The 55633-nt window shown below is 71.9% G+C and carries 55 protein-coding genes and 1 tRNA gene (2 of these 56 only partly in view); 17 read left to right on the top strand and 39 right to left on the bottom strand.

Annotated elements, in window-relative coordinates; all coding sequences use genetic code 11:
- From ruvB to KZ813_RS19380, 3 genes are all read right to left on the bottom strand, one after another.
- Positions 1 to 701 carry the 5' portion of a Holliday junction branch migration DNA helicase RuvB gene (ruvB, locus tag KZ813_RS19370; protein ID WP_219756636.1) on the bottom strand. Its footprint begins 322 nt before the window's first position, so 701 of the gene's 1023 nt are visible here — the first part of the coding sequence; its start codon is at positions 699 to 701; its stop codon lies beyond the left edge, outside the window.
- A 349-nt stretch (positions 702 to 1050) separates the two neighbouring features.
- Positions 1051 to 1419 carry a hypothetical protein gene (locus KZ813_RS19375; protein ID WP_219756637.1) on the bottom strand — a complete coding sequence of 123 codons (369 nt, stop codon included), beginning with the start codon at positions 1417 to 1419 and terminating at the stop codon, positions 1051 to 1053.
- Positions 1420 to 1547: 128 nt separating this feature from the next.
- Complete coding sequence (locus KZ813_RS19380; protein WP_308461939.1) at positions 1548 to 2213, bottom strand: hypothetical protein; 666 nt, start codon at positions 2211 to 2213, stop codon at positions 1548 to 1550.
- A gap of 116 nt (positions 2214 to 2329) precedes the next feature.
- Between KZ813_RS19380 and ispH the strand changes: the two genes are divergently transcribed.
- From ispH to KZ813_RS19410, 6 genes are all read left to right on the top strand, one after another.
- Positions 2330 to 3295 (top strand): 4-hydroxy-3-methylbut-2-enyl diphosphate reductase, encoded by a 966-nt coding sequence (gene ispH, locus KZ813_RS19385; RefSeq protein WP_219756638.1) that lies wholly within the window; start codon positions 2330 to 2332, stop codon positions 3293 to 3295.
- Between the two features lie 206 nt (positions 3296 to 3501).
- Positions 3502 to 4455 (top strand): homoserine kinase, encoded by a 954-nt coding sequence (thrB, locus tag KZ813_RS19390; RefSeq protein WP_219756639.1) that lies wholly within the window; start codon positions 3502 to 3504, stop codon positions 4453 to 4455.
- A complete protein-coding gene (rnhA, locus tag KZ813_RS19395; RefSeq protein WP_219756640.1) occupies positions 4452 to 4910 on the top strand; it encodes a ribonuclease HI in 459 nt (152 codons plus the stop codon). The genes thrB and rnhA overlap by 4 nt, the downstream gene beginning before the upstream one ends.
- A 388-nt stretch (positions 4911 to 5298) precedes the next feature.
- Positions 5299 to 5505, top strand: a complete 207-nt coding sequence (locus KZ813_RS19400; RefSeq protein WP_219756641.1) for a cold-shock protein — start codon at positions 5299 to 5301, stop codon at positions 5503 to 5505.
- A 7-nt stretch (positions 5506 to 5512) separates the two neighbouring features.
- Entirely contained in the window at positions 5513 to 6223 is a 711-nt protein-coding gene (locus tag KZ813_RS19405; protein ID WP_258046966.1) for a spermidine synthase family protein, read from the top strand.
- Positions 6224 to 6367: 144 nt separating this feature from the next.
- On the top strand, positions 6368 to 7411 hold the full coding sequence (locus KZ813_RS19410; protein ID WP_308461940.1) for a rod shape-determining protein: 1044 nt from the start codon (positions 6368 to 6370) through the stop codon (positions 7409 to 7411).
- A 152-nt stretch (positions 7412 to 7563) separates the two neighbouring features.
- Here KZ813_RS19410 and KZ813_RS19415 read toward each other — a convergent pair whose 3' ends face one another.
- The 4 genes from KZ813_RS19415 to KZ813_RS19430 form a co-directional block, all read right to left on the bottom strand.
- Positions 7564 to 8814: an arsenic transporter gene (locus KZ813_RS19415; RefSeq protein ID WP_219756642.1), complete on the bottom strand. Its 1251-nt coding sequence runs from the start codon at positions 8812 to 8814 to the stop codon at positions 7564 to 7566.
- Positions 8811 to 9935, bottom strand: a complete 1125-nt coding sequence (locus KZ813_RS19420) for a metallophosphoesterase family protein (protein ID WP_219756643.1) — start codon at positions 9933 to 9935, stop codon at positions 8811 to 8813. The genes KZ813_RS19415 and KZ813_RS19420 overlap by 4 nt, the downstream gene beginning before the upstream one ends.
- Positions 9932 to 11212, bottom strand: a complete 1281-nt coding sequence (locus KZ813_RS19425; protein WP_219756644.1) for an MFS transporter — start codon at positions 11210 to 11212, stop codon at positions 9932 to 9934. Before KZ813_RS19425 ends, KZ813_RS19420 begins: the two co-directional genes overlap by 4 nt.
- Before the next feature lie 91 nt (positions 11213 to 11303).
- Complete coding sequence (locus tag KZ813_RS19430) at positions 11304 to 11918, bottom strand: S24 family peptidase (RefSeq protein ID WP_219756645.1); 615 nt, start codon at positions 11916 to 11918, stop codon at positions 11304 to 11306.
- Between the two features lie 85 nt (positions 11919 to 12003).
- Between KZ813_RS19430 and KZ813_RS19435 the strand changes: the two genes are divergently transcribed.
- Together KZ813_RS19435 and KZ813_RS19440 are read left to right on the top strand one after the other, a co-directional pair.
- Entirely contained in the window at positions 12004 to 12180 is a 177-nt protein-coding gene (locus tag KZ813_RS19435; protein WP_219756646.1) for a hypothetical protein, read from the top strand.
- A complete protein-coding gene (locus KZ813_RS19440) occupies positions 12177 to 12476 on the top strand; it encodes a hypothetical protein (protein ID WP_219756647.1) in 300 nt (99 codons plus the stop codon). Before KZ813_RS19435 ends, KZ813_RS19440 begins: the two co-directional genes overlap by 4 nt.
- 100 nt (positions 12477 to 12576) lie before the next feature.
- On the opposite strand, the gene KZ813_RS19445 is transcribed toward KZ813_RS19440, so the two are convergent.
- Both KZ813_RS19445 and KZ813_RS19450 read right to left on the bottom strand, forming a co-directional pair.
- Complete coding sequence (locus tag KZ813_RS19445; protein ID WP_308461941.1) at positions 12577 to 13896, bottom strand: amidohydrolase family protein; 1320 nt, start codon at positions 13894 to 13896, stop codon at positions 12577 to 12579.
- A complete protein-coding gene (locus KZ813_RS19450) occupies positions 13893 to 15314 on the bottom strand; it encodes an amidohydrolase (protein WP_219756648.1) in 1422 nt (473 codons plus the stop codon). The genes KZ813_RS19445 and KZ813_RS19450 overlap by 4 nt, the downstream gene beginning before the upstream one ends.
- A gap of 225 nt (positions 15315 to 15539) precedes the next feature.
- On the opposite strand from KZ813_RS19450, the gene KZ813_RS19455 reads away from it, so the two are divergent.
- Together KZ813_RS19455 and KZ813_RS19460 are read left to right on the top strand one after the other, a co-directional pair.
- Entirely contained in the window at positions 15540 to 16043 is a 504-nt protein-coding gene (locus tag KZ813_RS19455) for a Ros/MucR family transcriptional regulator (RefSeq protein WP_219756649.1), read from the top strand.
- Positions 16044 to 16072: 29 nt separating this feature from the next.
- Positions 16073 to 16924, top strand: coding sequence for an oxygenase MpaB family protein (locus KZ813_RS19460; protein ID WP_308461942.1), 852 nt, complete (start codon positions 16073 to 16075; stop codon positions 16922 to 16924).
- Positions 16925 to 16991: 67 nt separating this feature from the next.
- Here the strand turns inward: KZ813_RS19460 and KZ813_RS19465 are convergent, their stop codons facing one another.
- The 13 genes from KZ813_RS19465 to nagZ form a co-directional block, all read right to left on the bottom strand.
- Positions 16992 to 20756, bottom strand: coding sequence for a TonB-dependent receptor domain-containing protein (locus tag KZ813_RS19465; protein WP_219756650.1), 3765 nt, complete (start codon positions 20754 to 20756; stop codon positions 16992 to 16994).
- A 212-nt stretch (positions 20757 to 20968) separates the two neighbouring features.
- Positions 20969 to 21487, bottom strand: a complete 519-nt coding sequence (pal, locus tag KZ813_RS19470; protein ID WP_219756651.1) for a peptidoglycan-associated lipoprotein Pal — start codon at positions 21485 to 21487, stop codon at positions 20969 to 20971.
- 68 nt (positions 21488 to 21555) lie between these two features.
- On the bottom strand, positions 21556 to 23181 hold the full coding sequence (gene tolB, locus KZ813_RS19475) for a Tol-Pal system beta propeller repeat protein TolB (RefSeq protein WP_258046968.1): 1626 nt from the start codon (positions 23179 to 23181) through the stop codon (positions 21556 to 21558).
- On the bottom strand, positions 23181 to 24155 hold the full coding sequence (tolA, locus tag KZ813_RS19480) for a cell envelope integrity protein TolA (RefSeq protein ID WP_219756690.1): 975 nt from the start codon (positions 24153 to 24155) through the stop codon (positions 23181 to 23183). Before tolA ends, tolB begins: the two co-directional genes overlap by 1 nt.
- Positions 24156 to 24162: 7 nt before the next feature.
- Complete coding sequence (gene tolR, locus KZ813_RS19485) at positions 24163 to 24594, bottom strand: protein TolR (RefSeq protein WP_219756652.1); 432 nt, start codon at positions 24592 to 24594, stop codon at positions 24163 to 24165.
- Positions 24595 to 24604: 10 nt separating this feature from the next.
- Positions 24605 to 25297 (bottom strand): protein TolQ, encoded by a 693-nt coding sequence (gene tolQ / locus KZ813_RS19490; protein WP_219756653.1) that lies wholly within the window; start codon positions 25295 to 25297, stop codon positions 24605 to 24607.
- Complete coding sequence (locus tag KZ813_RS19495; RefSeq protein ID WP_219756654.1) at positions 25294 to 25779, bottom strand: YbgC/FadM family acyl-CoA thioesterase; 486 nt, start codon at positions 25777 to 25779, stop codon at positions 25294 to 25296. The genes tolQ and KZ813_RS19495 overlap by 4 nt, the downstream gene beginning before the upstream one ends.
- Positions 25780 to 25915: 136 nt before the next feature.
- On the bottom strand, positions 25916 to 26695 hold the full coding sequence (gene tatC / locus KZ813_RS19500; protein WP_219756655.1) for a twin-arginine translocase subunit TatC: 780 nt from the start codon (positions 26693 to 26695) through the stop codon (positions 25916 to 25918).
- Positions 26692 to 27123, bottom strand: coding sequence for a Sec-independent protein translocase protein TatB (gene tatB, locus KZ813_RS19505; RefSeq protein ID WP_219756656.1), 432 nt, complete (start codon positions 27121 to 27123; stop codon positions 26692 to 26694). Before tatB ends, tatC begins: the two co-directional genes overlap by 4 nt.
- Before the next feature lie 26 nt (positions 27124 to 27149).
- Positions 27150 to 27389, bottom strand: a complete 240-nt coding sequence (locus KZ813_RS19510; protein ID WP_132910323.1) for a twin-arginine translocase TatA/TatE family subunit — start codon at positions 27387 to 27389, stop codon at positions 27150 to 27152.
- Positions 27390 to 27415: 26 nt separating this feature from the next.
- Entirely contained in the window at positions 27416 to 27997 is a 582-nt protein-coding gene (gene scpB / locus KZ813_RS19515) for an SMC-Scp complex subunit ScpB (protein WP_219756657.1), read from the bottom strand.
- Entirely contained in the window at positions 27994 to 28728 is a 735-nt protein-coding gene (locus KZ813_RS19520; protein ID WP_219756658.1) for a segregation and condensation protein A, read from the bottom strand. Before KZ813_RS19520 ends, scpB begins: the two co-directional genes overlap by 4 nt.
- 241 nt (positions 28729 to 28969) lie before the next feature.
- Complete coding sequence (gene nagZ, locus KZ813_RS19525) at positions 28970 to 29971, bottom strand: beta-N-acetylhexosaminidase (protein ID WP_219756659.1); 1002 nt, start codon at positions 29969 to 29971, stop codon at positions 28970 to 28972.
- 129 nt (positions 29972 to 30100) lie between these two features.
- Between nagZ and KZ813_RS19530 the strand changes: the two genes are divergently transcribed.
- Positions 30101 to 31000 carry a MipA/OmpV family protein gene (locus KZ813_RS19530; RefSeq protein WP_219756660.1) on the top strand — a complete coding sequence of 300 codons (900 nt, stop codon included), beginning with the start codon at positions 30101 to 30103 and terminating at the stop codon, positions 30998 to 31000.
- A gap of 250 nt (positions 31001 to 31250) precedes the next feature.
- Entirely contained in the window at positions 31251 to 31997 is a 747-nt protein-coding gene (locus tag KZ813_RS19535; protein WP_219756661.1) for an energy transducer TonB, read from the top strand.
- Positions 31998 to 32013: 16 nt separating this feature from the next.
- On the opposite strand, the gene KZ813_RS19540 is transcribed toward KZ813_RS19535, so the two are convergent.
- Positions 32014 to 32559, bottom strand: a complete 546-nt coding sequence (locus KZ813_RS19540) for a L,D-transpeptidase family protein (protein ID WP_308461944.1) — start codon at positions 32557 to 32559, stop codon at positions 32014 to 32016.
- 229 nt (positions 32560 to 32788) lie between these two features.
- Here KZ813_RS19540 and KZ813_RS19545 point away from each other — a divergent pair, with 229 nt between their 5' ends.
- Positions 32789 to 33550 (top strand): murein L,D-transpeptidase catalytic domain family protein, encoded by a 762-nt coding sequence (locus KZ813_RS19545; RefSeq protein ID WP_258046969.1) that lies wholly within the window; start codon positions 32789 to 32791, stop codon positions 33548 to 33550.
- A gap of 4 nt (positions 33551 to 33554) precedes the next feature.
- On the opposite strand, the gene KZ813_RS19550 is transcribed toward KZ813_RS19545, so the two are convergent.
- Positions 33555 to 33860 (bottom strand): chorismate mutase, encoded by a 306-nt coding sequence (locus KZ813_RS19550; protein ID WP_219756692.1) that lies wholly within the window; start codon positions 33858 to 33860, stop codon positions 33555 to 33557.
- A 131-nt stretch (positions 33861 to 33991) separates the two neighbouring features.
- On the opposite strand from KZ813_RS19550, the gene KZ813_RS19555 reads away from it, so the two are divergent.
- A tRNA-Gly gene (locus KZ813_RS19555) sits at positions 33992 to 34065 on the top strand.
- Positions 34066 to 34151: 86 nt separating this feature from the next.
- Positions 34152 to 34469, top strand: a complete 318-nt coding sequence (locus KZ813_RS19560) for a PilZ domain-containing protein (RefSeq protein WP_219756663.1) — start codon at positions 34152 to 34154, stop codon at positions 34467 to 34469.
- On the opposite strand, the gene KZ813_RS19565 is transcribed toward KZ813_RS19560, so the two are convergent.
- The 14 genes from KZ813_RS19565 to KZ813_RS19630 all read right to left on the bottom strand — a co-directional run bounded on the left by KZ813_RS19565 (position 34459) and on the right by KZ813_RS19630 (position 53276).
- Complete coding sequence (locus KZ813_RS19565) at positions 34459 to 36222, bottom strand: glycogen debranching protein (RefSeq protein ID WP_219756664.1); 1764 nt, start codon at positions 36220 to 36222, stop codon at positions 34459 to 34461. The genes KZ813_RS19560 and KZ813_RS19565 overlap by 11 nt on opposite strands.
- Entirely contained in the window at positions 36219 to 37838 is a 1620-nt protein-coding gene (locus KZ813_RS19570) for an alpha-D-glucose phosphate-specific phosphoglucomutase (RefSeq protein ID WP_219756665.1), read from the bottom strand. Before KZ813_RS19570 ends, KZ813_RS19565 begins: the two co-directional genes overlap by 4 nt.
- Complete coding sequence (gene glgA / locus KZ813_RS19575; protein WP_219756666.1) at positions 37835 to 39286, bottom strand: glycogen synthase GlgA; 1452 nt, start codon at positions 39284 to 39286, stop codon at positions 37835 to 37837. The genes KZ813_RS19570 and glgA overlap by 4 nt, the downstream gene beginning before the upstream one ends.
- Position 39287: 1 nt before the next feature.
- Positions 39288 to 40547, bottom strand: coding sequence for a glucose-1-phosphate adenylyltransferase (gene glgC / locus KZ813_RS19580; RefSeq protein WP_219756667.1), 1260 nt, complete (start codon positions 40545 to 40547; stop codon positions 39288 to 39290).
- Between the two features lie 258 nt (positions 40548 to 40805).
- A complete protein-coding gene (gene glgB, locus KZ813_RS19585) occupies positions 40806 to 42971 on the bottom strand; it encodes a 1,4-alpha-glucan branching protein GlgB (RefSeq protein ID WP_219756668.1) in 2166 nt (721 codons plus the stop codon).
- Positions 42968 to 45391 (bottom strand): glycogen/starch/alpha-glucan phosphorylase, encoded by a 2424-nt coding sequence (locus KZ813_RS19590; protein WP_219756669.1) that lies wholly within the window; start codon positions 45389 to 45391, stop codon positions 42968 to 42970. The genes glgB and KZ813_RS19590 overlap by 4 nt, the downstream gene beginning before the upstream one ends.
- Positions 45392 to 45427: 36 nt before the next feature.
- Entirely contained in the window at positions 45428 to 46339 is a 912-nt protein-coding gene (locus KZ813_RS19595; protein ID WP_219756670.1) for a YihY/virulence factor BrkB family protein, read from the bottom strand.
- 278 nt (positions 46340 to 46617) lie between these two features.
- Complete coding sequence (locus KZ813_RS19600; RefSeq protein WP_219756671.1) at positions 46618 to 46971, bottom strand: HesB/IscA family protein; 354 nt, start codon at positions 46969 to 46971, stop codon at positions 46618 to 46620.
- Positions 46971 to 47462, bottom strand: coding sequence for an SUF system Fe-S cluster assembly protein (locus KZ813_RS19605; protein WP_219756672.1), 492 nt, complete (start codon positions 47460 to 47462; stop codon positions 46971 to 46973). The genes KZ813_RS19600 and KZ813_RS19605 overlap by 1 nt, the downstream gene beginning before the upstream one ends.
- Before the next feature lie 25 nt (positions 47463 to 47487).
- Entirely contained in the window at positions 47488 to 48708 is a 1221-nt protein-coding gene (locus KZ813_RS19610) for an aminotransferase class V-fold PLP-dependent enzyme (protein WP_219756673.1), read from the bottom strand.
- Between the two features lie 466 nt (positions 48709 to 49174).
- The gene (locus KZ813_RS19615) at positions 49175 to 50242 is read right to left on the bottom strand and encodes a SufD family Fe-S cluster assembly protein (RefSeq protein ID WP_219756674.1); all 1068 of its coding nucleotides are present in this window, start codon (positions 50240 to 50242) and stop codon (positions 49175 to 49177) included.
- 229 nt (positions 50243 to 50471) lie between these two features.
- Positions 50472 to 51215 (bottom strand): Fe-S cluster assembly ATPase SufC, encoded by a 744-nt coding sequence (gene sufC, locus KZ813_RS19620; protein ID WP_219756675.1) that lies wholly within the window; start codon positions 51213 to 51215, stop codon positions 50472 to 50474.
- A 158-nt stretch (positions 51216 to 51373) separates the two neighbouring features.
- A complete protein-coding gene (gene sufB / locus KZ813_RS19625; protein ID WP_219756676.1) occupies positions 51374 to 52837 on the bottom strand; it encodes a Fe-S cluster assembly protein SufB in 1464 nt (487 codons plus the stop codon).
- Position 52838: 1 nt separating this feature from the next.
- Positions 52839 to 53276 (bottom strand): SUF system Fe-S cluster assembly regulator, encoded by a 438-nt coding sequence (locus KZ813_RS19630; RefSeq protein WP_219756677.1) that lies wholly within the window; start codon positions 53274 to 53276, stop codon positions 52839 to 52841.
- Between the two features lie 288 nt (positions 53277 to 53564).
- On the opposite strand from KZ813_RS19630, the gene KZ813_RS19635 reads away from it, so the two are divergent.
- The gene (locus tag KZ813_RS19635) at positions 53565 to 54596 is read left to right on the top strand and encodes a quinone-dependent dihydroorotate dehydrogenase (protein WP_219756678.1); all 1032 of its coding nucleotides are present in this window, start codon (positions 53565 to 53567) and stop codon (positions 54594 to 54596) included.
- Between the two features lie 152 nt (positions 54597 to 54748).
- Here KZ813_RS19635 and KZ813_RS19640 read toward each other — a convergent pair whose 3' ends face one another.
- Positions 54749 to 55324 (bottom strand): type 1 glutamine amidotransferase domain-containing protein, encoded by a 576-nt coding sequence (locus KZ813_RS19640; RefSeq protein ID WP_219756679.1) that lies wholly within the window; start codon positions 55322 to 55324, stop codon positions 54749 to 54751.
- 98 nt (positions 55325 to 55422) lie between these two features.
- Here KZ813_RS19640 and KZ813_RS19645 point away from each other — a divergent pair, with 98 nt between their 5' ends.
- Positions 55423 to 55633: the beginning of a DNA topoisomerase IB gene (locus tag KZ813_RS19645; protein ID WP_219756680.1), read on the top strand. The gene runs 833 nt beyond the window's last position; the window shows 211 of its 1044 coding nt (coding positions 1-211); it begins with the start codon at positions 55423 to 55425; the stop codon falls past the right edge of the window.

A 55633-nucleotide genomic window follows, 5' to 3' on the forward strand; every position in this document is an offset into this window, starting at 1 on the left:
ACATTGGCGAAGTCGCGCACGCGCCGCAGCAGCCGCCCCGCGATCCGCGGCGTGCCGCGCGCGCGCCGCGCGATCTCGGCGGCGCCGTCGGGGGCGATGCCGAGGTCGAGCAGCCCCGCCGCGCGCGCCACCACGCGGGTCAGCTCCTCCACGGAGTAGAATTGCAGCCGCACCGGGATGCCGAACCGGTCGCGCAGCGGCGTGGTGAGCAGCCCCTGCCGCGTCGTCGCGCCCACCAGCGTGAAGCGCGGCAGGTCGATCCGCACCGAGCGCGCCGACGGCCCCTCGCCGATCATCAGGTCGAGCGCGCGGTCCTCCATCGCGGGGTAGAGCACCTCCTCGACCGCGGGCTGGAGCCGGTGGATCTCGTCGATGAACAGCACGTCGCCGTCCTCGAGGTTGGTGAGCAGCGCGGCGAGGTCGCCCGACTTGGCGATCACCGGCCCCGAGGTGGCGCGGAAGCCCACCCCCATCTCGCGCGCGATGATCTGCGCCAGCGTGGTCTTGCCGAGCCCGGGCGGGCCGAAGAACAGGACGTGGTCGAGCGCGTCGCCGCGCGAGCGTGCCGCGTCGATGAAGACGCGCAGGTTCTCGCGCGCGGCCTTCTGGCCGACGAAATCGTCGAGCGTCTTGGGGCGCAGCGCGGCGTCGACGTCCTCGACGCGGCGCGTGGATGAGATCAGGCGGTCGGCGTCGGTCACGCTTCGTTCCGTAGCGCGCGCCGGCGCGCGGGCAAAGCCCCGGTGGGTGTCTCAGGGCCGTCGTCGTGGGCACGCCACCTGCCCCATGTTCGTCATCCCCGCGCAGGCGGGGACCCAGACGCGCGGAGCCGGCGGCAGGAGCGCGACGACCGCGGGATCGTCTATCCTTCCGACGCTGAGACACGGCCGCGGCTCAGGTCAGGGAGAGCGCCGCGGCGTCAGCGCGTCTGGATCCCCGCCTGCGCGGGGATGACGGGGGAGGGAATGGCGGGGGAGGGAATGGCGTGATCGTATCGACCCAGACGCAGGGCCGTCACCCGTACCCGACGGTGCCAGCACCCCGCGGCGCTCACGCCAGCCGGTCGACCACCATCCCGCTGCTGCCCGGCGCGGGGCTGCCGTAGGTGGTGCCGCCGCCGAGGCTGGCGCGCAATTTGTCGAGCACGCGATCGAACTGGTCGAGCTGCGCGCCGGCACGACGGATCAGGCTGCCGGTCGAGACGGTCGTGTCGCTCTCGCCGAAGAAGTCCTTGAGCGAGGCGCCCGCGGCCGCGCTGAGCGCGCCGCCCGTCACCTGCGAGTCGACCCGCGCGCCGATCGTGCGATCCTGCGCCGGCGCCGCGGCGGGCGCGGCCGCCGCCGGCGTCGCCGCGCGCGCCGCCGGCGCGGCCGCGGGGGCCAGCGACGAGGAGGACAGCAGCGGCGTCAATGCGGTCACGGAGAACTCCCGGCGCCGCCGTCGGCGCCTTCGGCCAAAGGATTAGGCCGACAATGGTTGCTCAAAGGTGACCGGCTCGCCGCCCGCCCGACTCATTCCGTCGCAGAACCGGCGAAAATACAGCGTCATCAGCGAGTTGCGTTATATTTCAGCTGATCCGGCGTGAGCTGGAAGCCGACCAGCGCCTCGAAGCTGGCCGAGGCCACCGCGGTGCGCACCTGCGGGTCGGCGAGCGGGTCGAGCGCGGCGTCCTCGTCGCCCGCCTTGCGCTTCTTGGTCAGCCGGTCGCGCACCTCGGACGGCAGCGTCGCCGCCGAGCGTGCCACCGCGCTGGTCGCCTCGCCCGTCGCGGTGGCGACCGGCTGGCCCGCGTCGAAGTGGAGCGCGACCTGGCCGAGGCGCTTGGCCACCACCGAGCTGCCGCCGCGCGTGATCGCGATGAAATAGGGCAGCGTCACGTCGCGCGGCGCGTCGGCGCGGACGCGACGCGCGCGCACGTCGAAGGTGACGCGCGTGATCACGTCGCTGCCCTGGTCGTCGCAGGTCGAGCGCACGTTGCTGATCGTCGCCACCGTGTCGATCGCGCTGGCGGTGCGGCTGGCCGGCGGGTCGAACAAGGTGACGTCGCCCGTGCCCGCGGGCACCGCCACGGTCGGGCAGACCGATCGCACCGCGGTGATGCCCGCGCCGCCGCGCGAGACGTCGATCTCGCCGGTGCGCGCGCAGCCCGCCGCGAGCAGGAGGATCAGCGCGGCGGCGAGCGGGCGGTAGGAAGTCACGCGGGCAGGGTTCACAGGGCAATCCCGACAATCAGCACATGCGACAACGGGGCCGCGCGAACGGCCCCGGTCACGCCCGCAGCATAGGAACCGACTATCGCCGGAGCAAGCATTGGCGTAGACGCGGGCGCATGGCCGAACCCGTTCCCGCCCGCCGCCCGCTCGAGCTGCTGATCGCCGCGCCGCGCGGCTTCTGCGCCGGCGTCGACCGCGCGATCCGCATCGTCGAGCTGGCGATCGAGAAGCACGGCGCGCCCGTCTACGTCCGCCACGAGATCGTCCACAACAAGTTCGTGGTCGACTCGCTCAAGGCCAAGGGCGCGGTGTTCGTCGAGGAGCTGGACGAGGTGCCCGACGGCGCGCCCGTCGTCTTCTCGGCGCACGGCGTGCCCAAGTCGGTGCCCGCGGCGGCGCAAGATCGCGGGCTCGACTATCTCGACGCCACCTGCCCGCTGGTCTCCAAGGTCCACCGCCAGGCCGAGCGGCTGGTCGCGGCGGGGCGGCACATCCTGTTCATCGGCCACGCCGGCCACCCCGAGGTGATCGGCACCTTCGGCCAGGTCCCCGCCGGCGCGATGACGCTGATCGAGACGGTGGAGGACGTCGCGCGGCTGGCGCCGGGCGATCCCGCCAACCTCGCCTTCCTCACCCAGACGACCCTGTCGGTCGACGACACCGCCGCGGTGGTCGCCGCGCTGCACGCGCGTTTCCCCGCGATCCAGGCGCCGCACGGCGAGGACATCTGCTACGCCACCTCGAACCGCCAGGCGGCGGTGAAGGCGATCGCCGGGGCGTGCGACGCGGTGCTGGTGATCGGCGCGCCCAACTCGTCCAACTCGCTGCGGCTGGTGGAGGTGGCGGAGCGCCACGGCATCCGCTCGGCGCTGATCCAGCGCGCCGCCGAGCTCGACTGGGCCTTCCTCGACGGCGTGGGCACGCTGGGGGTCACCGCGGGTGCCTCGGCGCCCGAGCTGCTGGTGCGCGAGCTGGTCGACCTGCTCTCGACCCGCTTCGACGTGACCGAGCGCGAGGAAGAGACCACGCGCGAGACGATCGCCTTCAAGCTGCCGCGCGGGCTGGAGGCGGAGGCGGCGTAGCGGATCGGGGTGGAGCCCAGCTCATCCTCCCCTGGAAGGGAAGGATCGCTGATGGGGCCAATGAGCCGATACGGTCCGGTTCGGACGCCCCGCGGCGGCGGGGACACACTTCGCCCTTTCGCTCAGCCCGGACTTGACCCGGCATCCCCTCTTCCGCGAACGAGCCCCCCGCGGGCGCTCGGACGGCCGCCACGAGGGGGCGACAAGTGGCAGTCTACACGCAGGTATCCGCCGAGGCGCTCGCCGCCTTCCTCGCGCGCTACGACGCCGGCGCCCTGGTCTCGGCCAAGGGCATCGCCGAGGGCGTGGAGAATTCCAACTATCTCGTCGACACCACCGAGGCGCGCTTCATCCTCACGCTCTACGAGAAGCGTGTCGCCGCCGACGATCTCCCGTTCTTCCTCGCGCTGCTCGACCATCTCGCCGCCCGCGGCCTGCCGGTGCCGCCCGCCGTCGCCGACCGCGACGGCGTCGCGATCCAGCGGCTCGCTGAGCGGCCCGCCTGCCTGATCCGCTTCCTCCCCGGCGTGTCGGTGTCGCACCCCACGCCGGCGCAGGCGCGCGCCGCCGCGCGCGCGCTGGGCGAGATGCACGTCGCGCTCGCCGACTTCGCACCGACCCGCGCGAACTCGATGGGCGTGGCGACCTGGCGCCCGCTGCTCGACCGCTGCGGGCAGGACATGAACACGATCCAACCCGGCCTGTTCGACCGCGTCGCGCGCGCGCTCGACGGCATCGAGCGCGACTGGCCGCGCGACCTGCCGAGCGGCGCGATCCACGCCGACCTCTTCCCCGACAACGTGCTGATGCTCGGCGACGCGGTCACCGGCCTGATCGACTTCTACTTCGCCTGCACCGACCTCACCGCCTATGACCTGGCGGTGATGCACTCGGCCTGGGCCTTCGATGCCGCCGGCGCGCCGGCCGATCCGGCGGTGGGCGCGGCGCTGCTCGCGGGCTATGCCGAGGCCGCGCCGCTCGCCGCCGCCGAGCGCGCCGCGCTGCCGCTGCTCGCGCGCGGCGCCTGCGTCCGCTTTCTGCTGAGCCGCGCGTGGGACTGGCTGCACACGCCCGCCGACGCGCTGGTGACGCGCAAGGACCCGCTCGCCTACCTCCACCGCCTCGCCTGGTACGAGGCCCATCCGGACTGTTTTTCATGACCGAACTCACCCTCGTCGAGATGTTCACCGACGGCGCCTGCAAGGGCAATCCCGGCCCCGGCGGCTGGGGCGTGGTGATCCGCAGCGGCGCGCACGAGAAGGAGCTCTCCGGCGGCGACGCGGTCACCACCAACAACCGCATGGAGCTGACCGCCGCGATCGAGGGATTGAACGCGCTGACCCGCCCGTGCCGCGTCAAGCTGATGACCGACAGCCGCTACGTCATGGACGGGCTGACCAAATGGATCCACGGCTGGCGCAAGAACGGCTGGAAGACCGCCGACAAGAAGCCGGTGAAGAACGCCGAGCTGTGGCAGGCTTTGCTCGCCGCGGCCGAGCCGCACCGCGTCGAGTGGGAATGGGTCAAGGGCCACGCCGGCCACCCCGAGAACGAGCGCGCCGATCGGCTCGCCAGCGACGCCGCGGTGGCGGCGGGCCGCGCCGCGCGGGGGTGACGGCAGGCGGGGGTGACGGCGGGCGGAGGTGACGGCAGCAGGGCGAGGTCTCGACGGTCGCGTGTCCTCCGCTGGCAGGATCTCCTCCGCGCCATCGTCGCCCACCCCCGTCGCCAGGCGTCTTCCAGCGTGGGCGGGAGCACGCGATGGATCAGCGGAGGACGCCGGCGAGGGGCGGATGCGCCTGCCGCCGACACCGCCGGGCGCCGCACCGCCGCGCCCGCCCGACCGATTGCGGCTATCTTTTCGCGCGCCGCCGCCCTATCGCGTCCCGGCGACGTCGTATGCGACGGATCTCGGGCCGCTCCGCCCCATATCCCTTTCAAGCTAAACGAAGCCGGGCTGTCCCCTCGCGGCAGGCCCGTCACCTGGGATGAAGGACGCCCCCATGATCACCGGCACCGTCAAATTCTTCAACGCCGACAAGGGCTATGGCTTCATCGCGCCGGAGGACGGCAGCGGCGACGCGTTCGTCCACATCAGCGCGGTCGAGCGCGCCGGCCTGCGCACGCTCGATAAGGACCAGCGGCTCACCTACGAGCTGGAGACCGACCGGCGCGGCAAGACGTCGGCCGTCAACCTCCAGACGGCCTGAGCCGCGCATGGCGGTGGCCGAGGCGGCCCTCAGCACGCGTGACGTCGGCGCGGACGGCCCCTGGGGCGTGCTCGTCGACACCGCGGACCTTCCCGACGGGGGGCAACTCCATCTTCGCCGCCACGAACAGGATTACGAGATCCTGTTCGGCGACGAGCAGCTGATGGGCAGCTGGGCGGTCCGCTCGGAGGAGGCGCTCGCCACGCTGGCGCTGCGCCGGCTGGGCGCCGCGCCGCGCGTGCTGATCGGCGGGCTCGGCATGGGCTTCACGCTGGCGGCGGCGCGCGCCGCGCTGCCCGCCGACGCGACGATCGTGGTCGCGGAGCTCGTGCCCGAGGTGGTCGCCTGGGCGACCGGACCGCTGCGCCATATCCACGGCGAGTCGCTCGCGGACCACCGCGTGTCGCTCATCGTCGGCGACGTGCACGACGTCATCGCGGCGCAGGAGGCGCGCTTCGACGCGATCCTGCTCGACGTCGACAACGGCCCCGAGGGCCTGATCCATCTCGCCAACGAGCGGCTCTACTGCGGCTGGGGGCTGCGCGCCGCGCGCGCCGCGCTCCGGCCGGGCGGCACGCTGGCGGTGTGGTCGGCCTTCGCCGACGCCGACTTCACCGATCGGCTGCGGGCCGCCGGCTTCGCGGTCGACCTCGCCACCGTCGACCCCGACGGTCGCGGCGAGGCGCCGCCGCACACCATCTGGCTCGCCACGCGCTGACCGCGAGCGCGCGCGTCCGGCCGTTCGCCACCCGCCGCTGATCGCAAGCCGATTGACGCGCCGGTCGGAAGGCGCGAGCCGCGCCAGATCCTTGTGGCCCCCTGTTGGCAGCGCGCCGCTGACATCATCGAGAGAGCGTTGGTTGTGCGTCTAACATCGATCCTCGGGCTCCGCTCGCACGACATCGCGATCGACCTCGGCACCGTCAACACGCTGGTGCACGTCGCCGGGCGCGGCATCGTCATCGACGAGCCCTCGGTCGTGGCGGTGGAGGAGCGCGACGGCGTGACGCGCGTGCTCGCGGTCGGCGCCGACGCCAAGCTGATGATGGGCAAGACGCCCGAGCATATCCGCACGATCCGCCCGCTGCGCGACGGCGTGATCGCCGACCTCGACGTCGCCGAGCAGATGATCAAGCACTTCATCGACAAGGTGCACGGCGGGCAGAGCCGCTTCCAGCGCCGGCCGCGGATGGTGATCTCGATCCCGACCGGCTCGACCCAGGTCGAGCGCCGCGCGATCCGCCAGGCGGCGCTGAGCGCGGGCGCCTCCGAGGTGCGGCTGATCGAGGAGGCGCTCGCCGCCGCGCTCGGCGCCGGGCTGCCGATCACCGCGCCGACGGGGTCGATGGTCGTCGACATCGGCGGCGGCACCACCGAGGTGGCGGTGCTCTCGCTCAGCGGCCTGGCCTATAGCAGCTCGGTCCGAGTCGGCGGCGACAAGCTGGACGACGCGATCGCCTCGCACGTGCGCCGCCGCCACAATCTCATGATCGGCGAGGCGACCGCCGAGCGGATCAAGCTGACGATCGGCTCCGCCAGCCGCCCGTCCACCGAGGCCGACCGGGCGATGCGGGTGAAGGGGCGCGACCTCGTCAACGGCATCCCCAAGGAGATCAGCATCACCGAGGGCGAGATCGCCGACGCGCTCGCCGACCTGGTCGGCCAGATCGTCGAGGCGGTGCTGCGCACGCTCAGCCATATCAAGCCCGAGCTCGCCGCCGACGTGGTCGAGCAGGGCATCGTCATGACCGGCGGCGGCGCGATGCTGGCCCGGCTCGACGAGGTGCTCAGCGCCGCGACGGGGCTGCCGGTGGTGGTGGCCGACTCGCCGCTGCTGTGCGTCGCGGTCGGCGCGGGCCTCGCGCTCGAGGACCCGCTCCTGCGCGACGCGCTGTCGCAGGGATAAGGAGGGGTGACCCGGTCGGCGTTGGTCGTGACACTCGCTGTCGGCGACACCCCTCCGACGCGCTGCGCACACCTCCCCTCGCAGGGGAGGATGAAGTAGCATCAGGCGATCGAGACGCCGCCCCCCACGGCAACGCCAGGCGCCGCCCCGCCCTACCCGATCAGCAGCCGCGCGCCGAGCGCCGCCGCCAGCGCGGGGATCATCGTCACCGCGCCCACCTTGAGGAAGCGCCAGAAGCCGATGTCCTCGCCCTCGCGCCGGATCGCCTGCAGCCACAGGATCGTCGCCAGGCTGCCCGTGATCGAGAGGTTGGGGCCGAGGTCGACCCCGATCAGCAGCGCGTCCACCACCAGCCGCGGCGGGTGCGCCTGCGCCACCGCGGTGCTGGCAATCAGTCCGGCGGGCAGGTTGTTCATCAGGTTGGAGACGAACGCCAGCAGCGTCCCCGCCGCCGCCGCGCCGCGCACCGGCTCGGCCGCGGTGGTGCGCAGCGCCGCGGCGACCTGCGCGATCACGCCGGTGCGGTCGAGCGCCTCCACCAGCACGAACAGCCCCGCCACCAGCGGCAGCACGCTCCACGACACCTGGCGCGCCAGCCCCAGCGGCGACCGCCGCGCCAGCGCGCACACCAGCAGCGTCGTGACCACGCCGGCGACGCAGGTCGGCAGCCCCAGCGGCAGGTCACGCGCCGACATCACCAGCAGCAGCAGCGCGGTCGCCGCGATCCCGGCCAGCGCGGCACGCCCGCCGGCGGGGAGCGTCGTCGGCGCGACGTCGGTGGCGCAGCGGCCCGCCAGCCGCGCGCGCTCGGCCCAGCGCAGCGCGACGAAGGTCACGCCGATCGCCGCCACGGAGGGTAGCGCGAACGAGCCGAACCACTCGCCCAGCGGCGGCATCCGCCCGCCGTACAGCACCAGGTTGGCGGGGTTGGAGATCGGCAGCACGAAGCTGGCCGCGTTGGCGATCAGCGCGCAGGCGAACAGCAGCGGCAGCGGGTCCGCCCTCGCCTTGCGCGCCGCGGCATAGACCGCCGGGGTCAGCACCACCGCGGTGGCGTCGTTGGAGAGGAACGTGGTGGTGACGACGCCCGTGGCATAGACCAGCGCGAACAGCCGCCGCGGCGAGCCGCGCGCGTGCGCCGCCGCCGCCGCCGCGACCCAGTCGAACAGCCCCTGCTCGCGCGCGGTCTCGCTCAGCAGCATCATGCCGATCAGGAACAGATAGACGTCGCCGCCCTTCGCCACCGCGCCCAGCGCCGCCGGCCACGGCATCAGCCCGAGCAGCAGCAGCAGCGCCGCGCCCGCCACCGCCCAGATCGCCTCGGGCCAGCGGAACGGGCGCGCGATCACCGCGGCGGTGGCGGCGGCGCAGATCCCCCAGGTCGCTCCCGCGCCGAGGATCACCAGGGCCGACCGTTGGCGTTGGGGCCGAGCCGCGTGCCGAACAGGTGGCGCGACTCCCACGCCCCGATCGAGTGGATGGCGTTGCCCGGCGCCACCGGGCGACCGCGCTTGGGCGCGTCCTTCCGCTCGCGCACGAGCAGTTCGATCGTGTCCCGCGAGTCACCGCTCGCCACGGTGAGGCGGTGGAGCCCCGCGCGCGGCACCGTGATCGTCGCGCACCAGTTCGCGGCATGCGCGGCGTCCCGCTGCATCGGCCACGCCTCCCCGCCGAACGCTACCGTCGGCGCGGGCGCGCCCTGACCGAGCACGCGCGCGACCACCTCCACCTCGCCCGGCGCCGGGACATGGCAGGGATGATAGGGCCGCGTGATCAGCCGCACGTCGGCGGGGGAGAGGATCTGGACGTGCGGCCAGCCGGCGTCGAGCGGACGGAAGGTCCAGCTCGGCACGCCGCCGTGGACGCTCACCACCGAATAGCCCGGCGCGCCGCCCTCCTCCTCGATCTGCGCGCTCGACCGCGTCGCGCCGTAGACGGTGCGGCCGTCGTTGAGCAGTTCGTTGTAATGCGTGTGCCCGGTGTCGACGAAAGCGACGCCCGCGTCGGCGAACAGGGTCGCGAGCGCCTCGCCGCCGTCGGCATGGTCGGACGGGAAAGCGTGCATGAACACCAGCGGGGTGAGCGCCGCGTCGTCGTCGCTCTCCGCCAGCGCGCGCGCCAGCCGGTCGCGCTGGCCCGCGCCGAGGCGGAAGTCGGGCCCGCCGGCGCCCGCGCTGACCACGTCGAGGAACAGGCAGCGATGCCCGGCGATGACTCGGCTGAACGGGCGCCAGTCCGGCGGCGTGCCGGCGCGATAGGCCGCCAGCGTGCCGTCCTCGAAGTCATGGTCGCCGGGGATCGTCAGCACAGGCACGCGTGCCCCCGCGAGGGCGGCGCGGATCTCGGTATATTGCTCTGGCGTCGCATGGTTGGCGTTGTCGCCGGGCAGGAACAGGAAGTCGATGCCCTCGGGCACGTCGACCAGTCGCGCGACGACCTGTTCCAGCCGATCGATCCCCTGCCAACCGTCCGCGGCGTCGGCGTGGACGTCGCCGACATGGACCCAGGTGATGCTGCTGGTCACGCCGCCTGCCCCCCGCGCGCGCCGGCGCAGGCCGGGCGCAGCACCGCGGCGAAGCCGATCCACAGCGCCAGGCTGGCCAGCGCGAAACCGCCGAGCACGTAGAAGGCGACCCGGTAGCCCAGCGCCTGCGCCAGCCACCCGCCGATCGCGGGGCTGAGCGAGGCGCCGACGCCCTGCACCGTCATCACCGCGCCCTGGCCGACGTTGACCCGACCGGTACCGTCGAGCAGGCAGGCGACCAGCCCCGGCACCGCGACGCTCTGCAGGCCGGCCCCGATGCCGTCGAGCGCCTGGACCGGCCACACGCCCCAATGTTCGATGAAGGTGCCCGCCAGCGCGCCGCGCAGCGGCAGCGCGGCGAAGGAGATCAGCAGCACCAACCAATAGCCGCGCCCCGCCGCCATCCGCATCGCCAGCAGCGAGGTGATCACCATCACGCCCTGCGCCACCATCACGGTCGTGGCAGTGAACAGCGCCGGGTTGCCCTTGCCGGCGCCGACCACCGCCAGCCCGTACAGCGGCAGCATCGCGCCGTTGCCGAGGTGGAAGCAGGCGAGCGCGGCGGCGAGGATCAGCATCGGTCGGTTCTCGAGCAGCGCGCGGAAGCCCTGCGCGGCGCCGCCCGGTTCGTCGACACCGTCCTTCTTCTCCAGCCCGCGCGCGGCGTCATGGTCGATCGCGCGCTCGGGGATGCTCAGCACGCACAGGATCGCGAGCACGCCGAACGCGGCGGCGAGGTAGAAGATCGCGGGCATGCCGAACTTCCAGCCGAGCCAGCCCGACAGCCCCGCGCCGACCATGTTGCCGGCGTGGTTCCACGCCTGGTTGCGGCCGTTCTGCGCGTTGAAGCCGCGCTGGCGCACGATGCCGAGCGTCATGCCCGTCACCGCGGGCCCGATCGCCGCACCCGCGATCGCGGTGGCGACCTGGCTGACCGTCACCACCCAGGCCGACTGCGACAGCAGGATCAGGAACGAGGCCATCACCGTGCAGATGCCGGTGACGATCACGATCAGCCGCTTCTTCTCGCTGTGGTCGATCACCGCGCCCGCGGGCACCGTCATCACCATGCCGGCGACCCCGCCGACCGTCATCACCGTGCCGATCGGGCCCGCGGTCCAGCCGCGCTGTTGCAGGAACACGCCGAGGAACGGGCCGATACCGGCCTGCATGTCCGCCATGAAGAAGTTGAGTGCCTGGAGCGCGCGGGTGGCGCGCGTGCGGTCGGCGTCGCCGCCCGGGGTCGTCGAGGATATCGCGCCTGCTGCCGTCGCCATCGCCGCCTCCGGATCGCCCGGCACCTAACCCAGCAATCGTTTGAAATATCCGCATCGGCACTGATTTAAGTCAGCGTCGCGGAGGATCGCGTCACAACGCGCGGGTGAGCAGCCGCGCGCGCCCGACCACGACGAGCGCGCGCGCGGCGACCCGCTGCGTCGGCCAGTCGGGGTTGTCGCTTCGCACCGCGACGGTCGCGCCCTCGGGCACCAGCCGCTTGACCGCGAGCCCCTCGTCGCGGCGGATGACGTAGATCGCGCCGCCCGCCGGTGGCCGGCGGTCGGCGGTGTCGACCAGCAGCCGATCGCCGTCGCACAAGGTGGGCGCCATCGACTCGCCCGCCACCGTGATCAGCGAGGCGGCGGCGGGCGTGATCCCGGCGGCGCGAAGCAGCGCGCGCGGCACCGCCTCGGCGCGGAGCACGCGCTCTTCCGCGACATGGCCCTGGCCCGCCGCGGCGCGCACCGCCAGCCATGGCACCGCCACGTCGTCCTCGCGCGGCGCGGCGCCGAGTGCCGCCTCGTCGAGCGCGAGGAAGTCGGCGAGTAGCCGCCGCTCGCGCTCGGGCAGCCGCCGCGGCGAGCCGCGCAGCACGAACTGGCTGAGATAGGCCTGGTTGCGGCCGATCATCCGCGACAGCGCGGAGAGGGCCACGCCGCGCTCGGCGGCGGCACGCGTGAGCGCCTGCTGCGGGGTCTCGACCATGCACGACCCTAGACTGAGGATTTTTCCTCGACAAGTTGGAAAAGTGAGAACAGATGAAGAACAGGTGAGTCGAGGGAGAGTATCGATGAGTCTGTTGATGGAGATCGAGCGCTATCTGCGCCGGACCGGGATCGCGGCGACGACCTTCGGGCGGCGCGCGATCAACGACCCGCGGCTGGTCGGCGACCTGCGCCGCGGGCGCGTACCGGGCGAGCGGACGCGGCGGCGGATCGAGGCGGTGCTGCGCGCGGGTGTGCGATGAGCGCGCGGCGGCTGCAGCGCGCGCTGGCGCGCTCCGCGGCGCGCGCGGGCGCGTCGGTGGCGATCGAGCGCCACCGCGCGGTGGCGTGGCACAGCGCCACCTTCGCGGGCGACCGGCACGAGCTGGTGCTGGAGGGGCGCAGTGACCCACGGCTCGACGCCTGGCTCGACGCGCTCGACGCCGACTCGGTCGCGCTGCCGGGGCACGTGCTGGCGGACCTGCGCGTGGTGGCGCGCGACAGCGACGCGCGGGCGACGCGCGCGCGGCTGGAAGGAGTGACGGTGGTGACGGGGTGACGCGCCCCGCCCGCGCGGAGGTGATGGCACCGCGCCGACGGCGCCGTCACCTTCCGGTCGTCGTTCCGGTCACCGTCCGGCGCCGGATCGGCTCTGCCCCTTATGGCCGCTCATAGGCCTTGGGCAGCGCGCCCTCGGTCGGCGTCAGGTAGCGGTCGCGCAGCTCGGTCTGGCGCGAGCGCATCGGCTGCGCGCGACCGTCGACCCAGGTCGCCACCGGCACCGACGACAGCTCGAGCGGGTCGCCGTCCCACAGCACGACGTCGGCGCGGCGGCCCGGTCGCAGCGAGCCGATCTCGCCGCCCAGCCCGATCGCCTCGGCCGGCCCGCTGGTGATCGAGGCCCAGGCCTGGCCCCAGTCGAGCCCGGTCGCGCCCGGCACGCGCGTGATCGCCACCAGGTTGCCCGCGAACTGGCGCAGCACATGGTCGCCGCCCGACGCCCCGGTCGAGGCCAGCGCCACCTGCACCCCCGCCGCGCGCATCCGCCCGACGTTCGACTCGGTCGCGGCCAGGCTCTCGAAGCTGGCGGGCAGGTCGGCGAGCGCGTGCGCGATCACCGGCACGCGCGCCGCGGCGATCTCGCGCGCCACCAGCCAGCCCTCGGCGACGCCGACCAATACCAGCTTCACCTTGGGATAATCGCGCGTCATCCCGAGCACCTGGCGGATATCCGCGGCGCGCTCGACATGGACCAGCAGCGGCAGCTGCCCGTCGAGCACGCGCCCCAGCGTCTCGGCATCGGCGCGGGTCACCAGCGAGTCGCGCGAGCGCCCGTCGAACGCCTTGGGATCGCGGCGATAGTCCTGCGCCTGCCGGAAGGCGTCGCGCAGCAGCGCCCAGGCCGCGGGGCGGCTGCCGCCGGCGAGCTTGCCGCCGTCCTCGCCGAGCTCGACATATTCGAACGCGCGCGCGCGGGTCAGCGCGTCGGGGTCGCTGCCGAGGTCGATCACCGCGCCCTGCCCCGCGAAGATCGACCCGCCCGCCGCGGGCGCGACGATCGCGCGCGTCACGCCGCCGAGCCGCTCGTTGGCGATCTTCACCCCCGCCGGGTTGATCGCGACCGACACGTCGATCGAGGCCTTGTACGGCGAGCCGCGCGCGCCCGCGTCGTTGCTCTCGGACACGCCGTCGGCGTCGACCAGCGACAGATCGGTCATCGCCGAGACCACGCCCGGCGTCACCCATCTGCCCGTCGCGTCGACCACCTCGGCGCCCGCCGGCACCGCGACCCCGGCGCCCGCGGCGACGACCCGGCCGTTCGCGATCACCAAGGTGCCGCGCTCGATGGGCGCCGAGCCGTCGCCGATCGCGACGGTGCCGCCGGTGATCGCGATCGTCTGCGAAGCGGCGGGCGGCGCCAGCAGGCCGGCGAGGAGCGCGAGGGAGACGGAGGGGGAGAGGAGCAGCGCGCGCGTCACTTGACGTCTCCCGAACCGGGCTGGCCGAGCTCGAAGTCGCTCACCGGGCGGCGCTTCGGGTCGCTCGAATCATAGAGCAGCGCGCCGTCGACCCAGACCTTCTCCGGCCGGGTGTAGACGCTGAAGGGATTGCCGTTCCACAGCACCGCGTCGCCCATCTTGCCGGGGCGCAGGCTGCCGGTCTGCTGATCGATGCCGAGCGCCTTGGCCGGCCCGAGCGAGAGCCACTTCCACGCCGCCTCGTCGCTCACCTGGATCCCGGCGTGGCGCGCGGAAGAGAGCACCTTGGCGACCTCCTGGTTGAGCCGCTGGATGCCGTTCTCGTCGTCCGAGTGGATCATCGCGCACGCGCCCGACTTGTCGAGGATCGCGAGATTCTCGCCGATCCCGTCGTAGCTCTCCATCTTGAAGCCGTACCAATCGGCCCAGACCGCGGCGCAGGTGCCGCTGGCCTTGAGCAGGTCGGCGATCTTGTACGCCTCGACCGCGTGGTGGAAGGCGGTGACGTGATAGCCGAACTCCTTGGCCATATCGAGCACGATGGCCATCTCGTCGGCGCGGTAGCAGTGGTTCTGCACCAGGATCTCGCCCGCGAGCACGCCGCGCAGCGTGTCCATCGCGATGTCGCGGTCGGGCGGGTCGCCGCCCTCCTTCTCGTACTTGTCCCACTTGCGCTTGTACGCCACCGCCTTGGCCCAGGTCTGGCGGTCGACCGCGACGTTGCCCATCCGCGTCGACGGCTCGCGGTTCTTGCTGCCGTAGACCCGCTTGGGATTCTCGCCGCACGCCATCTTCAGGCCGTAGGGCGCGCCGGGGAACTTCATCGCCTGCATGGTGCGGGCGTAGACGTTCTTGAGCACCACGCTGCGCCCGCCCATCAGGTTGGCCGAGCCGGGCAGGATCTGCAGCGTCGTGACGCCGCCGTTGGCGAGCGCGCGGCCGAAGCCGGGGTCCTGCGGCCACACGCTGTGCTCGGCCCAGACGTCGGCGGTGATCGGCGCGGTCGCCTCGTTGCCGTCGGACAGGGCCTGCACCTGCGGGCTGGGATAGTCGCCGAGGTGACTGTGGATGTCGACGATGCCGGGCGTGATATACTTGCCGGTCCCGTCGATCACGGTCGCGCCCGCGGGCGCGTCGAGCGACTGGCCCACCGCGACCACCTTGCCGTCGCCGAGCAGCACCGCACCGCGATCGATCCGGCCGCCCTCGCCGTCGAACACGGTGACGTTGCGGACGAGCGTCGGCACGCCGGGATAAGCGTGATAGGTCGAGGGGTAAGGATCGCGCGCGTATTTGACCGGCGGCGCCTTGGCCGCGGCGCTCCTGGGGCGATCCTTCCCGTCACTCGCGCAGGCGGCGAGCGGCAGCGCGATCGCGACCGCGCCCCACAGCGCGCCGCGCCCTCGACCGAGCTTCATGCGTTAACCCCTTTTGTTATGCTCTACCCTCTCCGGGATCATGGAACGGGGGGAGCGCGGCGGTCAAGCTCCGTGCGAATATGGGACGGCGGGACGCGACATCTGCCATGGCAAGACTTCAACTGTCTCTTCTACCGAACTCATGTTAGAACTATTGACATGGGCGCGTTGACGGCCTCTCTGCCGCTGTATAGACGCCACATCATCATTTCGAGGAGTGTTACGATGAACGACGAGACCGCCAGCACCAATGTGGTCGAGCTCGCGACCGAACTGACGATCGCCTGGCTGTCCAATCCCAACACGCGCGCCTCGGGCGAGGACGTCCCGGCGTTTCTGCGCACGATGCACGACGCGGTGTCGAACCTGTCGTCGAGCACTTCGGTGGCCGCGTCGGAGGAACCGGCGAGCGACTATACCCCCGCGGTGTCGGTGCGTAAGTCGCTGGCGTCGAAGGATCATCTGATCTCGCTGATCGACGGCAAGCCGTACAAGACGCTGCGCCGCCATCTCGCCGGCCACGGCCTGACGCCCGACGACTATCGCCAGCGCTTCGGCCTGAAGTCGGACTATCCGATGGTCGCCGAGAATTACTCGCAGGCGCGCCGCGACATGGCGAAGAAGATCGGCCTCGGCCGCAAGCCCGGCGCGCGCCGCGCCGCCGAGGAAGAGGCGACGCCGGCCCCCGCGCCGCGCGGCCGCCGCAAGTCGGCCCCGGCCGAGGCCTGAGCCCGGCCCGATCCGGCGGGGTCGACGGCGTGACCGACGCCCCCGCCACCGGGCTGGTCGAGCGCGCGCGCGGCGCGCTCGGTGACCGGCTGCGCGCGCTGGTGGCGAGCGAGCGGCTCGACCTGGCGCGCCCCCCCGGCGATCCCGGGCTGATCGCGCGCGACTCGCCCGCCTGGGCGGTGCACGCCGATTTCGCCGCCATGATGATCGGCGGCATCTCCGCCCTGCTGCTCCAGATGCTTCACCCGCGCGCGCTCGCCGGCGTCTGGGACCATAGCGGCTTCCGCGACGACCGGCTCGGCCGGCTGCGCCGCACCGCGAGCTTCATCGCGGTCACCACCTTCGGCGCGAGCGACACCGCCGCGCGCGCGATCGCGCAGGTGCGCCGCGTCCACGAGCATGTCACCGGCACGCTGCCCGACGGCACGCCCTATCGCGCCGACGACCCGGCGCTGCTCACCTGGATCCACGTCGCCGAGGTGGACAGCTTCCTGCGCGCCTATCTGCGCTATCGCGACCCCTCGCTAAGCGCCGCCGCGCAGGACCGCTACCTCGCCGACACCGCGGTGGTGGCGGAGAAGCTCGGTGCGACCGAGGTGCCGCGCTCGCGCGCCGCGGTGGCGGACTATTACGCGCGCGTGCTGCCCGCGCTGCGCGCCGACCATCGCACGCGCGAGGTGGCCGCGGCGCTGCTCGCGCCGGGCGACGACGCGGCGGGCGCGGCGGCGCTAGCGCTGGCGGGGGCGGCGGCGGTGGACCTGCTCCCGGGCTGGGCGGCGGCGCTGCACGGCCGCCTGCCGAGCGCCGCCGCGCGCCCCGCGATCCGCGCCGGCGCCGACGGCATGAGCCGCGTGCTGCGCTGGGCGCTGAAGACGCGGTGAGGGCCTCGGTCCTGCGAGGGACGAGCGGGCGACGCGGCGTGAGTCGCGACGGCGGGGCCCAGTCGCCTCACCATGTCACGTCGACGCTCAGCGTGAGGCGGCGACCGAAGTCGTCGACGATCCCGCTGCCGAAGGCGTACGACTGCGCCATCGTCCCCGCCGTCATTTTGTCGAAGACGTTGCGGACGTTGAACGTCACGCCGAAGCGCCGCTGCTCACCGAAGCTGTAGCCGATCGAGGCATCGTGCAGGCTGTAGGCCGGCACGCGGATGAAGTCGCGCACCTCGTTCCGCGCGTCGGTGCCCGCGACCGGCGCGCCGCTCGAGAAATAGCGCGTCCCCTCGTACCAGTTCCACACCCATTGCGCGAAGAAGCCGCCGCGCTCGACGGACGGACGCAGCTGCGTCCGCCACTTGCTGACGCCGATGCTGCCCGCGCTCTCCTGCGCCAGCGCGAGATCGTTGTCGGGCGCGGAGAGATAGTGGAACAGCCGGTAGACGTTGCCGTACAGGGCGAGGGCCCCTTCCCCCAGCGGCACGCGATAGTCGAGCGTGGCGTTCGCGGCCTCGACCTGCAGCTTGCCGAGGTTGATGAAGCCGGTGGTGAAGCCGTTGTCGACCTCGAAGGCGCGCTCCCTGCCAGCCGGGATCCGCCTGAAGAAGTCGCAGGTGTTCGCCCCGATCTCGCGGCGGTTGTTCGGATAGCCCGGGCTGTCGAGGCAGAGCTGCATCGCCGTGTCGATGTCGCCCGGCGCGATCTGATCGACCAAGCGGACGCGCAGATAGTCGACGCCCAGCCGCAGCCGTGGCAGCACCGCCGGCGTCAGGATCGCTCCCACCGTCCAGCTGCGGCCGCGTTCGGGGCGGAGCCCGGGCGTGCCGTCGTACACGCCGGTGATGGTCGCGCCGGAGGGGACGTAATCGTTGAGGAAGCGGTCCGCGCCGGCGGTGTCGCTGGCCAGGCCGGCGTCGATGACCGCCTTGCGGCAGTTGGCGAGCCGCAGCGCGGGACGCGTGCCCTGCCCGATCTGGTTCGAGGCGCAGGGATCGGTCGGGGTAGTGAAGGCCGACTGACCCCCGAGGAACAGCTCGCTGATATTGGGCTGGCGGATCGATCGCGTGATGTTGCCGCGGAACAGCAGGCCGTCGAACGGCGTCCACGTCCCCGCCAACGACCAGACCCGGTTCCACTTGCCCTGCTGGTGCTGCACCAGCGTGCCGCCGTCGAGCAGGCTGACGTCGGGCGCGGCACCGCTCTGGCGGACGAAGCGGATCCCGGGATTGAGCGTCAGACCGCGCAACAGCGGTGCGCCGACATCCTGGCCCAGCAGCGGGACGCTGGTCTCGCCGCCGAACTCGACCGACTGGATATGTCCCTCCGTCGGCGCCAGCGGCGCCCATCGCAGCGCCCCGTCGTGCGAACGCCGGTCGGTACGATAGTCGAGCCCCTCGCGGCGATATTCGCCGAACAGCGCGTAGCGCAGCGCGCCGCCGGGCAGGTCGGCCACTGCCCCCGACAGCGTGGCCTGGCCAAAGACCATCTCCGAGCGATTGTGCATCGTCATCGGCGCGGCGACATAGCCGCGTGCCGCGGCCGACATCCGGCCATAGCCGAAGAGATCGAGCGGCTGGCACGCGGCCACCTGCGCGGCGGTGGCGACGCGCCGCAGCCGTCGCTCGACGTAGCGGCCGTCCGCGCCTTTCTCGCGCACGATCTCCTCGCCGACCACGCCGCGCGGCGTCCGCCCGACCGCGTCCGCCCCGGCGGTCTGCGCGCGGCAGACGATCCTGCCACTGGCGTCGCGCACCGCGTCGGCGGCGAGCGCATATTCCACGTCGAGCAGGCTGTACTGCCGCACCGTCAGATCGTCGCGGCCGTAGCTCAGCGAGGCATCATAATGTGTCGTCCTACCGAAGGCGGGGAAGGTACCGCGCGCGCCGATGACGGTGCGATAGACGTCGCTGACCGACGTGACCGGACTGTCACCCACCAGATCCTGGTTGCGCCGCGACAGCAGGAACCGGTCGGTCACCCCCGCGGCGCGGAGCTGGTCGCGCGCCTGGTCGCTGAGGAACGGGTTGGCGAGCTGCATCGTCAGCACGGTATATTCGGCGGTGGAGGCCGCGATGCTGTTGACGTTGGCCCCGTTGCGCGGCGCGATCGAGCGCAGGTGCGCATATTGGTTCTCGGTATAGAGCGTCAGTCCCGTGCCCACGTCATAATGGCCCAGCAGCGTGGCGAGGGCGCGATCCTGCTGGACGTGGAGCGTGACGTATCTCGACGTGTCGCCGAGCGCGACCGCGTCGCCGCCGATCGCGCCGCCGGTGGTGCTCGGCGTCACCGCCGCGTCGCTGATCACCGCCGGCAGGATCGGCGAGAGGCCGCCGGCGGCGTCGAAGCGTAGCGGGACCGCCACCCGGGGCAGTGCCCCGCGCGTCGCCGCGTCCGTGTTCGTCTTCGTCAGGAAGCCGCGCGTGAACGTCCCGAGGAAGGCGTTGATGTCGGCGCCGGGATGCTGCGCGAGATACTCGCGCGGCGTCGGCAGATGGGCCTGGAGCAGGTTGAGCGCGAGCGAGTCGCGCTGCGCCGCGCTGCCGCCCGCCCCGGCCAGCGCGGGAGCGAAGCGCGCGATCACCGCCGCGTCGAAGGCGTCGCGCGCCGTCGCGCCGGCATCGCTCGCGCGCGTGCCCGGCAGCGACGCCGGGGCGAAGGCGCAGAAGCCGCTGAGATCGGTCACGCGACAGCCGCTGCCGATGCCGACCGGACGGCCGGGGACGATGTTCAGGTTGCCCGCGATCGACCACAGGGCCTGCGGGCGATAATGCGGCGACACGTCGAGATCGTTCGGATCGGTGGTGGTAGGCCCCTGATAGGCGGCGGGGAGATAGTCGCCGAGATAGCCTGGCGCGGCGAAGCTGAACACCGCGCCGGGGAAGGACTCGAGCAGCGACCCGCCGAGATAGCCCGCGCCCGCGATGTTGTTGGGCACGCCGTCGGCGTTGGCCGCGAAGAACGCGCTCCCGCCGCCGCCATCGAGCGAGGGCTGGTACGCCGTGTCGCGCCTGCCCCCGTTGCGGAACGAGGTCGGCGCGAAATAGCCCGCGCGACGGCCGGCGCGGCGGTCGCCGGTGAGCGCGTCGTCGTGATCATATTCCACTGCCAGCGTGACGTTGCCGCGGCCGCCGGCGAGATCGCGCCCCGCCACGAGGCTGAGCCGCTGGCGCGCACCGTCGCCGCGCGCGGTCAACCCGCTCAGCGCACCGGCGCTGATGCTCTGGAAATGGTCCTTGAGCACGATGTTGACCACGCCGGCGACCGCGTCCGAGCCGTAAGCGACCGCGCCGCCGACGGTGACCACGTCGGTGCGCTCGATCAGCGCGGCGGGCAGCGCGCCGAGATCGACCTGCGAGCCGGTGATATTGCCGGCGACGAACAGCGTCGCGGCGTTGCCCGAGACGTAGCGGCGGCCGTTGAGCAGCGTCAGCGTGCGGTTCGAGCCGAGCCCGAGCAGGTCGACGTACGACTGGCCGAGGCTCGAGGGCTGGCCACCGTTGGTGCCATAAGGCGAGGCACCGGCCTCGATCAGCGGCACGTCGGTGAGCGCGTCGAGCACGTTGGTGAAGGCGCGGCGCTGGATCTGCTCGCCGCTGACCTGCGCGCCCGGGATCACGCCCTCATAGGCGGGCCGGACGATGCGCGAGCCGGTGACCACCACGTCCCTGGCGGGCTCGTCCACCGCGGGCGTGTCGGGCGCGGCCTGCGCCCGCGCGATCGCCGGTACCATCGCGCCGCCCACCAGCGCGGTCGCGGCCAGTAACGTCACTCTCCTCATGCCTCGCCCCCTCGTGCGGCCGCCATCGGCCGGAGAGCGAGACTGCGACGTGCAATAAAAACGCCGCAACTCTGTTACCCGGAAGCAACAGAATCACGGCGTTAGACTTCTCAGTAACTTACCGGCAGGGCGCCGGTAGGCTCACCGCATTGGGTGACACATTGCGGTGATCACGCGCTCGCGCTCACCACGACGGGTCACCCCCGCCCCGCTCAGCCCACCACGACGGTGACCGCGCGGCGGTTCTGCGCCCAGCTCTCCTCGTCCGAGCCGAGCGCGACCGGGCGCTCCTTGCCGTAGCTGATCGTGGTGATCCGCCCCGGCGCGATGCCGCGCGCGACGAGATAGTTCTTCGCCGCGTTGGCGCGGCGGTCGCCCAGCGCGAGATTATACTCGCGCGTGCCGCGCTCGTCGGCATGGCCCTCCACCGTGATGCGCACGTTGGGATAACGCGTCAGCCACGCCGCCTGGCTGTCGAGGATGCCGCGCGCGGTGCCGTCGATGTCATACATGTCGAGCCCGAACAGCACCGTGTCGCTCTGCGCCGAGCGCTTGAAATCGGCCGCCGAGCCCGGCGTGATCCCGCCGTTGGGATCGGTCGCGCCGGTCGACGGCGGCGCCTCGGGCGCGCCGCCGGGCGCGGGCGGCAGCACGTCGGGGCGCTTCTTCGAGCAGGCCGCGGTGGCGACCAGCGCGGTCGCCATCAACAGGGTGGTCGTCAGTCGTGCCATCGCATGTTCTCCCGTGTTCGCCGATATCGTGGTTGTCGTGTCTCAGCGACGAGTGTCGCCGCTTCCGCTCACGGGCGCAATGGCCCCCAGGCGGGGTCCGAGCCGTCGAGCGGGGTGGGCACGCGGCGCTCGTTGACGCCCGTCAGGTCGACCGACCACAGGTCGGCCTTGCCCGCGTTGCCGCGGCCCTGGCGGAAGAACATCAGCACGCGGCCGTTGGGGCTCCACGACGGGCCCTCGTCCTGCCAGCTGTTGGTCAGCAGCTTCTCGCCCGATCCGCTCGGGCTCATGATGCCGATGCGGAACGCGCCCTGGATCTTGGTGAAGGCGATCAGGTCGCCGCGCGGGCTCCACACCGGCGTGGCGTAGCGCCCGCCGCCGAAGCTGATGCGCTGCTGGTTCGATCCGTCCGCGTTCATCACGTAGATCTGCTGCCCGCCCGAGCGGTCGCTCTCGAACACGATCCTCGACCCGTCGGGCGAGTAGCTGCCGCCGGTGTCGATGCCCGGCGCGTTGGTCAGCCGCTGCGGCGTGCCGCCCGCCGCCGAGACGCGGTACAGGTCGGTGTTGCCCGCCTGCGCCATCGAGAACAGGATGTAGCGCCCGTCCGGCGAGAAGCGCGGCGCGAAGGTGGTGGCGACGTTCTGCACCACCAGCCGCTGCCGCCCCGAGCCGAGCTCGTAGATGTAGATGGCGGGCGTCCTCCCCACGTAGCTCATATAGACGATCGACTGCTGGTTGGGCGCGAAGCGCGGCGTCAGCACGATCGAGGAGCCCGCGGTGAGGAAGCGGCTGTTGGCGCCGTCCTGGTCCATGATCGCGAGCCGCTTGATGCGGTTGGCCTTGGGCCCGGTCTCGCTGACATAGACGACGCGGCTGTCGAAATAGGCGCCCTCCCCGGTGAGGCGGGTGTAGACCATGTCGGCGCATTTGTGCGCGGCGCGGCGCCAGTCCGACGGCGGCACGACGAAGCCCTGGCGCGTCAGCTCGGTGCGCGCCGAGACGTCGTAGAGGTAGCAGCCGACCGTCAGCGTGCCGTCCCCGTTGGCGCGGATATAGCCCTGCACCAGTGCCTGCGCGCCCGAGCCGCCCCAATAGTCATAGGCGGGCGCGGTCACCTCGGGGAAGGCGATCGCGCGCGTGGCGCCCGACGCCAGCGGGTTGAACAGCCCCGAGTTGCGCAGGTCGTTGGCGACGATCTCGCTGAGCTGGCGGCCGAGCCGGTCGGTCGGGCCGGCGGGAGTCTGCACCACCGACTGGGTCGGCATCGGCGGGATCGCGATCGGCATCGGCGCCGAGATGCCGCCGGTGACGTCCACCTCGAGCGGCGGCGGGGTCTGGCCCGCGGGCGCGGCGCCGGGCTGCTGCGCGGGCGCTGGTGCCGCGGGGGTGCCGGCGGGCGGGACGAGCTGCGCCGCGGCGGGGGTGGCGAGGAGGGTGAGCGCGGAGGCGAGGAGCGCGGTGAGGCTGGCGCGGGCGGCGGCGCGCGAGCTCAGTCGACCCTCACTGCCACCCCGGCGAACGCCGGGGTCCAGGTGGGAAGGCCCTCGTGATCCTCGCGAGACGTCCCCCAACTGGACCCCGGCGTCCGCCGGGGTGGAGCCTTCGGGGACCACACCTGGCGAGGTGACGGCCGAAGAGGAGGTCACCGGGCCGAAGCCCAGTGCCGAGGTACCGCAGAGTCGGATTCGCATCACCGCAGCTTCCAATTGTAGTTGATGTTGCTCCACCCCCCGTTGGCGGTGGCGTAATATTCGGCCGGCAGCTTGAGCGGCGAACAGCCCTTGAACGCGGCGACGCCGAGATCGACCACGCGCCGCGCGTAGCGCTGGTTGTCGCCGTCCACCCCGGTCTGCTTCACCACCGTCGGCACCGCCGCCAGCGTGCCGTCGCGGTTGAGCCGCAGGTTGAGCGTGGTGACGATCTGGTTGGCGCCGGGGCCGGGATCCACCTGGCGGTCGGCGCAGGGCTGGATCTGGCGCGCGATCGCCTGCTGGATCCCCGCCAGCGCGCGCGCGTCGACCCGCGCCGCGGAGGGCGGCGCGTCGCTCTCCCTGGCGCTGCTCTTCTCCGCGGTGAGGCCCTTGAGGAAGTCGCTGCCGAGCCGGCCGCCCTTGGCGCGCTCGGCCTTGGCGGTCTCGGTCTTGCCCTCGCCCTTGGCCGCGGCGGCGGGCGCCTTAGCCTTGCTCGGCGCGCTCGCGGCGCTCTGCTGCTTGGTCGGCGCGGCCTTGCTCGGCGCCTTCTCCGCGGCCGGGGCGGGCTTGGGCCTGGGCTGCGGCCTCGGCTCGGGCCGGGGCGCGGGCGCCGGCTTGGGCGGCGCTGGTTTGGGCGGGGCGGGCTTGGGCGGCGCGGGCTTCGGCTCCGGCCTGGGTTCGGGACGCGGCTCGGGGACCGGCGCGGGCGCGGGCACCGGCGCGGGCGGCGCCGCGGCGGGCGGGGGCGAGTCGACCGGCTCGCCCGCCTCGGGCGACACGCGCTGCGACGGCGGCTCGGTCGCCGCGGGCGCGGCGGCCTCGAGCGCGACGTCCTGCACGAGGCTCACCTCGACCGGGTTCTGCTTCAGCTTGATCGGGTTGGGCGTGTCGAGGAAGCCGACCGACAGCAGGCCGAAGAGCAGGATGTGCCCGGCCGCCGCGACTCCCAGCCCGATCTTCTCGGCGCGCTCCACGTCCGCGTCAGTCCTCACCGACCGTGACGAGCGCGACGCGGTTGAGCCCGGCGCGGTTCAGCTCGCCCATCACGCGCATCACGCGGCCATAGTCGAGCCCGCGGTCGGCGCGCAGGAACACCTGGGGCGGCTGGCCGTCCTTCCCCGTCGCCGCGATCGCGGCGAGCCGCGACGGCAGCGCGTCGGCGGGCACCTCCTCCTTGGCGACGAAGATGCGGCCCTGCTCGTCGAGCGAGATCTCGGTCGGCTGCTGGTCCTGGTCGAGCGGCTTGGCGCGGCTGTCGGGCAGGTTCACCGGCACGCCCTGGGTGAGCAGCGGCGCGGTGACCATGAAGATGATCAGCAGCACCAGCATGACGTCGACCAGCGGCGTCACGTTGATCTCCGCCATCGGCGCCTTGCGGCCCCTGCCGCGCGTGGAGGGGAGGTTCATCGCCACGGCGCGGCCCTCAGCGCTCGCCGTCGAGCTGGCGCGACAGCGTGGCGTGGAAGCCGTCGGCGAAGCGGTTGAGCCGCGCCTCGATGCGGTTGATCGCGTGGCCGAAGCGGTTGTACGCGATCACCGCGGGGATCGCCGCGAACAGCCCGATCGCGGTGGCGAACAAGGCCTCGGCGATGCCCGGCGCCACCACCGAGAGGCTGGTGTTCTGCTGGCTGGCGATCGCGGTGAAGCTGCGCATGATGCCCCACACCGTGCCGAACAGCCCGACGAACGGCGCCACCGCGCCGACCGTGGCGAGCACGTTGAGCCGGTCCGAGATGTCGTCGATCTCCTTGGCCACCGCGGCGCCCATCACGGTGCCCAGCCGCTCGCGCGTGCCGTCGCGGTCGATCGCGTTGCCGTTGGTCGAGCGGCGCCACTCGGTGACGCCCGCGGCGAGCACGCGCGCCGAGGGCAGGTTGGTCTGGCCGTTGGCCTTGTAGAAGGCGTCGATGTCGTCGGCCTTCCAGAAGTCGCGCTCGAATTGCGCGCTCTTCCTCTTGGTGCGGCCCAGCTTGAGCCAGAAGCCGATGATGATCGCCCAGGTCCACACGCTGGCGAGCAGCAGGCCCAGCATCACGCCCTTCACCACCCAATCGGCCTGGAGGAACAGCGCGATCGGCGACAGCGTCGCGGCGTCGGTCTGCAAGATCGGATTCAAGGCGTCTCTTCCCCTGTGGTGTCCGCCGCGGCGGTGGCGGCGAGGCGGCGGAACTGCTCGAGCCAGGCCGCCGGCTGGCGCCGCGGCCGACCGTCGGTGCCGACCAGTGCCGCGGTGACCTCCGCCCGCGCCAGCATTTCCGTGCCGCGCCTGACTGTCTGATGAATGACCACGCTGGCGGCGCGCGCCTGCGCGACAATGCTCTCGACCAGCAGCGCGTCGCCGAGCCGCGCCGGCGCGGCGTAGCGGATGCGCAGGTCGGCGATGGCATAGGCGCCGCCGCCCGCCTCGAAGTGCGCGCGCTGGTCGATCCCCGCCGCCCTTAGCATGTCCGAGCGGGCGCGCTCCATGTAGCGCAGGTAGTTGGCGTGATAGACGACGCCCGACAGATCCGTGTCCTCGAAATAGACGCGCAGCGGGAAGAGGTGCACCCTCCCCGCGAACCGCCCCTCCGCTGGCTGATCCTGGCCGCCCGCCGTCATGGCTAGGGCTGGTAACCGATGCGCCGGGGGGTGGGAACCCCGCTTGGCGGCGACGTGGGTCACCGCGGTGTCGCGGTCCCCTACGCCTCCCTCCCCGGCGGGTACCGCGCCCGGGCGGGGCGGCGGGCGAGCGGCGCTATTCCGCCTCGACCGCCGCGGCGGTCTCGCGCGCGCGCTTGCGCTCGGTGAACCAGATGCCGACGATCGCCAACTCGTAGAGGATCACCAGCGGGATCGCGAGCAGCAGCTGCGAGCCGACGTCGGGCGGCGTCAGCACCGCCGCGATCGCGAAGGCGCCGACGATGGCGTAGCGCCGCGCGCCGATCAGCTGCTTGCGCGTCACGATCCCGGCGCGCTCGAGCAGCATCAGCAGCACCGGCAGCAGGAAGGCGGCACCGAAGCCGAACAGGAACTGCATGACGAAGCTGAGATAATAGCCCATCGCCGGCAGCGCCTGCTGGTGCACCCCGCCGACGTCGCCGGAGAAGCCGAGCAGGAAGTGCAGCGCCATCGGGATGGCGACGTAATAGGCCATCGACGCGCCGAGCAGGAACAGCACCGGCGTCGCCAGCAGGAACGGCAGCAGCGCGCGCTTCTCCTTGCGGTACAGGCCGGGCGCGATGAACTGCCACAGCTGCATCGCGATCACCGGGAAGGAGATCATCGTCGCGGCGAAGAACGCCACCTTCACCTGGACGAAGAAGGCCTCGAACAGCTGCGTGTAGATCAGCGTCTTCTGCCCCGCGCCCAGCAGCGGCTGGACGAGGAAGGCGAAGATGTCCTCGGCGAAATACCAGCACACCGCGAACGACAGCACCACCGCGGCGATGCAGTAGAGCAGGCGGCGGCGCAGCTCGAGCAGATGGTCGAGCAGCGGCGCGCGGCTGTCTTCGAGCTCGTCGACGACCTCGCTCACGACGGTGCCTTGCTGTCGGCCGCGGGGGATTCATGGGGCGCGCCCGGCACGACGTGCGGCTGCTCCACCATCACCGGCGGATGGTCCTCGGGCGGCGCCTCCTGCGGAACGGCGGGTGCCGCCGCGTCGGCGGGCGCGTGCCCGATCTGCGCGGGGGCGTGCTCGGCCGGCTCGGGCGGGGGCGGCGGGATCATCGGGTGCTCGCGCATGATCCGCTCATTCTCCGCCTTCCACTTCTTCTCCATCTCCTCCAGCTCGGCCTCACGCACCATCTCGTCGAAGCCGGCGCGGAACTGACGCCCCACCGCGCGCGCGCGGCCGACCCAATAGCCGACCACCCGCATCGCCTTGGGCAGGTCCTTGGGGCCGATCACCACCAGCGCGACCAGCGCGACCAGCAGGAACTCGGACGAATCGATGTTGAACATTCAGCGTGCCGGCCGGATGCGAGGGATCAGCGCCGCTCCTCGCGGACTCGGTCGGCGTCGCGGTCGAAGGCCGGCTCGGCGCTCGACTGCGCCTCGATCCGAGGCTTGGGGGCGCGATCCTCCGCGTCCTCCTCGGCCATGCCCTTCTTGAAGTTCTTCACACCCTTGGCGACGTCCCCCATCAGGTTCGAGAAACGCCCGCCGCCGAGCAGCAGGACCGCCACGATCGCGAGGATGAGGATATGCGGAAGACTGAAGCTGCCCATCACGGAATCTCCTAATTGAGTGTCATCTAGTCCTCGTCGGCGTCTTTTTCTACCGCGAGTTGCTCGAAGGCGAGATCGACCGGATCGAGCAGCCCCGCGGCGCGCAGATCGTCGAGCCCGGGGAGGTCGCGCCGGCTGGCGAGCCCGAAATGAGACAGGAACTCCGGGGTCGTGGCGTAGGTGAGCGGGCGCCCCGGCACCTCGCGCCGCCCGGCGGGTCGGACCCAGCCCGCCTCCATCAGCACGTCGAGCGTCCCCTTGGCGACCTGGACGCCGCGGATCGCCTCGATCTCGGCGCGGCTGACCGGCTCGTGATAGGCGATGATCGCGAGGGTCTCGATCCCCGCGCGGCTGAGCCGGCGCACCTCCTCGCGGTCGCGGCGCAGCAGGTGCGCGAGGTCGGGCGCGGTCTGGAAGTGCCAGCGCCCGCCGCGCTCGACCAGCTCGACGCCGCGCCCGCGATACCGCTCGGCCACCGCGGCGAGCGCGGCCCGCAGGTCGCTGCTGCCGTCGCCGTCGCCGACATAGGCACGCAGCGAGTCGAGCGAGAGCGGCTCGGCGCTGGCGAACAGCACCGCCTCGACCGCGCGCTCGATCGCGGCGCTCACGCCGCGGGCCGGCGCAGGTAGAGCGGCGCGAACGGCGCCTCCTGGCGCAGCTCCACCCGCCCCTGCCGCGCCAGCTCGAGCGCGGCGAGGAAGCTCGACGCCAGCGCCGAGCGGCGCAGGGCGACGCTGGCCTGCTCGGGCAGGAACGCCTCGATCGCGCGCCAGTCGACCGCGCTGCCCACCAGCGCCGCGACCCGCGCGATCGCCGCCTCCAGCGTCATCACCTCGCGATCGTGGACCACGTGCATCACCGGGCGCGAGCGCGCCGAGACGCGGCCGTAGGCGGTCATCAGCTCGTACAGGTCGGCGGTCCACTGCGCGCGGCGCACGGTGCGCAGGCCCTCCGGCGCGGCACGGCGGAAGACGTCGCGGCCGAGCCGGTCGCGCGCCATCAGCCGCGCGCCGGCGTCGCGCATCGCGTCGAGCCGCTCCAGCCGCAGCTGCAGCCGCGTCGCCAGCTCGTCGGCGTCGGGCTCCACCTCGGGGTCGCGCGGCAGCAGCAGCGCCGACTTGAGATAGGCCAGCCACGCCGCCATCACGAGATAGTCGGCGGCGAGCTCGAGCTGGAGCACGCGCGCGCGCTCGACGTAGCGGAGATATTGCTCGACCAGCGCGAGGATCGAGATCTCGCGCAGGTCGACCTTCTGCGCGCGCGCGAGCGACAACAGCAGGTCGAGCGGGCCCTCCCAGCCGTCGAGGTCGAGCGTCAGCTGCTCGGGCACGTCGCTCACCGCGCGGCACCGGGACGTGGGGGCAAGGCGCTGACGCGGCACATGGGCGGTACCGTGGCACGTGGCGCCCGGTGCGGCTAGGGGTGGCGGTGGCTCCGGCCGCCCTAACGACAAGCTGTTCCCCGGCGAACGCCGGGGCCAGGTGGGGGCGACGGTGGGACCCAGGACAGCCTTTCCAGACTGGCCCCCGGCCTCCGCCGGGGAACAGCTCAGGGCAAGCGGCTCACGCTACTATCGAAGCCTACACCAGCGCCAGCAGCCGGTCGCGCGTGTCGAGCAGCGCGGCCATGTCGCCCGCGGGCGGGGTCAGCGTCGCCATCGCGCGCGCCAGTCGTGCCAGCGACACCGGCGCGATATCGTCCAGCCGCGCGACGATCTCCTCCATCTCGGGCATGCGCGCCCAGCAGTCGAGCACCAGGTCGCACCCGGCCGCGATCGCCCCCGCGGCCTTCTCGCCCGCGGTGCCCGAGAGCGCCTTCATGTCGATGTCGTCGGTCATCAGCAGCCCGTCGAAGCCGATCGCGCCGCGGATCACCTGCTCGATCAGCACCGGCGACAGCGTCGCGGGGCGCTCGCGGTCCCACGCCTCGAAGACGATGTGGCTCGTCATCCCCATCGGCGCGTGCGCCAGCGCGCGGAACGGCGCCAGATCGTCCTCCAGTTCCTCCGCCGAGGCGGTGACGGTGGGGAGGTGATAGTGCGTGTCCACCACCGCGCGGCCGTGCCCGGGCATATGCTTGACGACTCCGACCACCCCGCCCGCCGCCAGCCCCTCCAGCGTGGCGCGGCCCAGCGCGGCGACGCGCATCGGCTCGCCGCCGAAGGCGCGCGACGCGATCGCCTCGGTCGTGTCCGCCCGCGCCACGTCGAGGATCGGGTGGCAGTCGACCGTGATCCCCATCTCGGCCAGCATCAGGCCCAGCGCGTGCGCGTTGGCGCGTGCCGCCTCGATCGCCGACACCGGCGCCAGCTCGTACAGCCGGTCGAACGCCGGCCCAGCCGGGAACGCCGGCCACTCGGGCGGCCCGAGCCGCGCGACGCGGCCGCCCTCCTGGTCGACCAGGATGGGCACGTCGTCGCGCCCCTCCAGCGCGCGCAGCGAGTCGGTCAGCCTTCGCAGCTGGGCGCGATCGGCGACGTTGCGCTTGAACAGGATATAGCCGGCGGGCCGCGCGGCACGGAAGAAGTCGCGCTCGGACGCGCTGAGCTCGAGGCCGGACAGGCCGAAGATGACGGGCTTCATGCGCGCGGCTTGTAGAGCGCCCTGGCGGGCGGGGGAAATCCTCTATGATGGGGTGCGGCGTAGCGCGTCGGACCCCGCGGCGCGGGTCGGGCGTTGAACCCTGTCTGCCGCGGCGCGGAGGGGAGTCGCATGTCGTATCGCATCCTGGGCGCGCTCGCGATCGCCTCGATCACCTTCATCACCGGGGCGCTGGCCGCATCGCCCGCGTCCGCGCAGCAGCGCGCCGGACCGCCCGACGCGACCGCGCCCACGGGCGCCGAGCCCGACGTGCTGGCGGACCAGCCGCTGATCCCGACCGAACCGGGGCAGGCGAAGCGGCGCGAGCCGCTGCGCGTGCGAGTCGGGCTCGGGCCGCAGCTGGTCCCCGGCTTCCCCGGCAACGACGCGCTGCGGCTCACCCCGATGATCAGCGTGGCGCGCGCGCGCGGTGACACGCCGTTCGGCTATGGCGCGCCCGACGACGGTACGACGATCGCGCTGATCCGCCGCGGCCGCACCGAGTTCGGCCCGACGGTGGAGTTGCAGGGCCGGCGCCGCACCGACGACATCGTCCCCGGCCTGCCGGCGGTCGGGCGCACGGTCGAGCTGGGCGGCTACGCGCAGACCTGGACCGAGGACCGCTGGCGCTGGCACGGCGAGCTGCGCAAGGGGCTGGGCGGCCACGAGGGTTGGATCAGCCAGCTCGGCGTCGACTATGTCCGCCGCGACCGCGACGCCTGGCTGGTCTCGCTCGGCCCGCGCGTGGTGGTGACCGACTCGCGCTACCAGCGCGCCTGGTTCGGCGTCTCGCCCGAGGCGGCGGCGCGCACTGGGCTGGCGGCCTATTCGCCCGGCGGCGGGATCCAGTCGCTCGGCGCGACCAGCCGCGTGCTCTACGCGCTGACGCCGCGCTGGGGGGTGCAGGCGCAGGCGGTGTACCAGCGGCTGATCGACGACGCCGCGCGCTCGCCGGTGATCCGCCGGGTGAACTCGCAGGACCAGCTCTCGGCCGGGATCGCGCTGACCTACACCTTCTCGATCCGGCGGTGACGCGGGCGCGGGACGGGACATCACGCGATCGCGCGGCTTCGCCGATCGCGGGTCACCCTGGAAACGTGTAACGATCCACTCGTCCCGGCGCGCACCGGCCGAGGACAAACCCGCACCGCGGATCCAGGGACGTGTTCGCGATGACCTTCTCGACGACGGTGGCGGATCCGCGATCGGCGTCGGCGAGACGCCACCCGGCCACCTCGCTCCGCTCACGCGCAATTCATCGCGCCTCCCCCATATAGGGCCCATGTACGCGGCAGCTCGGCAGGATCGGTACGGGGCGGCGCTCGCCTCGGCGGCGCTGACGGCGCTGCTCGGCTGGGCGCTGCTGACCGGGCTCGCGGGCGGGGCCGTGCGCGCGCGGGTCGACCAGGGCCTCGCGCTGTTCCGGGTCACGCCCCCGCCGCCGCGACCCGAGACGAAGGTGGCGCCGCTGCGCGCGGCGAGTCCGCGCCGCTCCGGGCGCGCCGCGCCCGCCAATATCCGCAGCCAGGCGACTCAGGTGGCCGCGCCGCGTCCGATCGTGGTCGTGCCGGTCCCGCCGCCGCCGATCACCGTCGCGCTCAAGCCCTTCGCCGGCAGCGCGCCGACCCAGGGCGCGACCGAGCGGGTCGGCCCCGGGACGGGCGCCGGGGGGGCCGGCGACGGCACCGGCAGCGGTGGCTGGGGCGACGGCGACGGCGGCGGTGGGGGCGACAGCGCACCGGTGTGGAAGCGCGGCCAGCTGACCGACGCCGACTACCCGCCCGAGGTCGGCGAGGCCGGCTTCCAGGGCACGGTGACGGTCAAGTTCCTGGTGTGGACCGACGGCCGCGTGCGCGACTGCGAGGTGATGCGCTCGAGCGGCAGCGACTCGCTCGATGCGACGACCTGCCGGCTGATCCAGCGCCGTTTCCGCTACGACCCGTCGCGCGACGCGTCCGGGCGGGCGGTGCCGGCGTGGATCCTGGAGAACCACGAGTGGGTGATCGAGGCCGAGCCGACGGGACGCTGACCCGCGCCGACCGGCCTCAGCGCCGCGCCAGTTCGCGCCCGCCGGCCGGCTCCATCATCGCGCCCGCGACATAGGCCTCGTCGGTCACCTCGACCGTCGCCCCCAGCGCGGTGGCCGCGAACAGCTTCTTGGCGAAGGCCGCGGGCAGCCGCACGCAGCCGTGCGAGGCGGGAAAGCCCGGGTTGCGCCCGGCGTGCAGCGCGACGCCGTCCCAGGTCAGCCGCTGCATGAACGGCATCGGCGCGTCGTCGTAGAGGTTGGAGCGGTGCATCGCCTTCTTCTCGAGGACGGTGAAGCGCCCGAGCGGGGTTGGCTTCTCGTCGGAGCCCGTCGATACCGACGATGCCGCGATCATCTTGCTCCCGCGAAACACATAGGCGCGCTGGTCGGGCAGCGAGATCAGCACGCTCACCGGCCCCGAGGCGGCGGGATCGTCGGCCCAGAGGAAGCGCCCCGGCGGCATCACGGCGGCCGCCTCGGTGATCGCGAGATCGTCCATCGCCTCGGCCGCGGCCGGCGCCACGACCGCCACCAGGGCGAGCGCCGCGATCGCGGACGCCACGGAACGCACGACTCCACGAGCAGCGAATCGCCGCATCCAGTCCTCCATCACGGTCGTATATCCGCCCGCCGCGTGATCGCGTCCGGGTCAGTCACTGCAACAAACGCGCCATTAGCCTTTTGGTGCCAGCGACGAAGCGTTGCGCTTTCGCGGCAAGTGATCGGAACGAGCGCACGGCACGCCGCAAACGTTGACGATCGTTAACCAGGTCCATGCTATATCCAAGGCAATGGAGCGGGGATTAGCCGAAGTGATGATGGACACGCACGACCGGGTGCATTCGCGCCGTGCTTTGTTGAAGACCGGCGGACTGTTCGCGGGTGCTCTGATGATCCCGGGGGCGGTGTCGGCCGGGATGCGCGATCGCGCGCGCGGCGCGCCCGAGAGCCTGGTGCCGCACGACTTCTTCGAGACGCCGCACGCCCCCGCGCCGCGCCCCGTGCTGGCGGCGCCGGCGCGGCCGGCCGCGATCTCGGCCCCGGGGGTCAACCCGCGGCTGCTGCAGCGCGCGCTGGCCGCGCTGGAGCGTCACGGCGATCGCGTCGCGCAGCGCGACCGCATCGCGGTGGCGGACTTCAGCGCCGGCTCGAGCGAGCCGCGCTTCCACCTGATCAACCTCGAGAGCGGGCGCACCGTGTCGAAACTGGTCGCGCACGGCAGCGGCTCGGACCCGACGCATACCGGCTATCTCCAGCGCTTCTCGAACACCGACGGCTCGAACGCCTCGTGCGAGGGCGCCTTCCTCGCGGCCGACTATTACGTCGGCAAGCACGGCAAGTCGCAGCGGCTGATCGGTCTGGACCGCACCAACGACAACGCTCTGTCGCGCGCGATCGTGGTCCATGCCGCCTGGTATGCCAACCCGGAGATGATCCGGCAGCGCGGCATGCTCGGGCGCAGCCAGGGCTGTTTCGCGGTCGGCGAGAGCGAGTTGACCGAGGTGTTCGAGCGGCTCGGGCCGGGCCGGATGATCTACGCCGCGAAGGTGTGACGCGTCAGCGGCGGCGGTCGAACGCCGCCAGCTCATAGGCGATCGACGCCTCGACCAGATGCTCCCACAGCGCCGCGATCGCGTCGCCGGGCAGGTCTTGCGCCTCGGCGGCGGCGCGCGCCTGCGCGATCACCTGCGCCTTGCGTGCCTCGTCGCGCACATGTCCGCGCTCGGGCTTGATGCGCGCGGCGGCGTCCATATAGTCGAAGCGACGGCGCAGCAGCGTGACCAGCTCGCGGTCGAGCGCGTCGACGCCCGCGCGCACCTCCGCCATGTTGGTACAATCGGGGCCGGCGAGGATCTCGGTCATGCCGCGCTGCCTGCCCTCGCGCGACGGCGCTGTCCAGCGGCGCGGCGGCGCGGTCACGTCGCGGCGGGGATGACGCTTGCCCATGCGACGCGAATCGGTTACGCGCGCTGGGCCTCCCGGCGCACCGGGACGCGGGTGTAGCTCAATGGTAGAGCAGAAGCTTCCCAAGCTTACGACGAGGGTTCGATTCCCTTCACCCGCTCCACACCCCCCCCGCGTTCATCCCGCCTTACCGATCGTTAACCAGCGCGTGCTAAGATCCGTCCCGACACCAAGGGGGGGATGTTCCGCGTGGCCTCGCAGCCTGATATCGATCACCGGCGCGACCCGCGCTTCAACACCGAGTGTCGCGCGATGGCGCGAGTCGCGATCTCGGTGACCATCCTCGACGTCTCGGCCAACGGCCTGCGCGCGCGCATCTCGCTGCCGCTCGCGGTCGGCACGCTGCTCAAATTCTCGCTGCCGGGGGGCAGCGAACACCACGCGCGGATCGCCTGGCACGACGGCGACGTGTTCGGCTGCGAGTTCATGAAGACGCTCAACTCGCACGAGCTGCGCCGCGTCGTCGAGGCGAGCAGCAACGCCGCGCCGGTCGCGATCAGCGGCTGAGCGGCGCGACCGGGGTCAGCGCCACGGAGCGCGCGACGCGGTCGACCCGCAGCGTGAACTCGGGCAGCCGCAGCTCGAACCCCTCCGCCTTGGCCCAGTCGCCGTCGCGCATCGGCGCCCCGTCGAGCCGATACCAGCGCGCGTCGTGGCGCAGCGTCGGATCGGTGAGCGCGGGTATCGCGCGGCGCCGGGCCGCCAGCTCGGCGACGGCATCCTCCAGCGCGACGTCGCGCCCCGTCCAGTCGAGCCAGGTGGTGGCATTGTCCTGCGCGTACGCGTTGTTGTTGCCGCGCTGGGTGCGGCCGAACTCGTCGCCGGCGGTGAGCAGGATCGTGCCGCGCGTGGCGAACAGCGTCGCGAGCAGCGCGCGCGCGTCGGCGCCGCGACGTTGCAGCACCGCGGCATCGTCGCTCTCTCCCTCGACGCCGTTGTTCCAGGCGATCTCGCCCGCGTGGCCGTCGCGATTGCCCTCGCCGTTGGCGTGGTTGTGGCGCTCCCCGTGCGCGACGAGATCGGCGAGCGCGAAGCCGTCGTGCGCGGCGACGAAGCTGACCCCGCGCGTGCGCTCGGCCCCGAACACGTCGCTCGAGCCCGACAGCCGCGTCGCCAGCGCGCCCGCGCTCCCGTCGCCGCGCCAGAAGCGGCGGACGTCGTCGCGGTAGCGGTCGTTCCACTCCCACCAGCTCTCCGGGAAGGCGCCGAGCTGGTAGCCGCCCGGCCCCGTGTCCCACGGCTCGGCGATCATCACGCGGTCGCGCAGCAGCGGGTCGGCGGCGATCGCGGCGAAGATCGGCGCGTCGGCGGCGAAGCCGGGGCCGCGCGCCATCACCGTGGCGAGATCGAAGCGGAAGCCGTCGACGCCCGCGCGCGCGACGAAGTGGCGCAAGGAGTCGAGCACCAGCGCGCGCACCCAGGGCTGCGCGACATCGAGCGTGTTGCCCGTCCCCGTGTCGTTGATCAGCGTGCCGTCGGGCGCGCGCGCGTAGGCGGTGTCGTCGAGCCCGCGCAGCGACAGCGTCGGGCCGAGCGTGTCACTCTCGCCGCTATGGTTGAAGACGAGGTCGAGGATCGTGCCGATCCCCGCCGCGCGCAGCGCCGCGACGGTGTCGCGCAGCTCGCGCATCCCGCCGGGCACCAGCCGCGGGTCGAGCGCCATCGGCACCACCGGGTTGTAGCCCCAGGCGTTGCGCAGGCCGAGCGGCGGCAGGTGGCGCTCGTCGACCCAGGCGACGATCGGCATCAGCTCGACCGCCCCGACGCCGACCTTGCGCAGGTGCGCGATCACCGCGGGGTGCGCCAGCGCCGCGACGGTGCCGCGCTGCGCCGCGGGCACGTCGGGGTGCAGCATGGTGAAACCGCGGACGTTGAGCTCGTAGATCAGCCCGCCCGCGCGCGTGAGCGGCGGCAGGTCGAGCGGCGGCAGCGGCGCGCGCACGATCGCCTTGGGCACCTGCGCGGCGGTGTCGGCGCCACGTTCGGCCAGCCGCGGGTCATAGACGAAGGGTCGGTCGAGCTCGGTCGCTTGCGGGTCGACGAGCAGCTTGGCCGGATCGAACGGCGCCTCGCCCTCGGCGCGGAAGCCGTAGCGAGCGCCCTCGCGCGCGCCGGCGACATGGGCGCGCCAGTCGTCGCCGTCGCGCACCATCGCGACGCGACGCTCCGCCTCGCCGTCGAACAAGCAGAGCCACAGCGCCGTCGCGGCGGGGGCGCGCACCGCGAAGGCGACGCCCCCCGCCTCGACCGTCGCGGTCACGTCACGACATCGGGGCGCTCGCGGCCGGTGTGCTGGCGGATCGCGGCGAGCTGCTCGGCCGCGGCGACGATGTCGGCGAGCATGTCGCCGGTCTCGGCGTCGAGCTGACCGCCCGCGGGCTCGTAGCGCTCGAGGTACACGCGCAGCGTCGCGCCGCTGGTGCCGGTGCCCGAGAGGCGGAAGACGACGCGGCTGCCGCCCTCGAACAGCACGCGCACCCCCTGGTGGCGGCTGACCGACGCGTCGGTCGGGTCCTCATAGGCGAAATCGTCGGCCGCCGCGATCGTCAGCCCGGTGACCTCGGTGCCCGGCAGCGACGCCAGCTGGCCGCGCAGCGCGCGCATCAGCGTGTCCGCCGCGGCGCTGTCGACGCCCTCGTAATCGTGGCGCGCGTAATAGTTGCGGCCGTAGGTGGCCCAATGTTCGCGCGCGATCTGATCGACGCTCTTGCCCGTCGCCGCGAGGATGTTGAGCCACAGCAACACCGCCCACAGCCCGTCCTTCTCGCGGACATGGTCGCTGCCGGTGCCCGCGCTCTCCTCGCCGCAGATGGTCGCCATGCCGGCGTCGAGCAAATTGCCGAAGAACTTCCAGCCGGTCGGCGTCTCATAGGCCGGGATGCCGAGCTTCTCGGCGACGCGGTCGGCCGCGGCGCTGGTCGGCATCGAGCGCGCGATGCCCTTGAGCCCGCTCTTGTACCCCGGCGCGAGATGCGCGTTGGCGGCGAGCATCGCGAGACTGTCCGAGGGGGTGACGAAGCGGTTCCGCCCGATGATCAGGTTGCGGTCGCCGTCGCCGTCCGAGGCGGCGCCGAAGTCGGGCGCGTCGGCGGACATCATCAGCTCGTACAGCGCGCGCGCGTGGACGAGGTTGGGATCGGGATGGTGCCCGCCGAAATCCTCCAGCGGCGTGCCGTTGCGCACCGTGCCCGGCGCGAAGCCGAGCCGACGCTCGAGGATCTCGGTCGCGTACGGCCCGGTCACCGCGCTCATCGCGTCGAACGCCACGGTCAGACCGGCGGCGCGGATCGCGGCGAAGTCGAACAGCTGCTCCATCAGCGCGGCATAATCGGCGACGGGGTCGATCACCTCGACCGTCATGCCCTCCACCGTCACCTCGCCGAGCGCGTCCAGGTCGACGTCGGCGCTGTCGGCGGCGTGCCACTCGCTGAGTGACAGGGTGCGCGCGTGGATCGCCTCGGTCACCTTCTCGGGCGCGGGGCCGCCGTTCGCGACATTGTACTTGATCCCGAAGTCCTCGTCGGGGCCGCCGGGATTGTGGCTCGCCGACAGCACCAGCCCCCCGAGCGCGCCGCGCCGGCGGATCACGTTCGACGCCGCCGGGGTCGAGAGGATGCCGCCCTGCCCCACCACCGCGCGCGCGAAGCCAGCGGCCGCGGCCATGCGGATCGCCTTCTGGATCACGGCGCGGTTGAGGTAGCGGCCGTCGCCGCCGATCACGAGCGTGGCGCCCTCCTTGCCGTCGACCACATCGAACACCGACTGGATGAAGTTCTCGGCGTAGTTGGGCTGCTCGAACACGCGCACCTTCTTGCGCAGCCCCGAGGTGCCGGGCTTCTGGTCGTCGAACGGCGTGGTGGCTTCGGTGACGATCATGCGGCGAGCAGCTCCCTGTACAATTGCGCGTAGCGGCGACCGCTCGTCGCCCATGAGAAATCGGCCGCCATGCCGGCGCGCTGGATCTGCTCCCAGCGCGCGGCATCGGCGTAGAGGTCGGTCGCCAGCGCGATCGCACCCGCCAGTGACTCGTACGTGACGGTATCGAACTGAATACCGGTGGCAACCCCCGCCGCCAGCGCGGCGGCATTGGCGTGGATCACGGTGTCGGCGAGGCCGCCGGTGCGCGCCACCACGGGCACGCAGCCGTAGGCGAGCCCGTAGAGCTGGGTCAGGCCGCACGGCTCGAAGCGCGACGGGATCAGGATCGCGTCGCTGCCCGCCTGGAGCAGGTGCGACAGCGCCTCGTCATAGCCGAGCCGCACGCCGACCTGGCCGGGGAAGCGCTCGGCGGCGTCGCGGAAGGCCTGTTCCAGCCAGGCGTCGCCCGAGCCGAGCAGCGCCAGCCGCCCGCCGCGCTCGACCAGCGCGGGGATCGCGTCGGCGAGCACGTCCATCCCCTTCTGCCACGTCAGCCGGCTGACGACGCAGAAGATCGGGCCATCGCCGGGATCGAGCGCGAAGGCCTGCTCCACGGCGCGCTTGTTGGCGGCGCGGCGGCCGAGCGTGGTGGCGTCGTAGCGCGCCGGGAGCGACGTGTCGGCGGCGGGCGACCACACCGCGGTGTCGATGCCGTTGACGATCCCGCTGACGCGGCGCTGGCGCGTGCGGATCAGCCCTTCCAACCCCATGCCGAAGTCGGGCGAGAGGATCTCGCGCGCGTAGGTCGGGCTGACGGTGGTGATCGCGTCGGCGGACTCGAGCCCCGCCTTGAGGTAGCCGACCCCGCCGTAATATTCGACGCCGTCGACCGCGAAGGCGTGCGCGGGCAGCGCCAGCGAGGCGAAGATGCCCACGTCGTAGCGGCCCTGGAAGGCGATGTTGTGGATCGTCATGACGGTGCGCGGCGCGTCCTCGGCGGGCGGCGCGAAGCGGAGATAGGCCGGCGCCAGCCCCGACTGCCAGTCGTGCGCGTGGAGCACGTCGTGTCGCTCGCCCGCCACCGCGCCGCCGGCCACGTCCGCCGCGGCGCGCGCGAAGGCGGCGAAGCGGCGCCAATTGTCGTCCCAGTCGCGCCCTGCCGGGTCGCCATAGGGGCCGCCCTCGCGCGCGAAATAGCCGGGCGCGTCGAGCACGAGCAGGCGGTGGCCGGCGAGCTCGCCTTCCAGCAGCTGCGCCGGCGCGCCGAGCAGGTCGGGCCAGCGGTGGAGCGGCGCGCCCGAGTCCTCGAGCGCGGCGAGGACGCGCGGGTAGCCGGGCAGGAAGGTGGTCACGTCGACGCCGTGCGGCGCCAGCGCCGCGGGCAGCGCGCCGACGACGTCGCCCAGCCCGCCCGTCTTCACCAGCGGATAGGCCTCGGACGCGACCGAGAGGACCGAGAGCGCCATCTCAGCCGAGGCGATCGATCATCGGCTGGGTGATCAGGCACACGCCCTTGTCGGTGCGGCGGAAGCGGCTGCCGTCGAGCTCCGGATCCTCGCCGACGACGAGCCCGTCCGGGATGATCACGCCCCGGTCGAGCACCACCTTGCTCAGCCGCGCGCCGCGGCCGATGTGGCAATAGGGCAGCACCACCGCCTCGTCGAGCGAGGAAAAGCTGTGCGCGCGAACGCCGGTCGAGACGAGGCTGCGGTGGACGTTCGAGCCCGAGATGATCGTGTCGCCCGCGATCAGGCTCGACACCGCCTGGCCGCGCCGCCCCTCGATATCATGGACGAACTTGGCGGGCGGGGTCAGCTCGGAATAGGTCCAGAGCGGCCACTCGCGGTCGTACAGGTCGAGCTGCGGCACCACGTCGGTGAGGTCGATGCTGGCCTCCCAATAAGCGTCGACCGTGCCGACGTCGCGCCAATAGGCCGCGGGCTCCTCGGGCGAGCGGACGCAGCTCGCCGAGAAGCGGTGCGCATAGGCGTTCCCGTTCTTGACCAGGTACGGGATGATGTCCTTGCCGAAGTCGCGCGCCGACCCTTCCGTCGCGGCGTCGCGGCGCAGCTGGTCGATCAGCAGCCGCGTGTGGAAGACGTAGATGCCGAGGCTGGCGAGCGCGAGATCGGGCTGGCCCGGGATCGAGGGCGGGTCGGCGGGCTTCTCGACGAAGTCGATGATCCGATCCTGCTCGTCGACGTGCATCACGCCGAACGCGCTCGCGTCCGCGCGAGGCACCTCGAGGCAGGCCACGGTCACGTCGGCACCGCTGTCGCAGTGCTGCCGCAGCATGATCTCGTAATCCATCTTGTAGATATGGTCGCCCGCCAGGATCACCATGAACTCGGGCGCGATGTCCTGAATGATGTCGATGTTCTGGTAGACCGCGTCGGCGGTGCCTTCATACCATTGGAACTCGCTGATGCGCTGCGAGGCGGGCAGGATGTCGAAGCTCTCGTTGCGCTCGGGGCGGAGGAAGTTCCAGCCGCGCTGGAGGTGGCGGATCAGCGAGTGCGCTTTATATTGCGTTGCAACACCGATGCGCCGGATGCCCGAGTTGAGCGCGTTCGACAGCGCGAAATCGATGATGCGGCTCTTGCCCCCGAAATACACCGCCGGCTTCGCGCGCGTGTCGGTGAGTTCCTTGAGCCGGCTGCCGCGGCCGCCGGCCAGAACATAGGCCATCGCGTCGCGTGCCAGCGGCTGACCTCTGCGTTCGTCCACGTCAGACTCCTCTCTGTATCGTCTTTACTGTCGCGCGCGCGCCGGTTAGGTTCGGAACGCTCGAGCAGATTCCGCGTTGCTCAGTCAGTGATGGCGTATCAAGGAACGACAATGATAAGAGAGGATCTGCAATGGATCGCGCATATCCGTATCGTTCGCCCGACGGTCTGATCCGCGGGTTGATGACGGCCATTATTCCCTCGATCCTGGCCTGGGCCATGATCATCGCGGTGCTCACGCGGCTCTTCTGACCGCGGCTCACTCGTCGAACTCCAGCATGACGGTCGCCAGCGGCGGCAGGGTAACGTCAGCATAACCCGCCGCCGCGACGACGCCACCGAGATTGCCGAGTCCCGACCCCCAATAATCGTGCGCGTCCGAGTTGATCAGCTCGCGCCAGCGCCCCTCGAGCGGCAGCGGCACGCGATACGGCATCCGCGCCACCGGCGTCATGTTCACGATCACCGCCACCGGCGGCGCGCCGGGCGCGCGCCGCAGCCAGGCGAACACCGAATGCTCGGCATCGTCCGAGATCAGCCACTCGAACCCCTCCGGCTCGCAGTCGCGCGCGTGCAGCGCGCGCTTCTCGCGATAGACCTTGTTGAGGTCGCGCACGAGCTTGCGCACGCCATCGTGCGCGGAGGAGTTGAGCAGCCCCCAGTCGAGCGCGCGCGCCTCGCTCCATTCCTGCCGCTGCGCGAACTCCTGCCCCATGAACAGCAGCTTCTTGCCGGGATAGCCCCACATCATCGCGTAATAGGCGCGTAGGTTGGCGAACTTCTGCCAGTCGTCGCCGGCCATCTTGGTCAGCAGCGAGCCCTTGCCGTGCACCACCTCGTCGTGGCTGAGCGGCAGCACGAAATTCTCGGTGAAGGCGTAGACCAGGCCGAAGGTCATGTTGTGATGGTGGTGCTTCCGGTGCACCGGGTCGCGCGCCATGTACTGGAGCGTGTCGTGCATCCAGCCCATGTTCCACTTGAAGCCGAAGCCCAGCGCGCTGGGGGCACCCTCGTCATAGGCGGGGGTGGTGACGCCGGGCCAGCTGGTCGATTCCTCCGCCACCGTGAACACGCCGGGGTGGCGCGCGTAGACCGCGCGGTTGGTGGCGCGGAGGAACTCCACCGCCTCCCAATTCTCGCGCCCGCCGTCGGTGTTGGGGATCCACTCGCCGGCCTTGCGCGAGTAATCGCGGTACAGCATCGACGCCACCGCGTCGACGCGCAGCCCGTCGACATGGTAGCGCTCGGCCCAGAAGATCGCGTTGTTGACGAGGAAGGCCGACACCTCGCGCCGGCCGAAATTGTAGATGGCGGTGTTCCAGTCGGGGTGGTAGCCGAGCCGCGGGTCCTGATGCTCGTACAGAGCGGTGCCGTCGAAGTGCGCGAGCCCGTGGGCGTCGGTCGGGAAGTGCGCGGGCACCCAGTCGAGCAGCACGCCCAGCCCAGCACGGTGCGCGCCGTCCACGAAACGCGCGAATCCCTCGTGATCGCCGAAGCGCGCGCTCGGCGCGAACAGGCCGGTGGTCTGATAGCCCCAGCTCGGATCATAGGGATGTTCCGAGATCGGCATGAACTCGATGTGCGTGAAGCCCATCGCCACGGCGTAGGGGATCAGCCGCTCGGCGAGCTGGTCCCAGCTGAGATACCAGCCGTTCTCGTCGCGGTCCCAGCTGCCGGCATGGACCTCGTAGATGCTGATCGGCACGCGCCTCGGGTCGACCGAGGCCCATGCGTCGCGGTGCGCCGCGTCGCCCCACTCGTGCGTCGGCGGCGCGGTGGTCAGCGAGGCGGTCTTGGGACGCAGCTCGGCGGCGAAGGCATAGGGGTCGGCCTTGAGCGGCTGCATCGCGCCGTCCGGGCCGGTGATGGCATATTTGTAGGCGCGCCCGGCGCCGATGTCGGGGAGGAAGATCTCCCACACGCCGGTGTCCGCGCGCCGCCGCATCCCATGGCGGCGGGGGTCCCAGTCGTTGAAGTCGCCGACCACCGCGACGCGGTGCGCGTTGGGTGCCCAGACCGCGAAATGCACGCCCTCGGCGCCCTCGTGGTGGAGCAGGTGCGCGCCGAGCTTGTCGTAGAGGCGGAAATGCGTTCCCTCGTTCATCAGCAGGTCGTCGACCGGGCCGAGCACGGGACCGAAGCTGTACGGGTCGGTCACCCACCATTCCGCCCCGCCGCCGCGCGCGCGGTAGCGCAGCGGCTGCGGATCGCCGTCGATCACGCCCTCGAAGAGACCGCGGCCGTCGACGCGCTCGAGTTCACCCAGCGGCGCGCCCGCGAGGGTATGCGGCTCGGCGCTCTCCGCCCCCGGGATCCAGGCGCGCGCGAAGGTACCCTCGGGGCCGGCGTGCGCGCCGAGCAGCGCGAAGGGATCGGCGCTGGTGCCGTCGAGCAGCGCGTCGATCGCTGCCGCCGGCGGCCTCACAGCACGCCCCAGATCTCGCGCGCATATTCGCCGATCGTGCGGTCGGACGAGAACCAGCCCATGTTGGCGGTGTTGAGGATCGCGCTGCGCTGCCAGCCGTCGCGATCGCCCCAGCGCCGGTCGACGTCGCGCTGCGCGGCGGCATACGCGTCGAAGTCGGCGGCGACCATGAACCAGTCATGGTCGTACAGGCCGTTCATGAGGTCGCGATAGCGGTTCGGGTCATCCGGGGAGAACACCCCAGACGCGATCGCGTTCACCGCCTGGGCCAGCTCCGCCGAATTTTCGATGACCGTGCGGGGCGAATAGCCCCCGGCGCGCCGGGTGGCTACCTCCTCCGCGGTCATCCCGAAGATCACGATATGGTCGGCGCCGACATGGTCGCGGATCTCGATGTTGGCGCCGTCGAGCGTGCCGATCGTCAGCGCGCCGTTGAGCGCGAACTTCATGTTGCCGGTGCCCGACGCCTCCATGCCCGCGGTCGAGATCTGCTCGGAGAGGTCGGCCGCGGGCACCATCCGCTCGGCGAGGCTGACGTTGTAATTGGGCAGGAACGCCACCTTGAGCAGCCCGCCGATCGTCGGGTCGCCGTTGATCCGGCGGGCCACGTCGTTGGCCAGCTTGATGATCAGCTTGGCGTTGACGTAGCTCGACGCCGCCTTGCCGGCGAACAGTCTCACGCGCGGCGTCCAGTCGCGCTCGGGATGGCTGCGGATCTGGTCGTACAGCGCCACCGTCTCGATCAGGTTGAGCAGCTGGCGCTTATACTCGTGGATGCGCTTGATCTGGACGTCGAAGATCGCGTCGGGATCGAGCCGCAGCCCGATCGTGTCGCGGACGTGATCGGCCAGCGCGACCTTGTTGGCGCGCTTCACCGCGGCGAACCTCTCGCGGAAGCCGGCGTCCTCGGCGAAGGGCGCGAGCGCGGGCAGCTTCTGCGCGTCGTCGGCGAAGTCGGGCCCGATCGCCTCGGCGATCAGCGCGGTCAGCCCCGGGTTGCAGCCCTGTAGCCAGCGCCGCGGGGTGATGCCGTTGGTCTTGTTGTTGATCCGATCGGGGTAGAGGCGGTGAAGGTCGGCGAAGACGGTGGTCTTCATCAGCTGGGTGTGGAGCGCCGCCACGCCGTTGACGCTGTGCGCGCCCGCGAAGGCGAGGTTGGCCATGCGCACGCGGCGCTCGCCGCCCTCGTCGATCAGGCTGATCGCGGCGATGGCGCGGTCGTCGATCCCCTCGGCGGCGCGCGCCTCGCGCAGCAGCCTGGCGTTGATGGCGTAGACCAGCTGCATGTGGCGCGGCAGCAGCCGCTCGAACAGCGCCAGCGGCCAGCTCTCCAGCGCCTCGGGCAGCAGCGTGTGGTTGGTATAGCCGAAGGTCGCGCGCGTGATCGCCCAGGCCGAGTCCATGTCGAGCTCGTGATGGTCGACCAGCAGCCGCATCAGCTCGGCCACCGCCACCGCGGGATGGGTGTCGTTGAGCTGGATCGCGGCGCGATCGGGCAGCGTCCGCACGTCGCCGAAATATTGCACGTGGCGGCGGACGATGTCCTGGATCGACGCCGAGGAGAAGAAATATTCCTGCCGCAGCCGCAGCTCCTGCCCCGCCGCAGTCGAGTCGTTGGGATAGAGCACGCGCACCAGGCTCTCGGCGCGGAGCTGGTCCGCCATCGCCCCCTCGAAGTCGCCGCGGTTGAAGGCGTCGAGCTTGAACGGGTCGAGGCTGCGCGCGGTCCACAGCCGCAGCGTGTTGACGCGCCGGCCGCGCCACCCGACCACGGGCGTGTCGACCGCCACCGCCTCGACCGCCTCGCCCGGTCTCCAGTGGACCCGCCCCGCCTCGTCGCCGGTCACCTCGCCGCCGAAGCCGACGAAATAGGCGCTCTCGCGGCGCTCGAACTCCCACGGGTTGCCGTGCGCCAGCCAGGTCTCGGGCAGCTCGACCTGCCAGCCGTCGTCGATGCGCTGGCGGAACATGCCGTTCACGTAGCGGATGCCGTAGCCGTAGGCGGGCAGGTCGAGCGTCGCCAGGCTCTCCATGAAGCACGCCGCCAGCCGCCCCAGGCCGCCGTTGCCGAGCGCGGCGTCGGGCTCCAGCTCCTCGAGAGCGGAGAGGTCGACGCCCAGCTGGCGCAGCGCCTCGCCCATCTCGTCGCTCTGGCGCAGGTTGTGGAGCGTGTCGCGCAGCAGCCGGCCGATCAGGAACTCGAGGCTGAGATAATAGACCCGCTTGGCGCCGGCGGCGTGCGCCTGCTTGGTGGAGGCCATCCAGCGCTCGACGATCTCGTTGCGCAGCGTCAGGATCGCCGCCTCGAGCCAGTCGTGCGGGCGCGCGGCGCGCTCGTCCTTGCCGATGCGGTGGACAAGCGTGTCGATGATGGCGAGCGCGAGCGGGCCGCGCTCGCTGACGTCGGTGGTCGCGGTCAAGTGTCTGGCCCCCGGGCGATGATGTCGGTGCGGACCCTAACCGCGCGGCGCCGCGGTGGCTACGTCCGAGATGGCGGCATGGTCGGGCCGGCCGCGATAGGCCTGAACGTCGACCGCCGCGCCGAGCAGGAAGGCGTAGACGCTGATCCACAGCCAGGTGAGCACCACGATGATCGCGCTCAGCGACCCATAGGTCGCACCGTAATTGCCGAAGTTCGCGACGTAGAGGCTGAACCCGACGTTGGCGAGCAGCCACACCGCGGTCGCCAGCACCGTCCCCGGCGTCGCCCAGCGCAGCCGCGCGCGCGGGCGATAGGGGCCGAAGCGGAACAGCAGCGACGCGCCGGTCACCACCAGCAGCGCGAGCGCGAGATAGGTGGCGACGCGGATCACCACCAGCACCGTCGCGGGGAACCAGGGGATGAGCGTACCGATGAACGCGGCCAGCGCGCTCGCGGCGATTCCGGTCAGCACCAGCACCACGCCGGCGAGCACGATCGCGAAGGAGGTGAGCGTCCAGGTGACGAAGCTGCGCTTGTCCTTGACCTCATAGGCGACGTTGAGCGCGGTCATCATCGAGGTGGCGGCCTTGCTGCCGCCGTACAGCGCGATCGCGAGCGCCAGGATGATGCCCAGCCCCTTCTTGCCCTGCGAGCCCGAGACGACGGTGTCGAGCTGCTGGCCGATCAGCACCGCGACGTCGCGCGGGAAGGCGGCGAACAGAGCGCGGATGTCCTCCTGCACCGTCTGCGCGTCGGCGAACAGGCCGTAGCCCAGCACCGTCACCGCCAGGATCGGCGCGATCGAGGAGATGATGTAGAAGGCCGCGCCGGCCGCGATCAGCCCGAGATTGTCCTCGTTGGAGGCGGTGTAGGCACGCTTCAGCTGGCCCCACCAGTCGGCGCGGAAGGAGCGCCACAGGTCGGCGGAGGAGAGGTCGACTCGCATTATCCCGGCCAACGCGGCAGCATGGCGGAGGGTCCGTGGTGAAATGTTGCGCGGCGTGAAGGAGCTGGTGGGTGGCCCTTGTCCGGTCGCGCCGGTCTCCCGCAGACCGCACACGATGGCGCCCCTACGCGCCTCCCCTCCCCTGCACGTCATCCCCGCGAAGGCGGGGATCCAGACGCGCTACCGTCGCGCCTCATGACCAGACGTCAGCGCGTCTGGATTCCCGCCTTCGCGGGGATGACGGGAGGAGAGCGGATCGAACCACTCCCACCCTCCCCTCACACCGTGAAGCTCTCGCCGCAGCCGCACGCGCCCTTGGCGTTGGGGTTCGCGAACACGAAGCCCGCGGTGAAATCGTCCTCCACCCAGTCCATCGTCGAGCCGATCAGGTACAGCAACGACGCGCCGTCGACGAACAGCACCCCGCCCGGGGTCTCGATCCGCTCGTCCATCGCGCTCGCCGCCTCGACATAGTCGACCGAATAGGCCAGCCCCGAGCAGCCGCGCCGCGGCGTCGACAGCTTCACCCCGATCGCCCCGTCGGGCGCCTTGCGCATGAGGTCGGCGATGCGCGCCTCGGCGCTCGCCGTGAGGTTGAGCGCGGCGGGGCGCGCGCGCAGGGTGGTGGCCATCACAGCATCCCCAGTTCGAGCTTGGCGTCGTCCGACATCTTCTGCGGGTCCCACGGCGGGTCCCACACCAGGTTGACGTCGGCGAAGGCGATCCCGGGCACCGCGGCGACGCGCATCTCGACCTCGCCCGGCATCGACTCGGCGACGGGGCAGTGCGGCGTCGTCAGCGTCATCGTCACGTTGGCCTGGCCCGCGTCGGTCACCTCGACCGCGTAGATCAACCCCAGGTCGTAGATGTTGACCGGGATCTCGGGGTCGTAGATCTCCTTGAGCGCGTCGATCACGCCCTCGTACAGCGCGCCGCCGGGCTCGTGCGCCGCCTCGCCCGCGGCCGGCCGCTGCGCCAGGAAGCCGGACAGATAGTCGCGCTGGCGACCGCCCCCGCCGCCCTCGCCGGTCTCGCCGCCCGCGGGCTCGACCGCGTCGGACACTTTCGCGCGCGGCGGCGCCTGCACCGTCTCGACTTCCTCGACCTTGATCGGGTCGCTCATCGTCCCTCGTCCCTATCCAAAACCGTCATCCGAATATCCGGGCCACGCGCTCGATCCCCGCCGCCAGCGCGGCGACGTCGTCGGGGCCGTTGTACACGCCGAAGCTGGCGCGCGCGGTCGCCTCGACGCCCAGCGCCGCCATCAGCGGCTGCGCGCAGTGATGGCCGGCGCGGATCGCCACCTTCGACTCGTCCAAGATGGTGCCGATGTCGTGCGGATGCACCCCCTCCATCGCGAAGGAGACGATCCCGGCGCTGTCCGCCGGCCCGAGCACGCGCACCGAGTTGATCCGCCCGAGCGCCTCGCGCGCCTGCGCCACAAGCGCGGTCTCGTGCGCGTGGATCCGCTCCAGCCCGATCGCCTGGACATAGTCGATCGCGGCGGCGAGCCCGAGCGCGCCGACGATATGCGGCGTCCCCGCCTCGAACCGCGTCGGCGCGGGGGCGTAGGTGGTGCGCTCGAACGAGACGCGGTCGATCATCGAGCCGCCCCCCTGGTACGGCGGCATCGCGTCGAGCAGGTCGCGCCGGCCCCACAGCACGCCGATCCCGGTCGGGCCGTACAGCTTGTGGCCCGAGAAGACGTAGAAGTCGCAGCCGAGCGCGCGCACGTCGACTGGCAGCCGCGCCACCGCCTGGCAGCCGTCGATCAGGATCGTCGCGCCGACCGCGTGCGCGAGCTCGCTCGCGCGGCGCACGTCGAGCGTGGAGCCGAGCACGTTCGAGACATGCGCGAGCGCGACGAGCTTGTGCTCGGGGCGGAGCATCCGCGCCATGGCGTCGAGGTCGATGCGCTGGTCGGCGGTGAGCGGCACCACGTCGATCGCGGCACCGACGCGCTCGGCCACCATCTGCCACGGCACGATGTTGCTGTGGTGCTCGAGCGTGGAGAGCAGGATGCGATCGCCGGCCTGGAGGCGCGTGCCCGCGAATGACTGGGCGACGAGGTTGATCGCCTCGGTCGCGCCGCGGACGAAGACGATCTCGTCCGAGGCGGCGTTGACGAAGCGCGCGGCGGTCTCGCGCGCCGCCTCATAGGCGAGCGTCATGTCCGCGGAGCGCTGGTACACGCCGCGGTGGACGGTGGCATAGTCGGTGTCGTAGCCGCGCGTGATCGCGTCGATCACGGCGCGCGGCTTCTGCGCCGTCGCGGCGGTGTCGAGATAGGCCCAGCCGGCGGGGATGGCGGGGAAATCCGCGACTACGTCGAGCGGGCGCGCGGCGGGATCGGCGATCAGGACGGTCATGCGCGCTCCCCAATGTTGCGAATGTTGAGCCGGGAGGAGGGTGTGGAGTGGTGGGCGTGCGGCGCCGAGCCCCTCCCCTTCAGGAGCACGAGGGCGGCCATGCCCCCGGCATGGCCTGAACAGCGCGGGGCGCTGTTCACCTCGAGCTGGGTTGGGGTGGGGCCCATCCACCAGCGCGGCGCTCGCGGAGGCGCCCCAGCCCCGGCCCCTCCCCTGAAGCAAAGGGGAGGCACCGCCATGTCACCTCGTTTCAGGACCGAGCACGACGTCGGCGCGCAGGCTCGCGCGTCCGGACCCATGAGGCCCGGATCACGTCGCGGATCACGACGAGAACCGCGATCATCACCCCAGTCCCCGCGAATGTTGCGAATGTTGAGTGGCTCGCGCCCCACGCGCGCGTCGATGCTCGGGGACCGGGGCGTCGTCACCCCCGCCCTCTCGCACCGAACCCGCGCGTAGGACAGCGTCACAGCGCGCGCTCCAGCCACGCCGCGGCGTCGGCCGCGAACGCCGCGCGCACCGTCTCGTCGGCGATGCGGTCGAGCGCGTCGGCGACGAAGGCGTGGGTCAGCAGCGCCCTGGCGCGCGCCGCCGGGATGCCGCGGCTCTGCATGTAGAACAGTGCGCGCGCGTCCAGCTCACCCACGGTCGCGCCGTGCGCGCATTTGACGTCGTCGGCGAAGATCTCCAGCTCGGGCTTGAGGTTCACCGTCGCGGTGCGGTCGAGCAGCAGCCCGCGCAGCGACTGCTCGCCGTCGGTCTTCTGCGCGTGGCGCGCCACCTCCACCGCGGCGGCGAGGCTCGCCTGCGACTGGCCGGCGGCGACCGCGCGCCACAATTGGTGCGACTGGCCGTTGGGCTCGGCATGGCGCACGCGCACCGCGCATTCCTGCTTGAGCCGGTCGCGCGTCAGCAGCGCGCCGCCGAACTCGGCGTAGCCGCCCTCGCCCGCCAGCGTCAGCGCGGCGTCGACGCGCGCGCCCTGGTCGCCCGCCGCGAGCACGGTGCCGACGAAGCTCGCCGCCTCGCCCAGCACGATCTCGTCGCGCAGCGAGACGAAGCCCGCCGCCTGGGTCAGCCGCACCGCGCGCGACAGCCGCGCCCCGCGGCCGAGCCGGACGCTGGTGGAGCGGTTCGACCAGCCCGCGCCGACGAAGCCCTCGATCACCTGCGCGACCGAATCGTCGCCCAGCTCGATCGCGGCGCCGAGATGGTTCTCCGCGCCGGTGGCGACATGGACGATCTGGACCGGGTCGGCGACCGCCCGGGCGTCGAGCCGCAGCGTCCAGCCGCGCGCGGCGCGGCGGCCGAGGGGGTGGTCACCGGGCGCGATCGCGCCGACGCTGACGCGGTGGAGCTCGCTCGCGCCCTGGTCCAGCTCGCCGTCGACGAACAGGAGCTTGGCGCCGGGCAGGTCGAGGAACTGTGCCTCGGAACGCGCGACCGGCGCGAGCGCGGCGGCCGCGGCGATCCCGCCGAGATCGGCCCAGCGCCACGCTTCCTCGCGGTTGGAGGGGAGGTCGAGCACGCTCATGCGGCGGCTCCCTGCCATGTTGGTTCACGCGAGGACGCGAAGACGCGAAGAGGTTCGCACGCGGAGGCGCGGAGACGCGGAGGCGTTGCACCCCGCCGCGCCAGCGGCGCCTCATGATATGGCGTGAGAGGATGAGAGCGCGCTGCCGCCCGCGTACCCCCTCCGCGTCTCCGCGCCTCCGCGTGAACCATCGTCTTCGCGTCGTCGCGGCGTCGCGTGAACCCCGACATCACGCCGCCACCTCGGCATAGCCCTCGCGCTCGAGCTGGTGCGCCAGCTCCGCCCCGCCCGAGCGCGTGATGCGCCCGTCCGCCAGCACGTGGACGCGGTCTGGGCGGACATAGTCGAGCAGCCGCTGGTAATGGGTGATCAGCAGCACCGCCTTGTCGGGCCGGCGCATGATGCGGTTGATGCCGTCGCCGACCACGCGCAGCGCGTCGATGTCGAGGCCCGAGTCGGTCTCGTCGAGGATCGCGAACTTGGGATCGATGATGCCCATCTGCACCATCTCGTTGCGCTTCTTCTCGCCGCCCGAGAAGCCGACGTTGACCGGCCGCTTGAGCATGTCCTGCTGGAGCCCGAGCGCGTCGGCCTGGGCGCGCGCCACCTTGAGGAACTCCGCTCCCGACAGCGGCTTCTCGCCGCGGACCGCGCGCTGCGCGTTGAGGCTCTCGCGCAGGAACTGGACGTTGGACACGCCCGGGATCTCGACCGGATATTGGAAGCCGAGGAACACGCCCGCGGCGGCGCGCTCGTGCGGCTCCTTGTCGAGCAGGTCCTCGCCGTCGAACGTGACCGATCCCTCGGTCACCTCATAGCCGGGGCGCCCGCCCAGCACGTAGCCGAGCGTCGACTTTCCCGCGCCGTTGGGGCCCATGATCGCGTGGATCTCGCCCGCGTTCACCTGGAGCGTGAGGCCCTTGAGGATCGGCTTGCCGTCGATCTCGGCGTGAAGGTTGTCAATCGTGAGCATCGTCATTCCTGAAGCCCCTCCCCTGCAGGGAGGCCGTTGCCTATTCCATCGTCAACCCGGACGTGTTCCGGGATCGACCCTTCCGCAAACCTACCGACCGTCAGGCGCGCCGACGGCTGACCCCCAGAACAGGTCCGGGGTGACGGAAGGACGAAACGTCACCCCACGCTCCCCTCGAGCGAGATCCCGAGCAATTTCTGCGCCTCGACCGCGAACTCCATCGGCAGCTGCTGCAGCACCTCGCGCGCGAAGCCGTTGACGATCAGCGCCACCGCCGCCTCGGCGTCGAGCCCGCGCGACATCGCGTAGAACAATTGGTCCTCGCTGATCTTCGAGGTGGTCGCCTCGTGCTCGATCTGCGCCGAGGGGTTGCGCACCTCGATATAGGGCACGGTGTGCGCGCCGCACTGGTCCGACAGCAGCAGCGAGTCGCACTGGGTGAAGTTGCGCACGCCCTCCGCGGTCGGCGCGACGCGCACCAGCCCGCGATAGGTGTTGTCCGACCGGCCGGCCGAGATGCCCTTCGACACGATCGTCGAGCGCGAGCCCTTGCCGAGGTGGATCATCTTGGTGCCGGTGTCGGCCTGCTGGCGGTTGTTGGTCACCGCCACCGAGTAGAACTCGCCGACGCTGTTCTCGCCCGCCAGCACGCAGCTCGGATATTTCCAGGTGATCGCCGAGCCGGTCTCGACCTGGGTCCAGCTCACCTTGCTGTTGCGGCCCTGGCACAGCGCGCGCTTGGTGACGAAATTGTAGATGCCGCCGATGCCGTTCTCGTCGCCCGGGTACCAGTTCTGCACGGTGGAATATTTGATCTCGGCGTCGTCGAGCGCGACCAGCTCGACCACCGCGGCGTGGAGCTGGTTCTCGTCGCGCATCGGCGCGGTGCAGCCCTCGAGATAGGACACGTACGCGCCCTTGTCGGCGACGATCAGCGTGCGCTCGAACTGCCCGGTGTTCTCGGCGTTGATGCGGAAATAGGTGGAGAGCTCCATCGGGCAGCGCACGCCCTCGGGCACGTAGACGAAGGTGCCGTCGGAGAAGACCGCCGAGTTGAGCGTGGCGAAATAATTGTCGCGCTGCGGCACCACCTTGCCCAGCCACTTGCGGACCAGGTCGGGATATTCGCGGATCGCCTCGCTGATCGAGAGGAAGATCACGCCCGCGGCCTTGAGCTCTTCGCGGAAGGTGGTCGCGACCGAGACCGAGTCGAACACCGCGTCGACCGCGACCTTGCGCGCGCCCTCGACGCCCGCGAGCACCTCCTGCTCCTTGATCGGGATGCCGAGCTTCTCGTAGGTGCGACGGATCTCGGGGTCGAGCTCGTCGAGCGAGGCGATCGTCTTCTTCTGCTTGGGCTCGGCGTAGTAATAGGCGTCCTGATAGTCGATCGGGGGCACGTTGAGCTTGGCCCAGTCGGGCGCCTGCATCGTCTGCCACAGCCGGAACGCCTTGAGCCGCCAGTCGAGCATCCACTCGGGCTCGTTCTTCTTGGCGCTGATGTAGCGCACGGTGTCCTCGCTCAGCCCCTTGGGCGCGAAGTCCTGCTCGATGTCGGTGGCGAAGCCCCACTCGTACTTCTTGGCGACGGCCGCATGGGCCTCGGCGTTCTTGGTGGCCATGTTATGCCTCAACCTTCATCTGTTCCGGGGCCGGCGCGGCGGCGAGCGACGCCAGCGTCACCCCCGCCAGCGCGCCGCGCACCGCCTGATTGACCGCGTTCCAGTGCGGCTTGACGCGGCAATTGCCCTCGATCGCGCAGTCGTGCTCGGCGGCGTCGACGCAGGCGGTGAGCGCGATCGGCCCCTCTACCGCCTCGACCACGTCCGCCAGCGTGATCGTCGCGGGCGGGCGCGCCAGCCGGATCCCGCCGCCGGTGCCGCGCGTGCTGTCGATCAGCCCCGCCGCCGCCAGCCGGCTGACCAGCTTCTGCGCGGTCGGCAGCGGCACGCCGGTCTCCTCGGCGAGCAGCGTGGCGTTCATCCGCGCCAGCCCGCCGCAGTGGCGCGCGGCGGCGGTGAGCAGCACCACGGCATAATCGGTCAGGCTCGAGAGTCGCATCGTTCCCAGCTAGGCAGTTGCGATCGACTCTCAAATCGGAGTAGATCGTTCCGATTGCCATGTGGCCGCGCGACGGGGCGAAATCAACCGCGATGGGGACAAAAAAAGGGCCCGGCAGAGGCTGCCGGGCCCTCGAGGAAAGAACTTCCGTTCGGAAGCCCTTCGGGTCGCAGTCGCGTTATGCGCACGACTCGTCGCGGAAGGATTGGATGGATTCAGCGCGGCGAAGACGTTTTTTTACAGCGCGCGCGACTTGATCTCGGTTCGGGACACGACGACAGACGCGATATGGCGATCTCCTCCCTCCTCCACCGTGCGGCGCTGGCGCTGCCACCCGAGCGCGCGCACGACGTGGCGCTCGGCGCGCTCGCCCGCTGGGGCTCGCTGGGCGCGCCGCTCGGGGGCGCGATGCCGCGTCTGGAGAGCCGAGTCGCGGGGATCGACTTCCCCAACCCGGTCGGGCTGGCCGCCGGGCTCGACAAGGACGCGCGCGCGGTCGCGGGGCTGACGCGGCTCGGCTTCGGCTCGGTCGAGGTCGGCACGCTCACGCCGCGCGCGCAGCCGGGCAACCCGCGGCCGCGGCTGTTCCGGCTCGCCGAGGACCGCGCGATCATCAACCGCATGGGCTTCAACAACGGCGGGCTCGCCGCGGGCGTGGCGCGCGCCGCGGCGGCGAGGCGCTACGGCGGGGTGCTGGGCATCAACGTCGGCGCCAACAAGGACGCGAAGGACCGTGTCGCCGACTATGTCGCGGGGGTGAGCGCGGCGGCGCCGGTGGCGGACTATGTCACGATCAACGTCAGCTCGCCCAACACGCCGGGACTGCGCGACCTGCAGCACGGCGCCGCGCTGGCGGAGCTGCTCGCCGCCTGCGCCGCCGCGCGCGGGACCACGCCGCTGTTCCTCAAGGTCGCGCCCGACCTCGAGCCCGCGCTGGTCGATTCGATCGCGCGCGCCGCGCTCGATACGAGCGTGGACGCGCTGATCGTGAGCAACACCACCGTGAGCCGACCGCCGCTGCGCAGCGCGCACGCGGGCGAGACGGGGGGCCTGTCGGGTGCGCCGCTGCGCTCGCTCGCGGCCGACCGGCTCGCCGACTTCCGGCGCGCGACGGGCGGCGCGCTGCCGCTGATCGCGGTGGGCGGGATCGACGGCGGCGAAGAGGCCTATGCGCGGATCCGAGCGGGGGCGAGCCTGGTGCAGGTCTATACCGCGCTGATCTACGACGGGCCGGGGCTGCCGCGCCGCATCGTTGCGGAGCTGGCGGCGTGCCTCGCGCGCGACGGCTTCGCGAACGTGGGCGCGGCGGTCGGCGCGTAGCCGACGGTCCGCCCCAACGGGCGGAGGGTGACGGGTCGCGCTTCTGAAGGAGGGGTCATCCGGCCGGTGGCAGTCCAACGACCCGCCACCGGCGCCACCCTCGCGTCAGCGCTGACGCGCTGCCGCCCGCCCTCGCATGGGAGGGGCCTAGCTCAGGCCTCCTCTTCCTCTTCCTCGTCGGCGCCGAGCTCCTCGGTCAGCGCGGCGATGATCGCCTGGTTGAAGGCGGGGATGTCGTCGGGCTTGCGGCTGGTGATGAGATTGTCGTCGATCACGACCTCCTCGTCGACCACCTCGCCGCCGGCATTCTCCAGGTCGGTGCGGATCGAGACGAAGCCGGTGAGCCGGCGACCGTCGATCACGTCGGCCTCGGCGAGCAGCCAGGGCGCGTGGCAGATCGCGGCGACGATCTTGTCCTCGTCCATGAAGTCCTGGACGATCTGCACCGCCTTGGCCTCGACGCGCAGCTTGTCCGGGTTGGCGACCCCGCCCGGCAGCACCAGCGCGTCATAGTCGTCCACCTCGACCTCGTCGAGCGTCAGGTCGGGCGTGGCGGTCTCGGCCTGGTTGATGTCCTGCTTCATCCCTTGGATCGGATCGCGCTTGATCGACGCGAGCGTGACGGTGGCGCCGGCGGCTTCCAGCGCCTTGCGCGGCTCGAACAGCTCCACCGTCTCGAAGCCATCGGCGGCGAGCATCAGCACGCGGGCCTGCGACAGGTCGGCCATGGGAAATCTCCTGAATAGGTGTCGGTACGACGCGTTCCCAACCCCGTCGCACGGCGCCCGTTCCGGAACGATGCGCCAGCCCGCGCATTTCCCGCGACATGACCGGACCAGCGGAGCGAACCACCGGAAACGGCTGCCACATCGTCTTCTTCGACGACGGCGAGGCCGGCATCACGCGCAAGCGGACGCGCCACGGCGCCTGGGCCTATCACGACGCCGAGGGCAAGCGGATCACCGACCGCGACGAGATCGACCGGCTCAACGCGATCGGCCTGCCCCCCGCCTACACCGACGCCTGGTTCTGCCCCG

The sequence above is a fragment of the Sphingomonas folli genome (assembly GCF_019429525.1).
Lineage (GTDB): Bacteria > Pseudomonadota > Alphaproteobacteria > Sphingomonadales > Sphingomonadaceae > Sphingomonas > Sphingomonas folii.

Excerpts from the sequence above, each read along its gene's own strand:
- KZ813_RS19400 (WP_219756641.1), top strand. The coding sequence starts at position 5,299 with ATGATCACCGGCACCGTCAAATTCTTCAACGCCGACAAGGGCTATGGC.
- KZ813_RS19595 (WP_219756670.1), bottom strand. The coding sequence starts at position 46,339 with ATGCGAGTCGACCTCTCCTCCGCCGACCTGTGGCGCTCCTTCCGCGCC.
- KZ813_RS19455 (WP_219756649.1), top strand. The coding sequence starts at position 15,540 with ATGAACGACGAGACCGCCAGCACCAATGTGGTCGAGCTCGCGACCGAA.
- ispH (WP_219756638.1), top strand. The coding sequence starts at position 2,330 with ATGGCCGAACCCGTTCCCGCCCGCCGCCCGCTCGAGCTGCTGATCGCC.
- KZ813_RS19635 (WP_219756678.1), top strand. The coding sequence starts at position 53,565 with ATGGCGATCTCCTCCCTCCTCCACCGTGCGGCGCTGGCGCTGCCACCC.
- KZ813_RS19640 (WP_219756679.1), bottom strand. The coding sequence starts at position 55,324 with ATGGCCGACCTGTCGCAGGCCCGCGTGCTGATGCTCGCCGCCGATGGC.
- KZ813_RS19450 (WP_219756648.1), bottom strand. The coding sequence starts at position 15,314 with ATGAAGCTCGGTCGAGGGCGCGGCGCGCTGTGGGGCGCGGTCGCGATC.
- KZ813_RS19435 (WP_219756646.1), top strand. The coding sequence starts at position 12,004 with ATGAGTCTGTTGATGGAGATCGAGCGCTATCTGCGCCGGACCGGGATC.
- glgA (WP_219756666.1), bottom strand. The coding sequence starts at position 39,286 with ATGGCGCTCTCGGTCCTCTCGGTCGCGTCCGAGGCCTATCCGCTGGTG.
- tolB (WP_258046968.1), bottom strand. The coding sequence starts at position 23,181 with ATGCGAATCCGACTCTGCGGTACCTCGGCACTGGGCTTCGGCCCGGTG.
- KZ813_RS19495 (WP_219756654.1), bottom strand. The coding sequence starts at position 25,779 with ATGACGGCGGGCGGCCAGGATCAGCCAGCGGAGGGGCGGTTCGCGGGG.
- KZ813_RS19405 (WP_258046966.1), top strand. The coding sequence starts at position 5,513 with ATGGCGGTGGCCGAGGCGGCCCTCAGCACGCGTGACGTCGGCGCGGAC.
- KZ813_RS19545 (WP_258046969.1), top strand. The coding sequence starts at position 32,789 with ATGGAGCGGGGATTAGCCGAAGTGATGATGGACACGCACGACCGGGTG.
- rnhA (WP_219756640.1), top strand. The coding sequence starts at position 4,452 with ATGACCGAACTCACCCTCGTCGAGATGTTCACCGACGGCGCCTGCAAG.
- sufC (WP_219756675.1), bottom strand. The coding sequence starts at position 51,215 with ATGCTCACGATTGACAACCTTCACGCCGAGATCGACGGCAAGCCGATC.
- sufB (WP_219756676.1), bottom strand. The coding sequence starts at position 52,837 with ATGGCCACCAAGAACGCCGAGGCCCATGCGGCCGTCGCCAAGAAGTAC.
- tatB (WP_219756656.1), bottom strand. The coding sequence starts at position 27,123 with ATGTTCAACATCGATTCGTCCGAGTTCCTGCTGGTCGCGCTGGTCGCG.
- pal (WP_219756651.1), bottom strand. The coding sequence starts at position 21,487 with ATGGCACGACTGACGACCACCCTGTTGATGGCGACCGCGCTGGTCGCC.
- KZ813_RS19535 (WP_219756661.1), top strand. The coding sequence starts at position 31,251 with ATGTACGCGGCAGCTCGGCAGGATCGGTACGGGGCGGCGCTCGCCTCG.
- KZ813_RS19430 (WP_219756645.1), bottom strand. The coding sequence starts at position 11,918 with ATGGTCGAGACCCCGCAGCAGGCGCTCACGCGTGCCGCCGCCGAGCGC.
- KZ813_RS19510 (WP_132910323.1), bottom strand. The coding sequence starts at position 27,389 with ATGGGCAGCTTCAGTCTTCCGCATATCCTCATCCTCGCGATCGTGGCG.
- KZ813_RS19550 (WP_219756692.1), bottom strand. The coding sequence starts at position 33,860 with ATGACCGAGATCCTCGCCGGCCCCGATTGTACCAACATGGCGGAGGTG.
- KZ813_RS19465 (WP_219756650.1), bottom strand. The coding sequence starts at position 20,756 with ATGAGGAGAGTGACGTTACTGGCCGCGACCGCGCTGGTGGGCGGCGCG.
- KZ813_RS19530 (WP_219756660.1), top strand. The coding sequence starts at position 30,101 with ATGTCGTATCGCATCCTGGGCGCGCTCGCGATCGCCTCGATCACCTTC.
- KZ813_RS19600 (WP_219756671.1), bottom strand. The coding sequence starts at position 46,971 with ATGGCCACCACCCTGCGCGCGCGCCCCGCCGCGCTCAACCTCACGGCG.
- KZ813_RS19425 (WP_219756644.1), bottom strand. The coding sequence starts at position 11,212 with ATGGCGACGGCAGCAGGCGCGATATCCTCGACGACCCCGGGCGGCGAC.
- KZ813_RS19615 (WP_219756674.1), bottom strand. The coding sequence starts at position 50,242 with ATGAGCGTGCTCGACCTCCCCTCCAACCGCGAGGAAGCGTGGCGCTGG.
- KZ813_RS19630 (WP_219756677.1), bottom strand. The coding sequence starts at position 53,276 with ATGCGACTCTCGAGCCTGACCGATTATGCCGTGGTGCTGCTCACCGCC.
- KZ813_RS19570 (WP_219756665.1), bottom strand. The coding sequence starts at position 37,838 with ATGATCGTCACCGAAGCCACCACGCCGTTCGACGACCAGAAGCCCGGC.
- KZ813_RS19440 (WP_219756647.1), top strand. The coding sequence starts at position 12,177 with ATGAGCGCGCGGCGGCTGCAGCGCGCGCTGGCGCGCTCCGCGGCGCGC.
- KZ813_RS19605 (WP_219756672.1), bottom strand. The coding sequence starts at position 47,462 with ATGAGCGACCCGATCAAGGTCGAGGAAGTCGAGACGGTGCAGGCGCCG.
- KZ813_RS19610 (WP_219756673.1), bottom strand. The coding sequence starts at position 48,708 with ATGACCGTCCTGATCGCCGATCCCGCCGCGCGCCCGCTCGACGTAGTC.
- nagZ (WP_219756659.1), bottom strand. The coding sequence starts at position 29,971 with ATGAAGCCCGTCATCTTCGGCCTGTCCGGCCTCGAGCTCAGCGCGTCC.